At 72.2% G+C, this 55,306-nt stretch carries 64 protein-coding genes, 3 tRNA genes and 2 pseudogenes (2 of these 69 running past the window's edge); 2 read left to right on the top strand and 67 right to left on the bottom strand.

The genetic code is table 11. The annotated features are described in order from the left end of the window. From R2737_13650 to R2737_13940, 59 genes and pseudogenes are all read right to left on the bottom strand, one after another. Positions 1–41, bottom strand: the start of a protein-coding gene (locus R2737_13650) for an alpha/beta hydrolase (protein ID MEZ5117306.1). It extends 1,039 nt beyond the left edge of the window; the window shows 41 of its 1,080 coding nt (coding positions 1–41); its start codon is at positions 39–41; the stop codon falls past the left edge of the window. After that, positions 38–1,171 carry an alanine racemase gene (gene alr, locus R2737_13655; protein MEZ5117307.1) on the bottom strand — a complete coding sequence of 378 codons (1,134 nt, stop codon included), beginning with the start codon at positions 1,169–1,171 and terminating at the stop codon, positions 38–40. The genes R2737_13650 and alr overlap by 4 nt, the downstream gene beginning before the upstream one ends. A gap of 25 nt (positions 1,172–1,196) precedes the next feature. Beyond that, a complete protein-coding gene (locus R2737_13660) occupies positions 1,197–2,744 on the bottom strand; it encodes an NAD(P)H-hydrate dehydratase (GenBank protein ID MEZ5117308.1) in 1,548 nt (515 codons plus the stop codon). Continuing rightward, positions 2,741–3,172, bottom strand: a complete 432-nt coding sequence (locus tag R2737_13665; GenBank protein MEZ5117309.1) for a holo-ACP synthase — start codon at positions 3,170–3,172, stop codon at positions 2,741–2,743. The genes R2737_13660 and R2737_13665 overlap by 4 nt, the downstream gene beginning before the upstream one ends. Positions 3,173–3,482: 310 nt before the next feature. Then, positions 3,483–4,052 carry a GNAT family protein gene (locus R2737_13670; protein ID MEZ5117310.1) on the bottom strand — a complete coding sequence of 190 codons (570 nt, stop codon included), beginning with the start codon at positions 4,050–4,052 and terminating at the stop codon, positions 3,483–3,485. 12 nt (positions 4,053–4,064) lie between these two features. Next, positions 4,065–5,915 (bottom strand): glutamine--fructose-6-phosphate transaminase (isomerizing), encoded by a 1,851-nt coding sequence (gene glmS / locus R2737_13675; GenBank protein ID MEZ5117311.1) that lies wholly within the window; start codon positions 5,913–5,915, stop codon positions 4,065–4,067. A gap of 52 nt (positions 5,916–5,967) precedes the next feature. Then, positions 5,968–7,326, bottom strand: coding sequence for a phosphoglucosamine mutase (gene glmM / locus R2737_13680; protein ID MEZ5117312.1), 1,359 nt, complete (start codon positions 7,324–7,326; stop codon positions 5,968–5,970). 4 nt (positions 7,327–7,330) lie between these two features. Further along, positions 7,331–7,774, bottom strand: coding sequence for a 30S ribosomal protein S9 (rpsI, locus tag R2737_13685; GenBank protein MEZ5117313.1), 444 nt, complete (start codon positions 7,772–7,774; stop codon positions 7,331–7,333). Between the two features lie 70 nt (positions 7,775–7,844). After that, positions 7,845–8,288, bottom strand: coding sequence for a 50S ribosomal protein L13 (gene rplM / locus R2737_13690; protein MEZ5117314.1), 444 nt, complete (start codon positions 8,286–8,288; stop codon positions 7,845–7,847). Positions 8,289–8,472: 184 nt separating this feature from the next. Next, positions 8,473–9,255 carry an iron export ABC transporter permease subunit FetB gene (gene fetB, locus R2737_13695; protein MEZ5117315.1) on the bottom strand — a complete coding sequence of 261 codons (783 nt, stop codon included), beginning with the start codon at positions 9,253–9,255 and terminating at the stop codon, positions 8,473–8,475. A gap of 43 nt (positions 9,256–9,298) precedes the next feature. Then, complete coding sequence (locus R2737_13700) at positions 9,299–10,030, bottom strand: ATP-binding cassette domain-containing protein (GenBank protein ID MEZ5117316.1); 732 nt, start codon at positions 10,028–10,030, stop codon at positions 9,299–9,301. Beyond that, positions 10,015–11,676: an ATP-binding cassette domain-containing protein gene (locus R2737_13705; protein ID MEZ5117317.1), complete on the bottom strand. Its 1,662-nt coding sequence runs from the start codon at positions 11,674–11,676 to the stop codon at positions 10,015–10,017. Before R2737_13705 ends, R2737_13700 begins: the two co-directional genes overlap by 16 nt. A 57-nt stretch (positions 11,677–11,733) precedes the next feature. Beyond that, positions 11,734–12,702, bottom strand: a complete 969-nt coding sequence (gene arcC / locus R2737_13710) for a carbamate kinase (GenBank protein ID MEZ5117318.1) — start codon at positions 12,700–12,702, stop codon at positions 11,734–11,736. Positions 12,703–12,909: 207 nt separating this feature from the next. After that, a complete protein-coding gene (truA, locus tag R2737_13715) occupies positions 12,910–13,854 on the bottom strand; it encodes a tRNA pseudouridine(38-40) synthase TruA (protein ID MEZ5117319.1) in 945 nt (314 codons plus the stop codon). A 286-nt stretch (positions 13,855–14,140) separates the two neighbouring features. Continuing rightward, positions 14,141–14,491, bottom strand: a pseudogene (rplQ, locus tag R2737_13720) (50S ribosomal protein L17). A 42-nt stretch (positions 14,492–14,533) separates the two neighbouring features. Next, positions 14,534–15,547, bottom strand: a complete 1,014-nt coding sequence (locus R2737_13725; protein MEZ5117320.1) for a DNA-directed RNA polymerase subunit alpha — start codon at positions 15,545–15,547, stop codon at positions 14,534–14,536. 115 nt (positions 15,548–15,662) lie between these two features. Beyond that, complete coding sequence (rpsD, locus tag R2737_13730) at positions 15,663–16,289, bottom strand: 30S ribosomal protein S4 (protein MEZ5117321.1); 627 nt, start codon at positions 16,287–16,289, stop codon at positions 15,663–15,665. Positions 16,290–16,314: 25 nt separating this feature from the next. After that, complete coding sequence (gene rpsK, locus R2737_13735; protein ID MEZ5117322.1) at positions 16,315–16,722, bottom strand: 30S ribosomal protein S11; 408 nt, start codon at positions 16,720–16,722, stop codon at positions 16,315–16,317. A gap of 90 nt (positions 16,723–16,812) precedes the next feature. Then, a complete protein-coding gene (gene rpsM, locus R2737_13740; protein ID MEZ5117323.1) occupies positions 16,813–17,193 on the bottom strand; it encodes a 30S ribosomal protein S13 in 381 nt (126 codons plus the stop codon). A gap of 191 nt (positions 17,194–17,384) precedes the next feature. Next, entirely contained in the window at positions 17,385–17,498 is a 114-nt protein-coding gene (gene rpmJ / locus R2737_13745; GenBank protein ID MEZ5117324.1) for a 50S ribosomal protein L36, read from the bottom strand. Positions 17,499–17,616: 118 nt separating this feature from the next. Further along, on the bottom strand, positions 17,617–17,838 hold the full coding sequence (gene infA / locus R2737_13750; protein ID MEZ5117325.1) for a translation initiation factor IF-1: 222 nt from the start codon (positions 17,836–17,838) through the stop codon (positions 17,617–17,619). A 324-nt stretch (positions 17,839–18,162) separates the two neighbouring features. Further along, positions 18,163–18,945 (bottom strand): type I methionyl aminopeptidase, encoded by a 783-nt coding sequence (gene map, locus R2737_13755; protein MEZ5117326.1) that lies wholly within the window; start codon positions 18,943–18,945, stop codon positions 18,163–18,165. A gap of 10 nt (positions 18,946–18,955) precedes the next feature. After that, positions 18,956–19,519 carry an adenylate kinase gene (locus tag R2737_13760; protein ID MEZ5117327.1) on the bottom strand — a complete coding sequence of 188 codons (564 nt, stop codon included), beginning with the start codon at positions 19,517–19,519 and terminating at the stop codon, positions 18,956–18,958. Position 19,520: 1 nt separating this feature from the next. Then, entirely contained in the window at positions 19,521–20,819 is a 1,299-nt protein-coding gene (gene secY / locus R2737_13765) for a preprotein translocase subunit SecY (GenBank protein MEZ5117328.1), read from the bottom strand. Positions 20,820–21,006: 187 nt separating this feature from the next. Further along, on the bottom strand, positions 21,007–21,447 hold the full coding sequence (gene rplO, locus R2737_13770) for a 50S ribosomal protein L15 (GenBank protein MEZ5117329.1): 441 nt from the start codon (positions 21,445–21,447) through the stop codon (positions 21,007–21,009). A 1-nt stretch (position 21,448) separates the two neighbouring features. Then, the gene (rpmD, locus tag R2737_13775; GenBank protein MEZ5117330.1) at positions 21,449–21,631 is read right to left on the bottom strand and encodes a 50S ribosomal protein L30; all 183 of its coding nucleotides are present in this window, start codon (positions 21,629–21,631) and stop codon (positions 21,449–21,451) included. Then, positions 21,631–22,227, bottom strand: a complete 597-nt coding sequence (rpsE, locus tag R2737_13780; GenBank protein MEZ5117331.1) for a 30S ribosomal protein S5 — start codon at positions 22,225–22,227, stop codon at positions 21,631–21,633. Before rpsE ends, rpmD begins: the two co-directional genes overlap by 1 nt. Before the next feature lie 27 nt (positions 22,228–22,254). Continuing rightward, complete coding sequence (rplR, locus tag R2737_13785) at positions 22,255–22,635, bottom strand: 50S ribosomal protein L18 (protein ID MEZ5117332.1); 381 nt, start codon at positions 22,633–22,635, stop codon at positions 22,255–22,257. Further along, entirely contained in the window at positions 22,632–23,174 is a 543-nt protein-coding gene (rplF, locus tag R2737_13790) for a 50S ribosomal protein L6 (protein ID MEZ5117333.1), read from the bottom strand. The genes rplR and rplF overlap by 4 nt, the downstream gene beginning before the upstream one ends. 19 nt (positions 23,175–23,193) lie before the next feature. After that, on the bottom strand, positions 23,194–23,592 hold the full coding sequence (gene rpsH / locus R2737_13795) for a 30S ribosomal protein S8 (GenBank protein MEZ5117334.1): 399 nt from the start codon (positions 23,590–23,592) through the stop codon (positions 23,194–23,196). A 64-nt stretch (positions 23,593–23,656) separates the two neighbouring features. Then, a complete protein-coding gene (locus R2737_13800) occupies positions 23,657–23,842 on the bottom strand; it encodes a type Z 30S ribosomal protein S14 (protein ID MEZ5117335.1) in 186 nt (61 codons plus the stop codon). A 2-nt stretch (positions 23,843–23,844) separates the two neighbouring features. Further along, on the bottom strand, positions 23,845–24,414 hold the full coding sequence (gene rplE / locus R2737_13805; GenBank protein ID MEZ5117336.1) for a 50S ribosomal protein L5: 570 nt from the start codon (positions 24,412–24,414) through the stop codon (positions 23,845–23,847). Further along, entirely contained in the window at positions 24,414–24,767 is a 354-nt protein-coding gene (gene rplX / locus R2737_13810; GenBank protein ID MEZ5117337.1) for a 50S ribosomal protein L24, read from the bottom strand. Before rplX ends, rplE begins: the two co-directional genes overlap by 1 nt. Positions 24,768–24,777: 10 nt before the next feature. Further along, a complete protein-coding gene (gene rplN, locus R2737_13815) occupies positions 24,778–25,146 on the bottom strand; it encodes a 50S ribosomal protein L14 (GenBank protein MEZ5117338.1) in 369 nt (122 codons plus the stop codon). Between the two features lie 63 nt (positions 25,147–25,209). Then, positions 25,210–25,503: a 30S ribosomal protein S17 gene (gene rpsQ / locus R2737_13820; GenBank protein MEZ5117339.1), complete on the bottom strand. Its 294-nt coding sequence runs from the start codon at positions 25,501–25,503 to the stop codon at positions 25,210–25,212. Beyond that, a complete protein-coding gene (gene rpmC / locus R2737_13825; GenBank protein MEZ5117340.1) occupies positions 25,500–25,724 on the bottom strand; it encodes a 50S ribosomal protein L29 in 225 nt (74 codons plus the stop codon). Before rpmC ends, rpsQ begins: the two co-directional genes overlap by 4 nt. After that, positions 25,724–26,146: a 50S ribosomal protein L16 gene (gene rplP / locus R2737_13830; protein MEZ5117341.1), complete on the bottom strand. Its 423-nt coding sequence runs from the start codon at positions 26,144–26,146 to the stop codon at positions 25,724–25,726. The genes rpmC and rplP overlap by 1 nt, the downstream gene beginning before the upstream one ends. A 3-nt stretch (positions 26,147–26,149) precedes the next feature. After that, a complete protein-coding gene (rpsC, locus tag R2737_13835; protein MEZ5117342.1) occupies positions 26,150–26,977 on the bottom strand; it encodes a 30S ribosomal protein S3 in 828 nt (275 codons plus the stop codon). Positions 26,978–26,984: 7 nt separating this feature from the next. After that, positions 26,985–27,368: a 50S ribosomal protein L22 gene (gene rplV / locus R2737_13840; GenBank protein MEZ5117343.1), complete on the bottom strand. Its 384-nt coding sequence runs from the start codon at positions 27,366–27,368 to the stop codon at positions 26,985–26,987. A gap of 90 nt (positions 27,369–27,458) precedes the next feature. After that, positions 27,459–27,740, bottom strand: a complete 282-nt coding sequence (gene rpsS / locus R2737_13845) for a 30S ribosomal protein S19 (protein ID MEZ5117344.1) — start codon at positions 27,738–27,740, stop codon at positions 27,459–27,461. A gap of 8 nt (positions 27,741–27,748) precedes the next feature. Further along, a complete protein-coding gene (gene rplB, locus R2737_13850) occupies positions 27,749–28,585 on the bottom strand; it encodes a 50S ribosomal protein L2 (GenBank protein MEZ5117345.1) in 837 nt (278 codons plus the stop codon). Between the two features lie 55 nt (positions 28,586–28,640). Next, positions 28,641–28,934, bottom strand: a complete 294-nt coding sequence (gene rplW / locus R2737_13855) for a 50S ribosomal protein L23 (GenBank protein ID MEZ5117346.1) — start codon at positions 28,932–28,934, stop codon at positions 28,641–28,643. A 2-nt stretch (positions 28,935–28,936) separates the two neighbouring features. Further along, positions 28,937–29,623, bottom strand: coding sequence for a 50S ribosomal protein L4 (rplD, locus tag R2737_13860; protein ID MEZ5117347.1), 687 nt, complete (start codon positions 29,621–29,623; stop codon positions 28,937–28,939). A 2-nt stretch (positions 29,624–29,625) separates the two neighbouring features. After that, positions 29,626–30,285, bottom strand: a complete 660-nt coding sequence (rplC, locus tag R2737_13865; protein MEZ5117348.1) for a 50S ribosomal protein L3 — start codon at positions 30,283–30,285, stop codon at positions 29,626–29,628. A gap of 14 nt (positions 30,286–30,299) precedes the next feature. Continuing rightward, on the bottom strand, positions 30,300–30,608 hold the full coding sequence (gene rpsJ / locus R2737_13870) for a 30S ribosomal protein S10 (protein ID MEZ5117349.1): 309 nt from the start codon (positions 30,606–30,608) through the stop codon (positions 30,300–30,302). A gap of 95 nt (positions 30,609–30,703) precedes the next feature. Further along, positions 30,704–31,897 (bottom strand): elongation factor Tu, encoded by a 1,194-nt coding sequence (tuf, locus tag R2737_13875; GenBank protein MEZ5117350.1) that lies wholly within the window; start codon positions 31,895–31,897, stop codon positions 30,704–30,706. A gap of 89 nt (positions 31,898–31,986) precedes the next feature. Next, a complete protein-coding gene (fusA, locus tag R2737_13880; GenBank protein MEZ5117351.1) occupies positions 31,987–34,086 on the bottom strand; it encodes an elongation factor G in 2,100 nt (699 codons plus the stop codon). A gap of 51 nt (positions 34,087–34,137) precedes the next feature. Beyond that, positions 34,138–34,608, bottom strand: coding sequence for a 30S ribosomal protein S7 (gene rpsG, locus R2737_13885; protein ID MEZ5117352.1), 471 nt, complete (start codon positions 34,606–34,608; stop codon positions 34,138–34,140). Further along, positions 34,608–34,982 (bottom strand): 30S ribosomal protein S12, encoded by a 375-nt coding sequence (rpsL, locus tag R2737_13890; protein MEZ5117353.1) that lies wholly within the window; start codon positions 34,980–34,982, stop codon positions 34,608–34,610. Before rpsL ends, rpsG begins: the two co-directional genes overlap by 1 nt. A 390-nt stretch (positions 34,983–35,372) precedes the next feature. Continuing rightward, on the bottom strand, positions 35,373–36,074 hold the full coding sequence (locus R2737_13895) for a DUF4190 domain-containing protein (GenBank protein MEZ5117354.1): 702 nt from the start codon (positions 36,072–36,074) through the stop codon (positions 35,373–35,375). A gap of 174 nt (positions 36,075–36,248) precedes the next feature. Continuing rightward, positions 36,249–40,124 carry a DNA-directed RNA polymerase subunit beta' gene (locus R2737_13900; protein ID MEZ5117355.1) on the bottom strand — a complete coding sequence of 1,292 codons (3,876 nt, stop codon included), beginning with the start codon at positions 40,122–40,124 and terminating at the stop codon, positions 36,249–36,251. Between the two features lie 85 nt (positions 40,125–40,209). Continuing rightward, a complete protein-coding gene (gene rpoB / locus R2737_13905) occupies positions 40,210–43,644 on the bottom strand; it encodes a DNA-directed RNA polymerase subunit beta (GenBank protein ID MEZ5117356.1) in 3,435 nt (1,144 codons plus the stop codon). Between the two features lie 636 nt (positions 43,645–44,280). Further along, positions 44,281–44,676: a 50S ribosomal protein L7/L12 gene (gene rplL / locus R2737_13910; GenBank protein ID MEZ5117357.1), complete on the bottom strand. Its 396-nt coding sequence runs from the start codon at positions 44,674–44,676 to the stop codon at positions 44,281–44,283. A 279-nt stretch (positions 44,677–44,955) separates the two neighbouring features. Then, positions 44,956–45,468: pseudogene (gene rplJ / locus R2737_13915) on the bottom strand (50S ribosomal protein L10). A 420-nt stretch (positions 45,469–45,888) separates the two neighbouring features. Beyond that, complete coding sequence (rplA, locus tag R2737_13920) at positions 45,889–46,608, bottom strand: 50S ribosomal protein L1 (protein ID MEZ5117358.1); 720 nt, start codon at positions 46,606–46,608, stop codon at positions 45,889–45,891. Positions 46,609–46,760: 152 nt separating this feature from the next. Continuing rightward, positions 46,761–47,192, bottom strand: a complete 432-nt coding sequence (rplK, locus tag R2737_13925; protein ID MEZ5117359.1) for a 50S ribosomal protein L11 — start codon at positions 47,190–47,192, stop codon at positions 46,761–46,763. Positions 47,193–47,261: 69 nt separating this feature from the next. Then, positions 47,262–48,305 (bottom strand): transcription termination/antitermination protein NusG, encoded by a 1,044-nt coding sequence (nusG, locus tag R2737_13930; protein ID MEZ5117360.1) that lies wholly within the window; start codon positions 48,303–48,305, stop codon positions 47,262–47,264. Between the two features lie 54 nt (positions 48,306–48,359). Further along, positions 48,360–48,626 (bottom strand): preprotein translocase subunit SecE, encoded by a 267-nt coding sequence (gene secE / locus R2737_13935; protein ID MEZ5117361.1) that lies wholly within the window; start codon positions 48,624–48,626, stop codon positions 48,360–48,362. Between the two features lie 147 nt (positions 48,627–48,773). Next, positions 48,774–48,847, bottom strand: a tRNA-Trp gene (locus R2737_13940). 184 nt (positions 48,848–49,031) lie between these two features. Between R2737_13940 and R2737_13945 the strand changes: the two genes are divergently transcribed. Next, positions 49,032–50,252, top strand: a complete 1,221-nt coding sequence (locus R2737_13945) for a pyridoxal phosphate-dependent aminotransferase (protein MEZ5117362.1) — start codon at positions 49,032–49,034, stop codon at positions 50,250–50,252. A gap of 36 nt (positions 50,253–50,288) precedes the next feature. Here R2737_13945 and R2737_13950 read toward each other — a convergent pair whose 3' ends face one another. From R2737_13950 to R2737_13980, 7 genes are all read right to left on the bottom strand, one after another. Continuing rightward, positions 50,289–50,705 carry a hypothetical protein gene (locus tag R2737_13950; protein ID MEZ5117363.1) on the bottom strand — a complete coding sequence of 139 codons (417 nt, stop codon included), beginning with the start codon at positions 50,703–50,705 and terminating at the stop codon, positions 50,289–50,291. Positions 50,706–50,864: 159 nt separating this feature from the next. Beyond that, complete coding sequence (locus R2737_13955) at positions 50,865–51,923, bottom strand: UDP-N-acetylmuramate dehydrogenase (protein MEZ5117364.1); 1,059 nt, start codon at positions 51,921–51,923, stop codon at positions 50,865–50,867. Then, positions 51,924–52,352 (bottom strand): MaoC family dehydratase, encoded by a 429-nt coding sequence (locus R2737_13960; protein MEZ5117365.1) that lies wholly within the window; start codon positions 52,350–52,352, stop codon positions 51,924–51,926. It abuts the gene before it with no gap. Positions 52,353–52,355: 3 nt separating this feature from the next. Further along, positions 52,356–52,817, bottom strand: a complete 462-nt coding sequence (locus tag R2737_13965) for a MaoC family dehydratase N-terminal domain-containing protein (protein ID MEZ5117366.1) — start codon at positions 52,815–52,817, stop codon at positions 52,356–52,358. 42 nt (positions 52,818–52,859) lie between these two features. Continuing rightward, on the bottom strand, positions 52,860–53,027 hold the full coding sequence (gene rpmG, locus R2737_13970) for a 50S ribosomal protein L33 (protein ID MEZ5117367.1): 168 nt from the start codon (positions 53,025–53,027) through the stop codon (positions 52,860–52,862). Between the two features lie 65 nt (positions 53,028–53,092). Beyond that, positions 53,093–53,166: transfer RNA gene (locus tag R2737_13975), tRNA-Met, on the bottom strand. Positions 53,167–53,205: 39 nt separating this feature from the next. Beyond that, a tRNA-Thr gene (locus tag R2737_13980) sits at positions 53,206–53,278 on the bottom strand. Between the two features lie 80 nt (positions 53,279–53,358). Here R2737_13980 and R2737_13985 point away from each other — a divergent pair. After that, positions 53,359–54,312 (top strand): oxidoreductase, encoded by a 954-nt coding sequence (locus R2737_13985; protein MEZ5117368.1) that lies wholly within the window; start codon positions 53,359–53,361, stop codon positions 54,310–54,312. 184 nt (positions 54,313–54,496) lie between these two features. Here the strand turns inward: R2737_13985 and R2737_13990 are convergent, their stop codons facing one another. After that, positions 54,497–55,306, bottom strand: the 3' end of a protein-coding gene (locus R2737_13990; protein ID MEZ5117369.1) for an LpqB family beta-propeller domain-containing protein. It continues 912 nt past the right edge of the window; only the last 810 of its 1,722 coding nucleotides appear in the window; the start codon falls outside the window, past its right edge; the stop codon is at positions 54,497–54,499.

The following is a 55,306-nucleotide window of genomic DNA, read 5'->3' on the forward strand; positions in this document are numbered from 1 at the left end:
AGCAGCCCGACGCCGGCGAGCGGCGCGATCCAGCGGTTCACCGGGCGTCCTCGCCGACGTAGCGGCGCGGCACCCGTGGGCCGAGCCGGGTGACGATCTCGTAGCCGATGGTGCCGCAGGCGATCGCCCAGTCCTCGGCCGTGGGCTCGCCGTCGTCGCCGGGGCCGAACAGCACGACCGGGTCCCCGGCGGCCACCGCGTCGTCCCCGACGTCGACGACGCACTGGTCCATCGCCACCCGGCCCACCACGTGGCGGATGCGCCCGCCGACCAGGACCGGCCCGGAGCCGCTGGCGGCCCGCGGGATCCCGTCGCCGTACCCCACCGGCACCAGGGCCAAGGTGGTCTCCGCGGGGGCGGTCCAGGTCAGGCCGTACGACACCCCGTGGCCGGCGGGCACCCGCTTGGCCAGCGCGACCTCGGCACGCAGCGTCATCGCCGGGCGCAGGCCCAGCGACGCGCTGGTCCCGAGGGCGAGCCCCGGGGTGAGGCCGTACATCGCGATCCCGCAGCGGACCAGGTCGAACCGCGCGCCGGGCACGGCCAGGGTGGCCCCGGAGTTGGCCAGGTGCCGGACCTGCGGGCGCAGCCCGGCCCGCTCGGCCTCCGCCAGCGCCCACGCGAACCGCTCCTGCTGGGCCGCGGTCTCGGGGTCGTCAGCCACCTCGCCGTTGGCCAGGTGCGACCACACCCCCACCAGCTCCAGCGCGCCGCCGGCCTCGTGCCGGCGCGCCCGGTCCACCAGCGCGGGCCAGTCCGCCAGCGACCCCCCGCCGCGACCGAGTCCGGTGTCGACCTTGAGGTGGACCCGGGCCGGGCGCCCCGCCCGATCGGCGGCGGCGGCGACCAGGTCCACCGCCCACGGCGCGCTCACGGACAGGTCGACGTCGGCGGCGACGCAGGGGGCGACGTCGTCGTGCGGGGTGATCAGCCAGGCCAGGACCCGGCCGGTGTCGCCGGCAGCCCGCAGCGCGAGCGCCTCCCCCGGGAACGCGACCCCCAGCCAGCCCGCCCCGGCGGACCGGGCGGCCCGGGCGACCGGCACCATCCCGTGGCCGTACCCGTCGGCCTTGACCACAGCCATGACCTCCGCGTCCCCCGCCGCGGCGCGCAGCACCGCGAGGTTCGCGCGCACGGCATCGAGGTCGACGCGGGCCTCGGCACGGATCACCGGACCATCCTGCCGGAGCGGGCCGTCAGCCCCCGGTCCGGATCGCCGCGATGGCGCCGGGCAGGGCCTCGCGCACGTCCACCGCGGTCACCGGTCGCCCGCCGTCGGCGGCCTGCGCGGCCGCCCAGCCGTGGACGTACGCCGCTGCGGCTGCGACCCGCGCCGCCGCCGTCACCGGCCCGGCCGGGTCGGCGGCCAGCACGCCCCGCGCCTGGGCACCGGACAGCAGCGCGGCCATGAGTCCGGTGAGCACGTCTCCGCTGCCGGCCGTCGCCAGTGCCGGCGGCCCCAGCGGGTCGACGTAGGCCGGTCCACCCGGCGCGGCCACCACCGTGCCCGAGCCCTTGAGCAGCACCACGCAGCCGAGCTCGTCGGCGGCCCTGCGGGCCGCAGCCAGCCGGTCCTCGTCGGCGCCGGAGCCGGCGGAGAACCCGAGCCGGGCGAACTCGCCGTCGTGCGGGGTGAGCACGGTGACCCGGCCGTCGGCGGCCCGGGCGTCCACCGCGGCGCGGACCGGACCGTCGGCCACCGCGAGCAGCCGCAGGCCGTCGGCGTCGACGACGACCGGGCCGGCCGTGCCCAGGGCCGCCACCAGCGCGTCGCGGTCGCCGTCGGACTCCCCCATGCCGGGCCCGCAGCCCCAGGCGGTCACCCGGGGGTCCGCGGTCGGCGGCTCGGTCTGGGCGACCACGTCCGGGAAGGCGTCGACGACCGCGGCCGCGATCCCGTCGCCGCGGTCGAGGTAGCGGACCATGCCGGCGTCGCCGTGCCGGGCGGCGCCGGTGGCCAGGAAGGCCGCTCCGCGGTAGCGCGCGCTGCCGGCGAGCACGCCGACGACGCCGCGGGTGTACTTGTGGTCCGCCGGCCCGGGCTGCGGCAGCAGCGCGGCGACGTCGGCGACGTCGAGGACCCGCGCGGTCGCGTCAGCGGGCAGCCAGGGCCGCAGGCCGATGTCGATCAGCTCGAGCACCCCGACGTACGCGCGGCCCGGCGTCAGCAGCAGCCCCGGCTTCAGGCAGCCGAAGGTGACCGTCGCGTCGGCGACGAACACCGCGTCGGGGTCGTCGACGGCACCGGTGTCCGCGGACACTCCGCTGGGGACGTCGACGGCGACCCGCAGGGCACCGCCGGCCAGCGCGGCCGCGGCCAGCTCCGCGGCCGCGGGACGCAGGGCGCCGGTGCCCCCGATCCCGACGACGCCGTCGAGGACGAGGTCGGCCGAGCGCACGACCTCGGGCCCGGCGCCGTCGCCGGGGGCGAGCGCTCGCCCGCCCGCCGCGCGCAGCGCCCCCAGGCCCTCGGGGTGCACGCGGTCGGACAGCAGCACCGCGGTGACCGCCGCGCCCCGGCGGGCCAGGAACGACCCCGCCCACAGCGCGTCACCGCCGTTGTTGCCGCTGCCGACCAGCAGCGCCACCCGGGACCCGGTCACGCCGCCGCCGGCCGCGAGCAGGCCGGCGCAGGTGCGGGCCAGTCCGGTCGCCGCGCGCTGCATGAGCTCCCCGTCGCCGACGCGGGCCATCAGCGCCTCCTCGGCGGCCCGGACGGTGGCGACGTCGTACGCCGACCTCACGCACCCTCCCCCGCGGTCTGGCGGGCGACCGCGGCGGACGCGGCGAGCAGTCCGATGGGGTCGCCCTCGGCGACCACGTAGGCCACCGCGACGTCCCCGTCGTGGCTGAGGGACAGGTGCCAGCGCTGCACGCCGAGGGCCTCGGCCGCCTCCGCGACGGTGCCGCTGACCTGCACCCACGGTCGGCCGTCGGGATCGGCGACCACCTCGCAGTCCTGCCAGCGCAGCCCGGGCGGCGCGCCGAGCGCCTTCGCGACGGCCTCTTTCGCGGCGAAGCGGGCCGCCAGGGAGGCGTCCGGGCGGGGCAGGCCGTCCGCGGTCGTCCGCTCTCCCACGGTGAACACCCGCTCGCGCACGCCCGGGGTCCGCTTCACGGTGGCAGCGAACCGCGGCACGTTCACCACGTCGATCCCGACCCCCACGATCATGCGGCAAGCGTGGCACGTCCCCGCCGGGGAAGCAGGCCGAGCGGAACCCGCCACCCCCACCCACCGGTGGAACGTAGGTCCAGCGCCACGCGGGCCTCACCTGGTCAGGAGTTCCACCGGGAGACACGTACGGGGCGCAAGCGGCGGATGCCTACGAAAGCGCACCCGGCAGGCCGCGTACAGCCGGGCTCCCCCGCCACCCCCGCGCCCCGGACCCCCTCCCCTGGTGGAACGTACGACCACCCGTGGGCGGGATTCACCTGGCTCTAGGTTCCACCAGGAGGGGCGTACGGGGCGCGTGCGGATGGTGCTAGGCCGGGCCCGGAGGGGCCGGTTCCGCGAAGGGTTCTGGGACGAGATCCTCGGCGAGGGCCTCCATCAGCAGGCCGTCGCGGAAGCCGCCCCCGGCCGCGTCCCGCTCGTAGCGCCGCAGCACCCCCACCCGCCGGAAGCCCACGGCGGCGTAGCACGCGATCGCCCGCGCGTTCGCGGCTGCGGGATCGACCACCAGCCGGTGGTGGCCGCGCCCCTCGACGAGCCACCGGGCCACGGTCGCCACCGTGTCGCGGCCCAGCCCGCGCCCGTGCACCTCCGGGTCGAGGAACACGTCGATCCCGGCGTGCCGGTAGTCCGGGTCGGCCTCCTCGCAGGCCTGCACCATGCCCACGACCCGGTCACCGCCCGCGACCCGATCCCCGACGACGACTGCCCACCTCAGGCACGAGTCGTCCTCCCCGGGAAACGCAGGCTCCGCGTCACCCCACCAGCGGTGCACCGCAGGATGGGCGCGGATCGCCCGCAGCCGCCCGGCATCGGCACCGGCCACCGGCCGCAGCAGGACCTGCCGACCGGTGAGCACCGGAACGGGCGCCACCGGCACGTCAGTGAACGCCTACTCGACCGTGACGGACTTGGCCAGGTTGCGCGGCTGGTCGACGTCGTGGCCCTTGGCGGTGGCCATCTCGCAGGCGAACACCTGCAGCGGCACGGTCGACACCAGCGGCTGCATCAGCGTGGGCACGACCGGGACGCGGATCAGCACGTCGGCGTACGGCACGACCGCCTCGTCGCCCTCCTCGGCGATCACGACGGTCCGCGCACCGCGGGCGCGCACCTCCTGGATGTTGGACACGATCTTGTCGTGCAGGATCGAGCGCCCGCGCGGGGACGGCACGACCACGACCACCGGGATGCCGTCCTCGATCAGCGCGATCGGTCCGTGCTTGAGCTCGCCGGCCGCGAAGCCCTCGGCGTGCATGTACGCCAGCTCCTTGAGCTTCAGCGCACCCTCCAGCGCCACCGGGTAGCCCACGTGCCGGCCGAGGAAGAGCACGCTGGTCGCGTCCTTGAGGTCCTGCGCCAGCTCACGTACGGCCCCCGTGGTGTCGAGGACCAGGTCGACGGCGCTCGGCATGTCCGACAGGTCGCGCAGCACCGACTGGATCTCGTCGCCGAACATGTTGCCGCGCACCTGCGCCAGGTAGAGCCCGACCAGGTAGGCCGCCACGATCTGGGTCAGGAACGCCTTGGTTGACGCGACCGCGATCTCCGGCCCGGCGTAGGTGTAGAGCACGGCGTCGGACTCGCGCGGGATGGTCGAGCCGACGGTGTTGCAGATGGCCAGCGCCTTCGCGCCCTGCTCGCGCGCGTGCCGCAGGGCCATCAGCGTGTCCATCGTCTCGCCGGACTGCGAGATCGCGATGACCAGCGTGCGACTGTCCACGATCGGGTCGCGATAGCGGAACTCGCTGGCGAGCTCGACGTCCACCGGGATCCGGGTCCAGTGCTCGATGGCGTACTTCGCGACCAGGCCGGCGTGGAACGCCGTCCCTGCGGCCACGACCACGATCTTGTCGATCTCGCGCAGATCGACGTCGGACAGCCGCATCTCGTCCATGTGCAGCCGGCCGTCGCGCCCGATCCGACCGCGCAGGGAGTCGGCGACCGCCTTCGGCTGCTCGGCGATCTCCTTGAGCATGAACAGGTCGTAGCCGCCCTTCTCGGCGGCCGACGCGTCCCAGTCGACAGTGAACGCGCGCACCGCGGCCGGGGCGCCGTCGAAGTCGGTCACCGTGACTGACTCGCGAGTCAGTTCGACCACCTGGTCCTGACCGAGCTCGAGTGCCTCCTTCGTGTGCGCGACGAACGCGGCCACGTCAGAGGCCATGAAGTTCTCGCCCTCGCCGATACCGACGACGAGCGGCGAGTTCCGGCGCGCCCCCACCACGACGTCGGGTCGGTCGGGCGTGACCGCCACGAGCGTGAACGCGCCGTCGAGCCGGCGCGCCACCCGGCGCATCGCCTCGGCGAGGTCATCGTCCGTCTCGGGCAGCATCGCGGAGAGCAGGTGGGCGACGACCTCGGTGTCGGTCTCGGACGCCATCTGCACGCCCGCCGCCACCAGCTCCTCGCGGAGCTCGGCGAAGTTCTCGATGATCCCGTTGTGGATGATCGCGACCCGGCCGTCGGCGCTGAGGTGCGGGTGGGCGTTGGCGTCGGTCGGGCCTCCGTGGGTGGCCCACCGGGTGTGCCCGATGCCCGTGGTCGACTGCGGCAGCGGGTCCTCGCCGAGCAGCCCCTCCAGGTTGGCCAGCTTGCCGGCCTTCTTCCGTACGTTCAGCCGGTCGTCCGCGACCACGGCGACGCCGGCGGAGTCGTACCCGCGGTACTCCAGGCGCCGCAGCCCGGCCACGACGACCTCGAGCGCCTGCTTCTCGCCGACATAGCCCACGATTCCGCACATGGCGCTCAGCGTACGGGGCGCCGACGCGCGAAGGCGCTCGTGCGGACGGCGGTCAGGCCAGGGCCAGCTCGGTGCGCACGACCTCGGCCAGTCGCTCCGCGCAGCCGCGGGCGACGTCCTCGGTGGGCGCCTCGACCATGACCCGAACCACGGGCTCGGTGCCCGACGGTCGCAGCAGCACCCGCCCGGTGTCGCCGAGCTCGCGGCGCACCTCCGCCAGGGCGGCGGTCAGCTCTGCGCAGGAGTCGATCCGGTTCTTGTCCACGTCGCGCACGTTGACCAGGACCTGGGGCAGCCGCTGCACCACACCGGCGAGGTCCGCCAGCGAGCGGCCGCTCTGCGCCATCCGGGCGGCCAGGTGCAGCGCGGTCAGGACGCCGTCCCCGGTGGTGGCGTGGTCGAGCAGGACCACGTGGCCGCTCTGCTCCCCGCCGATCGCGAGCCCGCCGGCGCGCATGGCCTCCAGCACGTAGCGGTCGCCGACGGACGTCTCAACCACGTGCACCCCGGCCTCGCGCATCGCGATCTTGAAGCCGAGGTTGGCCATCACCGTGGACACGACGGTGCCCTGGGTGAGGGTGCCCGCGTCGCGCATGGCCAGGGTCAGCACCGCGATGATCTGGTCCCCGTCGACCAGCTCGCCGTCGGCGTCGACGGCCAGGCAGCGGTCCGCGTCACCGTCGTGGGCGATCCCGGCGTCGGCCCCGTGCTCGCGCACGGCCGCGACCAGGTCGTCCATGTGGGTCGACCCGCAGCCGTCGTTGATGTTGAGGCCGTCGGGCGAGGCGTGGATCGCGATGACCTCGGCGCCGGCGCGCCGCAGCGCCTCCGGTGCGACCTCGCTGGCGGCGCCGTTGGCGCAGTCGACCACGATGCGCAGCCCGTCCAGCCGGTGCGGCAGCGTCGACAGCAGGTGGTCGACGTAGTCGGCCCGGCCCTCGGGGCGGTGCGACACCCGGCCCACGGCTGCGCCGAGAGGCCGGTCCCACGGCTCACGCAGCCGCGCCTCGATCGCGTCCTCGAGCTCGTCGGCGAGCTTGTGCCCGCCGCGGGCGAAGAACTTGATCCCGTTGTCCGGCATCGGGTTGTGCGACGCCGACAGCATCACGCCGAGGTCGGCGTCGAGCCGCTCGGTGAGGTACGCGACCGCGGGCGTCGGGAGCACGCCGACGAGCAGCACGTCGACCCCCGCGCTGGCGAGTCCCGCGACGACCGCCGCCTCGAGGAACTCCCCGCTGGCCCGCGGGTCCCGGCCCACGACCGCACGCGGGCGGCGACCCTCGCTGCCGGCGAACGCGCCCACGTCCCCCAGGACGTGGGCGGCCGCGACGGCGAGGTCGACCGCGAGCTCCGCGGTCAGGTCGCGGTTGGCCAGGCCCCGGACACCGTCGGTGCCGAACAGCCGGGCCATCGGACTAGCGCTTGGAGTACTGAGGCGCCTTGCGGGCCTTCTTGAGCCCGTACTTCTTGCGCTCCTTGGCCCGCGCGTCCCGGGTGAGGAAGCCGGCCTTCTTCAGCGGCGGCCGGTTGCCCTCGGCGTCGATCTCGTTCAGCGCGCGGGCGATGCCCAGGCGCAGCGCGCCGGCCTGGCCGGACACCCCGCCGCCGTGGATGCGCGCGATCACGTCGTAGCGCTCGTCCACCTCGAGGGTGCGGAACGGCTCGTTGACGAGCTGCTGGTGCACCTTGTTGGGGAAGTACGCCTCCAGGTCGCGACCGTTGATGGTCCAGCGACCGGTGCCCGGCACGAGCCGGACGCGGGCGATGGCCTCCTTGCGGCGGCCGGTGGCCGAGCCGGGGCCGGTGACGACCGGACGGGCGGGCTCGGCGGACGCCGACGTGGGCGTCTCGGTGGTCATGACGGTCTCGGTGGCCTCGGACACTGCCACGGTTTCCTTTCGCTGGGGGACTGCGGGGGTCGCCGTGGCGTTACTGCGCGACCTGGGTGATCTCGAACGGCTGCGGCTTCTGCGCCGAGTGCGGGTGCTCCGGACCGGCGTAGACCTTGAGCTTCTTCAGCATCTGCCGGCCGAGCTTGTTGTGCGGGAGCATGCCCTTGACGGCCTTCTCCACGGCCCGGCGCGGGTCGGACTCCAGCAGCTGGGCGTAGGAGGTGGCGCGCAGGCCGCCCGGGTAGCCGGAGTGGCGGTAGTCGAGCTTCTGCTCGCGCTTGGCCCCGGTCAGGGCCACCTTGTCGGCATTGATGATGATGACGAAGTCACCGGTGTCGACGTGCGGGGCGAACGTCGGCTTGTGCTTGCCGCGCAGCAGCACCGCCGCCTGCGAGGCCAGACGGCCGAGGACGACGTCGTTGGCGTCGATGACGTGCCACTCGCGGGTGACCTCGCCGGGCTTCGGGGTGTACGTGCGCACGTGGATGCCTTCGTCTTCTCGCTGGTTGTGGTCCTGCCGGTCGCCGGCTGGCGACTCTCGCGGCGTGCACCGGGACGGCCCGCACGACGGGGACCCGACACGCACAGCGACGAGCCAGGATACCGGCGGCCCCGGACGGGGGTCAAAACGCCGTCGGACGGGTGCCCCGGCCACGTGACGGCGGTCACCCCGGGAGGTCCAGCGGTCGCAGCCGCTGGGCGGGGTCGAACAGCGACCGCTCCGCCATCCGGGCCGCCACCGCGCAGGCCAGGGCCGGCGCCGCCAGCAGCATGTACATCACCACGATCTGGTAGCGGATGGCCTCCAGCGGTGGCGTCCCCGCGAGGATCAGGCCGGTCATCGCCCCCGGCAGCGCGATCAGCCCGACCACCTTGGTCTGGTCGATGGCGGGCAGCAGCGCGGTCCGCACCGAGTCGCGGGTATGGGGCGCGAACGCGGCACTGCCGGGCAGCCCGAGGGCCAGCCGGGCCTCCACCTCGGCCCGGGAGCGCCGCGCGTCGTCGCGCACCCGGCGCAGCGTGAGCCCGGTGGCGACCATGGTGCCGCTGACCACCATCCCGCCCACCGGGATGACCACGGTGGGGGTCGCGTCGATGATCCGCAGCAGCAGCAGGACCCCCATGGTCGCCGCCGCCCCGACCGCAATCGCCGCGGTGGCCGTGCGCCGGGAGCCTGGCAGCCCGCTGGCCCGCCGCCCGGCGACCTGGCCGCCGATGACGACCATGACCGCCAACCAGGCGAAGGCCGCCGCCAGGCCGCCGTAGGTGAACACCACCCCGAGCAGTGCGCCGACCGCCACCAGCTGCACGAAGGCGCGCGCCGCGGCGACCAGGAGCTCGCGGGTGAGCCCCAGCCGCCCCCACCACGCCACGGCGGCGGCGAGGACGACCAGGCTGAGCGAGGCGACGACCCCGATCCAGGTGGGGACCTGCGCGGACGAGGTCATGGGCTCCTCCGGTGTCGGCGGTGATGGCGTACGGGCACGACGGTCAGCCGTCCCGGGAGGGGTCGGACCCTCGGCCGAGGTACCCGACCGTCCCGGGCGGTCCCTGCTCGACGACCCGGCCGCCGTCGAGGACGACCGCGTGGCTGGTCACGGCGAGCAGCCGCTCCAGGTCGTGGCTGACGACCACCGCCGTCAGGCCGGCCTCGACCAGGGACACGACCACCTCGTCGACCGACCGGGCAGCCTCGGCGTCCAGCGCGCTGGTCGGTTCGTCGAGCAGCAGCACCTCCGGGTCCAGGGCCAGTGCCCGGGCGAGGGCCAGCCGCTGCTGCTCCCCGCCGGACAGCCCCTCCGTCCCCCGGCCGGGGTCCAGGTGCCGCAGCGCCACCCGGCCGAGCAGGGCCGCGACCGCGTCGTCGGACAGGTCGGGCGCGCCTGCCCGCACCTCCTCCCCGACGGTGGCCGTGAGCATCACCGGCCGCTGGGCGAGCAGCCCGACCCGCCGGCGCAGCGCCAGCACGTCCAGCTCCCGCGCGTCGGTGCCGTCGAGCAGCACCCGGCCGGAGTCGGGGTCCTCGAACCGGTTCAGCAGCCTGAGCAGGGTCGACTTGCCCGACCCGGACGGCCCGACGACCGCGGTCGCCGCGCCTCGCGGCAGCTGCGCGCTGACCCCGTCCAGGATCCGGTGGCCGCCGCGCACGAGCACCACGTCCTCGAGGTCGAACGCGTGCGGTCCGGGGTGCTCACGCCCGTCGTGGCTCACCAGTCCGCCCACACCGGCTCGTCGGTCTCGCGCACCGAGCCGTCGGAGCCGAACACCACGTACCGGTCGAACCCGCGCGCGAACCAGCGGTCGTGCGTCACGGCCACGACCGTGCCCTCGTACGCCGCCAGGCCGTCCTCCAGCGCCTCCGCGCTGTGCAGGTCGAGGTTGTCGGTGGGCTCGTCCAGCAGCAGCAGGGTGGCGCCGGACAGCTCCAGCAGCAGGATCTGGAACCGCGCCTGCTGGCCGCCGGACAGGGTGTCGAACGTCTGCTCGGCGGCCCCGGCCAGCTCGTAGCGGTCCAACGCGCGGCTGGCCTGCTCGCGCGGCATCCCGTCCCGGCGCTCGTCGCCGCGCCACAGCACGTCGAGCAGGGTGCGGCCGACCAGCTCGGGGTGCGCGTGGGTCTGGGCGAACCAGCCCGGCCGTACTCGCGCCCCAAGCCGCGCCGTCCCGCCGTGCCGGACCGGGTCGACGACGACGTCGCCGACCGGGCGGTGCTCGACGTCGGGGTCGCTGCCGCCGGCCGCCAGCAACCGGAGGAAGTGCGACTTGCCCGAGCCGTTCGCCCCCAGGACGGCCACCCGCTCGCCGAACCAGACCTCGAGGTCGAAGGGCCGGGTCAACCCGGTCAGCTCCAGCCCCTCGCACACCACCGCCCGCTTGCCGGTGCGCCCGCCCCGCAGCCGCATCCGGACCGACTGCTCGCGCGGCACCGCCGTCGGCGGCCCGGCCTCCTCGAACTTGCGCAGCCGGGTCTGGGCGGCCTGGTAGCGAGACGCCAGCCCGTCGTTGTAGGCGGCCTTGGTCTTGTACATCTGGACCAGCGCCTTGAGCTTGGCGTGTTCCTCGTCCCAGCGCCGGCGTAGCTCCTCCAGCCGGCTGAACCGGTCCGCCCGGGCCTGGTGGTACGTGCCGAACCCGCCGCCGTGCGTCCAGGCGGAGTTGCCCGCGGCCCCGAGCTCGACGGTCACCACCTGGGTCGCGGTGCGGTGCAGGAGCTCGCGGTCGTGGCTGACGTAGAGCACGGTCTTGGGCGTCTCGCGCAGCCGGTCCTCCAGCCAGCGCTTCCCGGGGACGTCGAGGTAGTTGTCCGGCTCGTCGAGCAGCAGCACCTCGTCCGGTCCGCGCAGCAGCGCCTCGAGGACCAGCCGCTTCTGCTCGCCGCCGGACAGGGTGGACACCGGCCGCCAGCGGACCGCGTCGTACGGCCGGCCCAGCGCGGCGGTGCAGCACACGTCCCACAGCACCTCGGCGTCGTAGCCGCCCGCGTCGGAGAAGTCGGCGATGGCCTGCGCGTAGCGCATCTGGGTGCGCTCGTCCTCGGCCTCCATCATGGCCAGCTCGGCGGTGTCGAGGGCCGCCGCGGCGCTGCGCAGCGCGGGCGACGCCACGCCGAGCAGCAGGTCCCGCACCGTCCCGTCGGTCATCTGGCCGACGAACTGCCGCATCACCCCGAGGCCGCCGGAGCGCGCGATCGACCCCTCCTGCGGGTCGTCGTCGCCCGCGACCATGCGCAGCAGCGTCGTCTTGCCGGCTCCGTTGGCCCCGACCAGGGCGACGTTGGCACCGTCGCCGACGCGGAACGACACCTCGTCCAGCAGGACCCGGCCGTCGGGGAGCGTGTGGGTCACCCGCTGCACGTCCACATGACCCACGGCGCCATTGTGCGGGTCGGCCGCCGCGGGGCGCAGCCGACTTCCGGGTCGGCTCCGTCAGGCGTACTCGATGCCCTCCACCGAGGTGCTCACCCGGGTGCCGGCCCGGTTGTCCATGATCTCGGCCAGGTCCGCCAGCGCGCCGATCGTCGCCTCGCCCCCGGTCTCGCGGGCGAACCAGATCGCCGCCGCCACCTTGGGCCCCATCGAGCCCGCGGGGAACTGGGCGGCGATCTCCTCCAGCGCGTCGGGGTGCGCCGCGCGGATCGCCCTCTGGGTCGGCTGGCCCCAGTCGACGTACACCGCGTCGGCGTCGGTGGCGATGACGAGCTTCTCGGCCTCGAGGTCGCGCGCCAGCACGGCGGAGGAGAAGTCCTTGTCGATCACGGCCTCGACGCCGACGAGGGTCCGCGGGTTGCGGTCGTTGGCCGAGGTGAGGTGCTCGCCCTCCAGGTACATCGTCGGGATGCCGCCGCCGCCGGTGGAGATGACCACGACGCCCTTGTCCAGCAGCCACTTCATCGGCCGGATCTGGAAGATGCGCACCGGCATCGGCGAGGGGACGACCCGACGCCACTTGTCGCCGTCCTGCTTGACCGTCCAGTCCTTCTCCGCGGCGAGCCGCTTGGCGTCCTCCTCGGAGTAGACCGGACCGACGAACTTGGTCGGGTTCTGGAACGCCGGGTCGTGCGCGTCGACCTCGGTCATCGTGAGCAGCGTCGCCAGGGGCTTCTCGAACGGCAGCAGGTTGCCCAGCTCCTGCTCGATGAAGTAGCCGATCATCCCCTCGGTCTGGGCGCCGAGGACGTCGAAGGGGTACGACGAGGCCTCGTCGTACGAGGACGCCTGAAGCGCCAGCAGGCCGACCTGAGGGCCGTTGCCGTGCGACACGACCAGCTCGTGGTCCATCGCCACGGGGGCCAGCGCCTCGCAGGCGGTCTTCACGTTGGCTCGCTGGTTCTCCACCGTCATGGGCTCCCCGCGCTTCTGCAGGGCGTTGCCCCCGAGTGCGACGACGACGCGCATGGACTGCCTCCCGGGTGTGGGTGCCTACCGGACCGCTCCGGTCGCCTCATCGGAGCCTGGCACCACCGTGGGCCACGTCGCACCCCGATCCGCCAACTCCCACGCCCCCGTGCCCCCGCACCCCGCGCCGCGCCCCGACACCGTCCGGCCGAATGAGTCCCCACGTCGCTTGCGGGACCGAATGGGGCCGCCAAGCAACGCCTGGACTCATTCCGTCGCGGTGAGGGGCGGGCGGCCAGCGCCGGTGTGGGCCCGGTGGCCACGGTGGGCCCGGGTCTCGCGCTGGCGGGCCGCCAGGTCGGCGTCCGCGGGGTAGCGGACCTCCTCCAGGACCAGGCCCTGCGCGGGGGCGACGGTGACCGCCGAGTCGCGCACGCCCGCGGCCAGGACGTCGGCGGGCCACTCTGCCGGGCGCCGACCCTCCCCCACCGCCACCAGCGCGCCCACGATCGCCCGGACCATCGAGTGACAGAAGGCGTCGGCGGTCACCTCGACGGCGACCTCGCCGGCGCCCTCCCCGGCGGCCGGGTCCTCTCGGCGGCAGTGCAGCGAGAGCAGCGTGCGCACGGTGGAGGCGCCGGCGCGGGGCCGGCAGTAGGCGGCGAAGTCGTGCTCCCCGAGCAGCCCGGCGCCCGCCCGGTCCATGGCGTCGACGTCCAGCGGGCGCCGACGGGCGACGACGAACCCGCGCCGCAGCGGGGCCGGCCCGGTCGGGTCGTCGGCCAGTCGGTACGAGTAGCGCCGCCACAGCGCGGAGAACCGGGCGTCGAAGCCGTCCGGGGCGAGGGCGACGCGGACCACGCGGACGTCCGGGGGCAGGGCCGAGCCGAGTCGGCGCAGCAGGGTGCCGTCGGCCAGCGGGTCCGGTCCGAGGCCCGCGGTCGTGCCCAGGGCGGCCTCCGGGACGTCGACGTGCGCCACCTGCCCGCGGGCGTGCACCCCCGCATCCGTACGTCCGGCGCAGGTGACCGACGGCTCGGCGTCCAGCCGCAGCGCCCGCGCCAGCGCCTGCTGCACGGCGCCCTGGACGGTGCGCAGCCCCGGCTGCACCGCCCACCCGGAGAAGCCGGCGCCGTCGTACCCCAGGTCCAGCCGCAGACGCCGGAGCCCGCCCTCCCGGTCGGGGAGGGCGGGCTCCGGTACGTGCGTCACCGCGGTGGCGTCAGGCCTTCTCGGCCTCATCGTCCGCAGCAGCCTCGTCGTCCGCAGCAGCCTCGTCAGCGGCGGCCTCGGCCACCTCCGGCGCCTCGTCGGCGTCGGTCGCCGCGGCCGCGGTCTCCTCGACCTCGTCGGTCGCGGCCTCGTCCGTGACCGTCGCCTCGACGGCCTCCGCCCCCGCTGCCTTCGCGGGGGCAGCCGGCTTCGCCTGCGCCGCGCGGTCCTTGGCGGCCCGCTTGGTCGCGGCGGTCGCCTCGGCCACGGTCTGCTCGGCCAGCGGCTCGACCAGCTCGATCACGGCCATGGGCGCGTTGTCGCCCTTGCGCGGACCGATCTTCACGATCCGGGTGTAGCCGCCGTTGCGCCCGGCGTAGCCCGGGCCGATCTCGGTGAACAGCGTGTGCACGACGGACTTGTCCCGCACGACGGTGAGCACCTTGCGGCGCGCGGCGAGGTCGCCGCGCTTCGCGAAGGTGATCAGGCGCTCGGCCAGCGGGCGCAGCCGCTTCGCCTTGGCCTCGGTCGTGGTGATCTTGCCGTGCTCGAACAGCGCGGTGGCCAGGTTGGACAGCATCAGGCGCTCGTGCGCCGGTCCGCCGCCGAGACGGGGGCCCTTGGTGGGCGTGGGCATGGTGTCGTTCTCCTCAGGGGGTCGGGGTGGCGGGCCGGCGGCTCAGAGCCGCTCGTCCTCGGCGTACCCCAGGTCGTCGTCGTCGGCGAAGTACACGGCCGAGCCGGGGTCGAACCCGGGCGGGCTGTCCTTCAGCGCCAGTCCGAGGGTGACCAGCTTGGCCTTGACCTCGTCGATGGACTTCGCGCCGAAGTTGCGGATGTCGAGCAGGTCGGCCTCGCTGCGCGAGATCAGCTCACCCACGGTGTGGATGCCCTCGCGCTTGAGGCAGTTGTACGAGCGGACCGTGAGGTCCATCTGCTCGATCGGCGTGGACAGCTGCTCGGCCACGAACGCGTCCGCGGGGGACGGGCCGATGTCGATGCCCTCGGCGTCGACGTTGAGCTCGCGGGCCAGGCCGAACAGCTCGACCAGCGTCTTGCCGGCCGACGCCACCGCGTCCCGCGGGCGCATCGACGGCTTGGTCTCCACGTCCAGGACCAGCTTGTCGAAGTCGGTGCGCTGCTCGACACGGGTCGCCTCGACCTTGTAGGTCACCTTGAGCACCGGCGAGTAGATCGAGTCGACCGGGATCCGGCCGATCTCCTGGCCCGGCTGCTTGTTCAGCGTCGCGGAGACGTAGCCGCGGCCGCGCTCGACCACCAGCTCCATCTCCAGCTTGCCCTTGCCGTTGAGGGTGGCCAGGTGCAGGTCGGGGTTGTGCACCTCGACCCCGGCGGGCGGGGCGATGTCGGCCGCGAGCACGTCGCCGGGGCCCTGCTTGCGCAGGTACATCACCACCGGCTCGTCGTGCTCGCTGGAGACGACCAGCCGCTTGATGTTGAGGATGAGCTCGGTGACGTCCTCCTTGACGCCCGGCACGGTGGTGAACTCGTGCAGGACGCCGTCGATGCGGATGCTGGTGACCGCAGCACCCGGGATCGAGGACAGCAGGGTGCGACGCAGGGAGTTGCCGAGGGTGTAGCCGAAGCCGGGCTCGAGCGGCTCGAGCACGAAGCGCGAGCGGTACTCGCTGATCGGCTCCTCGGTCAGGGTCGGTCGCTGCGCGATGAGCACGTGTCGTTCCTTCCCGCGACGCCCGCCATATGACGCCGCGTACGAACAGCAGGGGGGGTGCGCGCGGGCGGGGAGCGGTGGCGACCGCTGTCCCCGCCCGCGACGCGGGTGGGCCTTACTTCGAGTAGAGCTCGACGATCAGCTGCTCCTGGACCGGGGTGTCGATGACCTGCCGAGCCGGGAGCGAGTGCACCAGCACGCGCATCTTGGAGGGGATGACCTCCAGCCACGCCGGCACCGGGCGCTCGCCGATCTCGGCGTGCGCCACGACGAACGGCGTGAGCTCGCGCGAGGACGACCGCACCTCCACGATGTCGTTGGCCGCCACGCGGTAGGACGGGATGTCCACCTTCTGGCCGTTGACGGTGAAGTGGCCGTGCCGCACCAGCTGGCGCGCCATGTCACGCGACTTCGCGAAGCCCGCGCGGTAGACGACGTTGTCCAGCCGGCTCTCGAGGATGCGCAGGAGGTTCTCGCCGGTCTTGCCCTGCTTGCGCTGGGCCTCCTCGTAGTAGCCCCGGAACTGCTTCTCCAGGACGCCGTAGATGCGCGCGGCCTTCTGCTTCTCGCGCATCTGCAGCAGGTACTCGCTGTCCTTGGTCCGGCCGCGGCCGTGCTGGCCCGGCGGGTAGGGACGGTTCTCGATCGGGCACTTCGGCGACTCGCACTTCGCGCCCTTGAGGAACAGCTTCATCTTCTCGCGGCGGCAGCGCTTGCAGTCCGCCCCGGTGTAACGCGCCATGTCTTCGGATCTCTCTCTCGTGGTCTCAGACGCGACGCCGCTTGGGCGGGCGGCAGCCGTTGAACGGGACAGGGGTGACGTCCTGGATCGAGCCGACCTCGAGGCCGGTCGCCTGCAGCGACCGGATGGCCGTCTCGCGGCCCGAGCCCGGGCCCTTCACGAAGACGTCGACCTTGCGCATGCCGTGCTCCATGGCGCGGCGTGCCGCGGCCTCGGCGGCGAGCTGGGCGGCGAAGGGCGTCGACTTGCGACTGCCCTTGAACCCGACCTGGCCCGCGCTGGCCCACGAGATCACCGCACCCGTCGGGTCGGTGATGGAGACGATCGTGTTGTTGAACGTGCTCTTGATGTGCGCGTGGCCGTGGGCCACGTTCTTCTTCTCCTTGCGGCGCACCTTCTTGGCGCCGGCTGCCTGGCGGCTCTTGGGGGGCATCGGTGCTTCGTTCTCCTGGAGGTCGTCGGTCCGCGGTCCGGGTGCGGCCCGCCGGGTGGCGGACGCCGGGTGACGGACGAGAGCGGACTACTACTTCTTGCCGGCCTTCTTCTTGCCGGCGACGGTCTTGCGGGGGCCCTTGCGGGTGCGGGCGTTGGTGTGCGTGCGCTGACCGCGGACGGGCAGGCCGCGACGGTGGCGCAGACCCTGGTAGCAGCCGATCTCCACCTTGCGGCGGATGTCGGCGGCGACCTCGCGCCGCAGGTCACCCTCGACCTTGTAGTTGCCCTCGATCCAGTCGCGGAGCTTGACCAGCTCGTCGTCGCCGAGGTCGCGCACGCGCAGGTCGGGGCTGATCCCCGTCTGCACGAGCGTCTCCTGGGCGCGGGAGCGGCCGATGCCGTAGATGTACGTGAGCGCAACCTCGAGCCGCTTCTCGCGGGGGAGGTCGACGCCGACGAGACGTGCCATCGGGCTGATTCGTCCTTACCTGTCGTCGGAGGTTGTCAGCGGCACCGGTCCCACCCGCCCTGATGCTGGTGGGTCCCCGGCCTCCTGGTCCGGGGGTGGCGTCCCGTCGCCTGCACGTGCCGTACGACGGGGGTCGGGTACCGCTCGGGGTGACGGCGTGGTGCCGTCGACCGCCTCAGGCGGCGCCGGGCTCAGCCCTGGCGCTGCTTGTGGCGGGGGTTCTCGCAGATGACCATCACGCGACCGTGCCGGCGGATCACCTTGCACTTGTCGCACATCTGCTTGACGCTCGGCTTGACCTTCATGACTGTCTCCGCGGGGGGACGTGCGCGCGGGCGAGCCCCAGGCTCGTCCACCCGCCGGTGGTGGTGTGTTCGGTGTGCGCGTGTTCGGTGGGCGGCGTGCTCGTACGGGTCCGGCTCGTCACTTGTAGCGGTAGACGATCCGGCCCCGGGTCAGGTCGTAGGGCGACAGCTCCACGACCACCCGGTCGTCGGGCAGGATCCGGATGTAGTGCATCCGCATCTTCCCGCTGATGTGGGCGAGCACCTTGTGCCCGTTGTCGAGCTCCACCCGAAACATCGCGTTGGGCAGGGACTCCACGATGGTGCCCTCCAGCTCGATGGCACCGTCCTTCTTTCCCATGTCCTCCGCTTTCGTCGAGGTGGCACCGACGCCGACCGCCCACACACGTGTGCGCCCCCGGAACGGATCCGGGAGCGGGCAGGTGCGACGGGAGGCCGGTACCGGCCCGGAAAGTGTAGCCCCGGGGCCACCCGCACCGGAAATCGACCCTCACAAACCGGACATACCACCCCCGCCCGCCCCGCCCGACCCACCCTCGGGCACACGATCCGCAAAGCGGATCGTGTGCCCGAGTTCGGGCGCGACACGCCGGGCAAGTTCGCCACACGATCCGCAAAGCGGATCGTGTGCCACCAGGAGCGGAAGGGAGGGGGCGGGCGGGGGTCAGAGGTGGACGTCGTCGAGGGCGGTGAGGACCCAGGGGCCGTCGGCGGTCACGGCGACCGTGTGTTCCCAGTGAGCGGCGACGCCGCCGTCCACGGCCACCACGGTCCAGTCGTCGTCGAGCACCCGTACGTGCCGGCGCCCGAGCACCACCATCGGCTCCACCGCCAGGGCCATGCCGGGCTCGAGCCGCGGGCCCTCCCCCGGATCGCCGTAGTTGGGCACGCTGGGCTCCATGTGCATGGCGCTGCCGATGCCGTGCCCGACGTACTCCTCGACGATCCCGTAGTCGCCCTCGGCCCGGACCGACGTCTCCACCGCGTGACCGATGTCGGACAGCCGGCCCCCCGGGCGGGCAGCCGCGAGCCCCGCCCACAGCGCCCGCTCGGTGACCGCGGACAGCTCGCGCAGGTCCGCCGCGACCTGCCCGACCTCGACGGTGACCGCGGCGTCGCCGTGCCAGCCGTCGACGATGGCCCCGAAGTCCACCGAGATCAAGTCACCCTCGCGCAGGACCCGCGGCCCGGGGATGCCGTGCACCACCTCGTCGTTGACCGAGGTGCACAGGACCGCCGGGAACCCGTGGTAGCCCAGGAACGACGAGCGCGCCCCCTCGGCGGCCAGCGACGCGCGCGCCACCTCGTCGAGGTCGGCCGTGGTCACGCCCGGGGCCACCGCGTCGCGGACCAGGGCCAGCGTGCGCGCCACCACCAGGCCCGCGGCCCGCATCGTCTCCAGCTGCGCCGCGGACTTGATCTCGATCCGCTCGCGCCGGCGGAACACCCTGGGCCCCTCAGGAGTCGAGGGCGGCCAGGACGCGGTCGGTGACCTCGTCCGGCGTCCCCATGCCGTCGACCTGCACCAGCAGTCCGCGACCGCGGTAGAGCTCGGTCAGCGGAGCGGTCTGCTCGGCGTAGACCTCCATCCGACGGCGGATGACGTCCTCGGTGTCGTCGGCCCGGCCCTGCTCCTGGGCCCGCTTGAGCAGCCGGTGCACGATCTCGTCGGTGTCGACGGTCAGCTCCACGACCCGGTCGATGCGGTGACCGTCGGCCTCCACCATGACGTCGAGCTCGTGCACCTGCGCCACCGTGCGGGGGTAGCCGTCGAGCAGGAACCCCGGGCGCGCGTCGTCCTGGACGATCCGGTCGCGCACCATCGCGTTGGTCACGGTGTCGGGGACGTACTCCCCCGCCGACATGTAGCGCTGGGCCTCGAGCCCCAGCGGCGTCCCCTGGGCCAGGTTGGCCCGGAACAGGTCACCGGTCGAGATGTGCGGCACCCCGATCCGGGCGGCCACGACGACCGCCTGCGTTCCCTTGCCGGCCCCCGGGGGGCCCATGAGGACGACACGCATGTCAGCGGAGGAACCCCTCGTAGTTGCGCTGCTGGAGCTGGGACTCGATCTGCTTCACCGTATCGAGGCCGACACCCACCATGATCAGCAGGCTGGTGCCGCCGAACACGAAGTTGGTCGAGACGCCGATCAGGTTGAACGCGAAGACGGGCAGGATCGCGATCACGCCCAGGTAGACCGAGCCCGGTGCCGTCAGCCGCGACAGCACGTAGTCCAGGTACTCCGCCGTGGGGCGGCCGGCCCGGATGCCCGGGATGAAGCCGCCGTACTTCTTCATGTTGTCCGCGACCTCGGTCGGGTTGAACGTGATCGAGACGTAGAAGTACGTGAAGAAGATGATCAGCGCGAAGAACGTGAGCAGGTAGACCGTCGAGGTCCCGGTCGAGAAGTTCTGCGCGACCCACTGGGCCCAGCCGGCCTGGCTGCCGGTGAGCTGGACGATCAGGGTCGGGATGAACAGCAGCGACGAGGCGAAGATGACCGGGATGACACCGGCCATGTTGACCTTCAGCGGGATGTAGGTGGAGGTGCCGCCGTACATCCGGCGACCCACCATCCGCTTGGCGTACTGCACCGGGATGCGGCGCTGGGCCTGCTCCATGAACACCACGAACGTGATGACCACCAGACCGACGGCGAGCGTGAGCGAGAACGGGAACACGCCGCGGCTGGTCCAGATCGACACGAACTGGCCGGGGATGGTCGCGATGATCGAGGTGAAGATCAGCAGCGACATGCCGTTGCCGACGCCGCGGTCGGTGATGAGCTCGCCCAGCCACATGATGACCGCCGTGCCGGCCGTCATCACGATGACCATGGTGAGGATCAGGAACACCGACTGGTTGGGGATGATCTGCTCGTCGCAGCCCACGAACAGCTGGCCCGGGCTGCGCGCCAGCGCCAGGATCGCGGTCGACTGCAGGATCGCCAGCCCGATGGTCAGGTAGCGGGTGTACTGCGTGATCTTGGCCTGGCCGGCCTGCCCCTCCTTCTTGAGGGACTCCAGGCGTGGGATCACCACGGTCAGCAGCTGGATGATGATGCTGGCCGTGATGTACGGCATGATCCCGAGCGCGAACACCGACAGCTGCAGCAGCGCGCCGCCGCTGAACAGGTTGATCAGCCCGTAGATCGAGTTGTCCTGCACCACGTCGATGCATCGCTGGATCGCGCTGTAGTCCACACCCGGCGTCGGGACCACCGAGCCGAGCCGGAAGATCGCGATCATCCCCAGCGTGAACAGCAGCTTCTTCCGTAGGTCGGGCGTGCGGAACGCCGACACGAATGCGCTGATGTGCACGAATCCTCCTGCGCGACGCCAGGGGCGTCGGTTCTCGCCACGGGGACCGCACCGACGAGGGGCGTCGGCACGGACCCGGTGAGCCTAACAGCCGGGTACGTACCCCCCGGCCGACGGGACGGTCCGGTCACGGGCGAGGGGCGCCCGACCGCCGTACGACGGTGGACGCCCCTGCGGGTCCCGCGACTCAGACCTCGGTCGTGGAGCCGCCGGCGGCGGCGATCTTGCTCTTGGCCGACTCGGAGAACGCCTGCGCGCTCACCTGCAGGGCCACGGACAGGTCGCCCTGGCCGAGCACCTTGACCGGCTGGCCCTTGCGGACCGCGCCCTTGGCCACCAGGTCGTCGACACCGACCTCGCCGCCCTCGGGGAACAGCTTCCCCAGGGTGGCGACGTTGACCACCTGGAACTCGACCTTGTTGGGGGGCGTGAAGCCACGGAGCTTGGGCAGCCGCATGTGCAGCGGCATCTGCCCGCCCTCGAAGCGGTCGGGGACCTGGTAGCGGGCCTTGGTGCCCTTGGTGCCGCGGCCGGCGGTCTTGCCCTTGGACGCCTCACCGCGACCCTTGCGGGTCTTCTCGGTCTTGGCGCCGGGGGCCGGGCGCAGGTGGTGGACCTTCAGAGCCATGTCAGTCGACCTCCTCGACGACGACGAGGTGCGACACCGTGTTCACCATGCCGCGGATCTCGGGGCGGTCCTCCTTGACGACCATGTCCCCGATGCGCTTGAGACCCAGCGAGCGCAGCGTGTCGCGCTGCGACTTCGTCCCGCCGATCTCCGAGCGGGTCTGGGTGACCTTGAGGCGGGTCATCACGAGCCCACCCCCGCGCGCGCCCGCAGCAGGGCCGCCGGGGCGACCTCCTCCAGCGGCAGGCCACGGCGCGCCGCGACCTCCTCCGGACGCTCGAGCATCTTCAGCGCCGCCACGGTGGCGTGCACGATGTTGATCGCGTTGTCCGAGCCCAGGGACTTGGACAGCACGTCGTGGACACCGGCGCACTCCAGCACGGCGCGCACCGGACCACCGGCGATGACGCCGGTACCGGGTGCCGCGGGACGCAGCAGGACGACGCCGGCCGCCTCCTCACCGGTCACCGGGTGCGGGATGGTGCCCTGGATCCGCGGGACCTTGAAGAAGTGCTTCTTGGCCTCCTCGACGCCCTTGGCGATCGCCGCGGGCACCTCCTTGGCCTTTCCGTAGCCGACACCGACGGTGCCCTCGCCGTCACCCACCACGACCAGCGCGGTGAAGCTGAAGCGACGGCCGCCCTTGACGACCTTGGCGACGCGGTTGATGGCGACGACGCGCTCGATGTACGCGGTCTTCTCCTCGCGGGGACCGCGGTCTCGACGGTCGCGCCGCTCGTTGCCGCCGGCGCCGCCTCCGCGGCGCTGGGCTGCAGCCATGGGGATTTCCTCTTCTCTCGTACGTCGTCAGAACGCGAGGCCACCCTCGCGGGCACCGTCCGCGAGGGCCGCGACGCGGCCGTGGTACTTGTTGCCGCCCCGGTCGAACACGACCGAGTCGACACCGGCAGCCTTGGCCCGCTCGGCGACGAGCTCGCCGACCTTGCGCGCCTTGGCGGTCTTGTCCCCGTCCAGGGAGCGCACGTCGGCCTCCATGGAGGACGCGGACGCGAGGGTGCGGCCCGCGGTGTCGTCCACGACCTGCACCAGCATGTGGCGGGCCGAGCGGGACACCACCAGGCGCGGGCGCGCCGAGGTGCCGGACACCTTCTTGCGCACGCGCGTGTGGCGGCGCTTGCGGGCGACGCGGGACCGGTCGCCCGATCCGAGCTTGACTGCGACGCTCACTTCTTGCCCGCCTTCCCGGCCTTGCGGCGGATGACCTCGCCCTCGTAGCGCACGCCCTTGCCCTTGTAGGGGTCCGGCTTGCGCAGCTTGCGAAGGTTGGCGGCCACCTCACCGACCTGCTGCTTGTCGATGCCCTGCACGCGGAACTTCGTCGGGGACTCCACCGCGAAGGTGATGCCGTCCGGCGCGTCCACCACCACCGGGTGGCTGAAGCCGAGCGAGAACTCCAGCGCGGGGCCCTTGGCCGCGACCCGGTAGCCGGTGCCGACGATCTCCAGGGTCTTCTCGTAGCCCTGGGTCACCCCGACGACCATGTTGGCGAGCAGCGTGCGGGTGAGGCCGTGCCGCGAGCGGGAGTCCCGCTCGTCGTCCGGCCGGGTGACGGACACGGTGCCGTCGTCGTTCTTGGCCACCGAGATCGGCTCCACCACGGTGTGGGTCAGGGTGCCCTTCGGGCCCTTGACCGTGACCGTGCGGCCGTCGATGGTGACGTCGACCCCCGACGGGACGGGGATCGGCAGTCGTCCGATGCGCGACATGCTGTTGTCCTCCTCCCCGTCACCAGACGTAGGCGAGGACTTCCCCACCCACGCCCTTCTTGGTCGCCTGCTTGTCGGTGAGCAGCCCCGACGACGTCGAGATGATCGCGATGCCGAGGCCGCCGAGGACCTTGGGCATCGACGTGCTCTTGGCGTAGACCCGCAGACCGGGCTTGGACACGCGGCGCACGCCGGCGATGGACCGCTCGCGCGTGGGCCCGTACTTCAGGTCCAGCGTGAGGGTCTTGCCCACCTCGGCGTCGGCCACGTGCCACCCCGCGATGTAGCCCTCCTGCTTGAGGATCTCGGCGATGTTCGCCTTGATCTTCGAGTAGGGCATCGTCGTGGTGTCGTGGTACGCCGAGTTGGCGTTGCGCAGACGCGTGAGCATGTCTGCGATCGGGTCGGTCATGGTCATGGGCCTGATGGCCTTCCTCGCCGTGGTATCCCCGGCCCGTGCCGGAGACCTGCGGCGTCGTGGTTTACCAGCTGCTCTTGGTGACGCCCGGGAGCTCGCCGCGGTGCGCCATCTCGCGCAGGCAGATGCGGCACAGCCCGAACTTGCGGTAGACCGAGTGCGGGCGGCCGCACCGGTTGCACCGGGTGTAGGAACGCACGGCGAACTTGGGCTTGCTGTTCGCCTTGTTGACTAGGGCCTTCTTCGCCACGGTCAGGACTCCTTGAACGGGAACCCGAGCTGGCGAAGCAGCGCGCGGCCCTCATCGTCGGTCTTGGCGGTCGTCACCAGCGTGATGTCCATGCCCCGGACGCGGTCGATCTTGTCCTGATCGATCTCGTGGAACATCGACTGCTCGTTCAGTCCGAAGGTGTAGTTGCCGTTGCCGTCGAACTGCTTCGGCGACAGGCCGCGGAAGTCGCGGATGCGCGGCAGGGCGACCGACAGCAGCCGGTCGAGGAACTCCCACATCCGGTCGCCGCGCAGCGTGACGTGCGCGCCGATCGGCATGCCCTCGCGCAGCTTGAACTGGGCGATGGACTTGCGGGCCTTGGTGATCGACGGCTTCTGGCCGGTGATGTCGGCCAGGTCGCGCACGGCGCCCTCGATCAGCTTCGAGTCGCGCGCGGCGTCGCCGACGCCCATGTTGACCACGACCTTGGTCAGGCCGGGGACCTGCATGACGTTGGAGTACGAGAACTCCTCGCGCAGGGCCGGGACGATCTCGTCGCGGTAGCGCTGCTTCAGCCGCGGCACGGCGCGGGCCTCGGTGGCGGTGCTCATCAGATGTCCTTACCCGTGCGCCGGCTGATGCGCACGCTGCGCGTCGCCTCGTACGTGGTCCCGTCCGGGCGGCGCTTCTCGACCTTCTCCTTGCGGAAGCCGATCCGCGTGGGGCGACCGTCCTCCGGGTCGACGACCATCACGTTGGACACGTGGATGGGCGCCTCCTGGGTGACGATGCCGCCGGTCTTGCCGCCGCGCGTCGTCTGCCCGACCTTGGTGTGCTTCTTGATCCGGTTGACGCCCTCGACGATCACGCGGTCGGTCTCGGGGAGCACGGCGATGACCTTGCCCTTGATCCCCTTGTCCTTGCCGCTGATGACCTGGACGAGGTCGCCCTTCTTCACGCTCAGACCGGACATCTCAGAGCACCTCCGGGGCCAGCGAGATGATCTTCATGAACCGCTTCTCGCGCAGCTCGCGGCCCACGGGGCCGAAGATGCGCGTGCCGCGAGGCTCGCCGTCGCCCTTGAGGATGACGGCGGCGTTCTCGTCGAAGCGGATGTAGGAGCCGTCCGGACGACGCCGCTCCTTGCGGGTGCGCACGACGACGGCCTTGACGACGTCACCCTTCTTCACGCCACCACCGGGGATGGCGTCCTTCACGGTGGCCACGATGACGTCGCCGATGCCCGCGTAGCGCCGGCCGGAGCCGCCGAGAACACGGATGCACAACAGCTCCTTGGCACCGGTGTTGTCGGCGACGCGAAGCCGCGACTCCTGCTGGATCACTTCATGTCTCCTGATCGTCGTGCCGGTTCTCGGGCACGGGGCCCGAGCCTGGCCGAACCTGACTTACTTGGCCTTCTCGAGGATCTCGACGACGCGCCAGCGCTTGGTCGCCGACAGCGGCCGCGTCTCCATCAGCAGCACGCGGTCGCCGATGCCGCAGTCGTTGCGCTCGTCGTGCGCCTTCAGCTTGCTGGTCCGGCGGACCACCTTGCCGTACAGCGGGTGCTTGAACCGGTCCTCGACGGCGACCACGACGGTCTTGTCCATCTTGTCGCTGACCACCAGGCCCTCACGGGTCTTGCGGTAGCCGCGCTTCGTCTCGCTCATGCCCGCCTTCTCGTCGTTCTGGTCGCTCATGCCGCACCCACCGGGGTGATGCCGAGCTCACGCTCACGCATGATCGTGTAGATCCGCGCGATGTCCTTGCGGACCGCACGCAGCCGGCCGTGGCTCTCCAGCTGACCGGTCGCGGCCTGGAACCGGAGGTTGAACAGCTCCTCCTTGGCCTCGCGCAGCTTCGAGACGAGCTCGTCGTCCTCGAGGTTGCGCAGCTCCTCGGGCTTGGTCCCGGCTGCCATCAGTCCTCACCTGCCTCGTCGCGCCGGACGATGCGGCACTTCATCGGGAGCTTGTGCGCGGCCCGCTTGAGGGCCTCCTGCGCGATCTGCTCGTTGGGGTAGCTCAGCTCGAACATGACGCGGCCGGGCTTGACGTTGGCCACCCACCACTCGGGCGAGCCCTTGCCGGAGCCCATCCGGGTCTCCGCCGGCTTCTTGGTCAGCGGACGGTCCGGGTAGATGTTGATCCACACCTTGCCGCCACGCCGGATGTGCCGGGTGATGGCGATACGAGCGGACTCGATCTGGCGGTTGGTCACGTAGGCCGGCTCCAGCGCCTGCAGCCCGAACGAGCCGTAGGTCACCTTGGTGCCGCCCTTGGCCACACCGCTGCGGCCCGGGTGGTGCTGCTTGCGGTGCTTGACCCTGCGCGGGATCAGCATGGGTCAGGCCTCCGTTCCGGGGGTCTCGACGGTCGCCTCGGTGGCCACCGGGGCCTCCATCGGCTCGGCGGCACTGGTCGCCTCGGCGGCCGGGGCGTCGCCGCGGCGCTGCGGACGGCGGCCGCCGCGCTCGGGACGCTGGCGCTGGCCGAGGCGGGCGGCCGCGGCCGCGGCCTCGCGCTCGGCGCGCGAGCCCAGGGCGTCGCCCTTGTAGATCCACACCTTCACGCCGATGCGGCCGAAGGTGGTGCGGGCCTCGTAGAAGCCGTAGTCGATGTCCGCGCGCAGCGTGTGCAGCGGGACCCGGCCCTCGCGGTAGAACTCGGTCCGGCTCATCTCCGCGCCGCCGAGGCGGCCGGAGACCTGCACCCGGATGCCCTTGGCGCCGGCCTTCATGGCCGTCTGCATCGCCTTGCGCATGGCGCGTCGGAACGACACCCGGCTCGACAGCTGCTCGGCGACGCCCTGCGCCACCAGCTGCGCGTCGATCTCGGGGTTCTTGACCTCGAGGATGTTCAGCTGCACCTGCTTGCCGGTCAGCTTCTCCAGGTCGCCACGGATCCGGTCGGCCTCGGCGCCGCGGCGGCCGATGACGATGCCCGGCCGGGCGGTGTGGATGTCGACGCGCACGCGGTCACGCGTGCGCTCGATCTCCACCTTGGAGATGCCGGCCCGCTCCATGCCACGCGACATCAGCTTGCGGATCTTGACGTCTTCCTCGACGTAGTCGCGGTACCGCTGACCGGTCTTCGAGCTGTCGGCGAACCACCGGGACGTGAAGTCCGTGGTGATGCCCAGACGGAAACCGTGCGGGTTGACCTTCTGCCCCACGTGCGGGTCACCCCTTCTTCCGGGTAGAGGCGCTCGTGGCGCTGCTGACGGTGTCGTCCTCGCGCGGTGCCACGACGACGGTGATGTGGCTGGTGCGCTTGCGGATGCGGTACGCACGGCCCTGGGCGCGCGGCCTGAACCGCTTCAGGGTCGGGCCCTCGTCCACGTAGGCCGCGCTCACGACGAGCGTCGCCGGGTCGAGGTTGTGGTTGTTGGCCGCGTTGGCGATGGCGCTGTCCAGCACCTTGCCCACGGGCACGCTCGCCGCCTGCGGCGCGAACGTCAGCACCGCCTGGGCGTCGGCCGCCGGCAGACCCCGGATGAGGTCCACGACGCGGCGCGCCTTCATGGGCGTGACGCGGACGTACCGCGCCTGAGCCCTGGCTTCCATCGCTGTCCCCTTGCTCGTCGTCGTGCGTGTTGTGCGTGTGATCGTTCGGTGTGTCCGTGCGGTCCACCCGGCCGGGCCGGGCGGGTGCCGTCAGCGGCGCTTGGCCTTGCGGTCGTCCTTCACGTGGCCGCGGAAGGTCCGGGTCGGCGCGAACTCGCCGAGCTTGTGACCCACCATCTGCTCGGTGACGAAGACCGGCACGTGCTTGCGCCCGTCGTGCACCGCGATGGTGTGACCCAGCATCGCGGGCACGATCATCGAGCGCCGGGACCAGGTCTTGATGACGTTGCGGGTGCCGTTGTCGTTCTGGGCGTCCACCTTCTTCATCAGGTGGTCGTCCACGAAGGGACCCTTCTTCAGGCTACGCGGCATCTCGATCCTCAGCGCTTCTTGCCGGTCTTGCGGCGGCGGACGATGAACTTGTCGCTCGGCTTGTGCGACGTACGGGTGCGGCCCTCGGGCTTGCCCTTCGGGTTGACCGGGTGCCGGCCGCCGGAGGTCTTGCCCTCGCCACCGCCGTGCGGGTGGTCGATCGGGTTCATGGCCACACCGCGGACGGTCGGGCGCTTGCCCTTCCATCGCATCCGGCCGGCCTTGCCCCAGTTGATGTTCGACTGCTCGGCGTTGCCCACCTCGCCGATCGTGGCGCGGGCGCGCACGTCGACGTTGCGGATCTCACCGGAGGGCATGCGCAGCTGGGCGTACGGCCCCTCCTTCGCCACCAGCTGGACGCTGGCGCCGGCGGAGCGGGCGATCTTGGCCCCGCCGCCCGGGCGCAGCTCCACCGCGTGCACCACGGTGCCCACGGGGATGTTGCGCAGCGGCAGGTTGTTGCCCGGCTTGATGTCGGAGCCCGGCCCGGTCTCGACCCGGTCGCCCTGCTTGAGCTTCTCCGGCGCGAGGATGTAGCGCTTCTCGCCGTCGGCGAAGTGCAGCAGCGCGATCCGCGCGGTGCGGTTGGGGTCGTACTCGATGTGCGCGACCTTGGCCGGCACGCCGTCCTTGTCGGCCCGGCGGAAGTCGATGACCCGGTAGGCGCGCTTGTGCCCGCCACCCTGGTGCCGCGTCGTGATCCGGCCGGCGTTGTTGCGCCCGCCCTTCTTCGGCAGCGGCCGCACCAGCGACTTCTCCGGCTCCGACCGGGTGATCTCGACGAAGTCGGCGACGCTGGAGCCGCGGCGGCCCGGCGTCGTCGGCTTGTACTTGCGGATGCCCATGTCGTTCTTCCGTCTCGTGGTGTCGAACGTCGTTCGGTGTGTGGTGGGGTGCCGGTCAGGTGACCGGGCCGCCGAAGATGTCGATCCGGTCGCCCGCGCGCAGCGACACGATCGCCCGCTTGCTGGCCGCCCGGCGGCCGTAGCCGAAGCGGGTGCGGACCCGCTTGCCCTCGCGGTTCTGGGTGTTCACCCCGGTGACCTTCACGCCGAACACCTGCTCCACGGCGATCTTGATCTGGGTCTTGTTGGCGTCCGGCGCGACGAGGAACGTGTACTTGTTCTCATCGAGCAGCCCGTAGCTCTTCTCGGAGATGACGGGCGCGATGAGGATGTCGCGGGGGTCGTCGATCCTCACTTCGCGTCCTCCTGCTCCGCCTCGGTCGAGGTCGCCACGGCCTTGGCGCCCTTGCCGGTCGCGGGACCGGCGAGGAACGCGTCGAGCGCGGCCTTGGTGAACACGACGTCGTCACTGCACAGGACGTCGTAGGTGTTGAGCTGGTCGGCGACCAGCAGGTGCACCGACGGCACGTTGCGCAGGCTCTTCCACGCCACGTCGTCGTCGCGGTCGACCACGACGAGCACGTTGCGGGAGGTCGCCACCGAGGCGATCGCCTTGGCCGCGTCCTTGGTCGACGGCGAGCCGCCGGAGACCACCTCGCTGAGCACGTGCACGCGCCCGTCGCGCGCCCGGTCCGACAGCGCGCCGCGGAGGGCGGCGGCCTTCATCTTCTTGGGCGTCTTCTGGGCGTAGTCGCGCGGCGTCGGTCCGTGGACCACGCCGCCGCCGGCGAACTGGGGCGCGCGGGTCGAGCCCTGGCGGGCGCGGCCGGTGCCCTTCTGCCGGTACGGCTTGCGGCCACCGCCGCGGACCTCGCCGCGGGACTTGGTGTCCGCGGTGCCCTGGCGCGCGGCCGCGAGCTGGGCGACGACGACCTGGTGGATCAGCGGCACGTTGACCTGCACGTCGAACACCTCGGCGGGCAGCTCGACGGTGCCGGACGTGGTGCCGGCCGGCGTCTTGACGTCGACGCTGGTCATGGTCAGGCCCCCTTCGCGGCGGTCCGGACCAGGACGAGCCCGCCCTTGGGGCCGGGAACGGCGCCCTTGAGCAGGATCAGACCCTGGTCGGCGTCCACGGCGTGGACGGTGAGGTTCTGGGTGGTCTGGCGCACGCCGCCCATCCGGCCGGCCATCCGCACGCCCTTGAAGACGCGGCCCGGAGTGGCGCAGCCGCCGATGGAGCCCGGCGAGCGGTGCTTGCGCTCGACACCGTGCGAGGCGCGCAGGCCGTGGAAGCCGTGCCGCTTCATCACGCCCGCGAAGCCCTTGCCCTTGGTGGTGCCGACGACGTCGACGACCTGGCCGGCCTCGAACGTCTCGGCGGTGACCTCCTGGCCCAGCGTGTACTCGCTGGCGTCGGAGGTCCGCAGCTCCACCAGGTGCCGCCGCGGGGTCACGCCGGCGCGCTCGAAGTGGCCGGCCTGGGGCTTGGTCACCTTGCGCGGGTCGATCGCGCCGTAGGCGATCTGCACGGCCGAGTAGCCGTCGGTGTCCGGGGTGCGGACCTGCGTGACGACGCACGGCCCGGCCTTGATGACGGTGACCGGGACGATCTTGTTGTCGGCGTCCCAGACCTGCGTCATGCCGAGCTTCTCGCCGAGCACGCCCTTGACGGCCACGCCCTTGTCCTTGCTGCTCATGATCGGCGTGTCCCTTAGAGCTTGATCTCGATGTCGACGCCCGCCGGCAGGTCGAGTCGCATGAGCGAGTCGACCGTCTTCGGCGTGGGGTCGAGGATGTCGATGAGTCGCTTGTGCGTGCGCATCTCGAAGTGCTCGCGACTGTCCTTGTACTTGTGCGGCGAGCGGATGACGCAGTACACGTTCTTCTCCGTCGGCAGCGGCACCGGGCCCGCGACCTGAGCGCCCGTGCGAGTCACCGTCTCGACGATCTTCTTCGCCGAGCTGTCGATGATCTCGTGGTCGTAGGCCTTGAGCCGGATGCGGATCTTCTGTCCCGCCATGGTGGCTTCGGTGTCCTTCTCGTTCTCGTGCCGCTGGTGAGGAGTGCGCCCCGGGTGGCGGCCCGTTGCCGAGCCGCCACCCGAGATGCGGGGTGCTACTTGATGATCTTCGTGACCCGACCGGCGCCGACGGTGCGGCCGCCCTCGCGGATGGCGAAGCGCAGGCCCTCCTCCATCGCGATCGGCTGGATCATGTCGACCTTCATGTCGGTGTTGTCGCCCGGCATGACCATGTCCTTGCCCTCGGGGAGGGTCACGACGCCGGTCACGTCCGTGGTACGGAAGTAGAACTGCGGGCGGTAGTTGTTGAAGAACGGCGTGTGCCGGCCGCCCTCGTCCTTGGACAGGATGTAGACCTGCGCCTCGAACTCGGTGTGCGGGGTGATCGAGCCCGGCTTGCAGACGACCTGGCCGCGCTCGACGTCGTCGCGCTTGGTGCCGCGCAGGAGCAGGCCGACGTTCTCACCGGCCTGGCCCTCGTCGAGCAGCTTGCGGAACATCTCGACGCCGGTGACGGTGGTCCTGCTCGACTCCGGGCGGATGCCGACGATCTCGACCTCCTCGTTCACCTTGACCACACCGCGCTCGATGCGGCCGGTGACCACGGTGCCGCGGCCGGTGATGGTGAACACGTCCTCGATCGGCATGAGGAACGGCTTGTCGATCTCACGCTCGGGGGTCGGGATGTAGGAGTCGACCGCGTTCATGAGCTCCATGATCGAGTCCGCCCAGGCGTCGTCGCCCTCGAGCGCCTTCAGCGCCGAGACGCGCACGACCGGGATGTCGTCGCCGGGGAACTCGTAGGTCGACAGCAGCTCGCGGACCTCCAGCTCGACGAGCTCGAGGATCTCCTCGTCGTCGACCATGTCGGCCTTGTTGAGCGCCACCACGATCGACGGCACGCCCACCTGGCGGGCCAGGAGCACGTGCTCCTTGGTCTGCGGCATCGGGCCGTCGGTCGCCGCGACCACCAGGATCGCGCCGTCCATCTGCGCGGCACCGGTGATCATGTTCTTGATGTAGTCGGCGTGACCGGGGCAGTCGACGTGCGCGTAGTGACGGGCCTCGGTCTGGTACTCGACGTGCGCGATCGAGATCGTGATGCCGCGCTGACGCTCCTCGGGAGCCTTGTCGATCATGTCGAACGGCGTGAACGGGTTCACGTCCGGGTACTTGTCGTGCAGCACCTTGGTGATCGCCGCGGTCAGCGTCGTCTTGCCGTGGTCGATGTGACCGATGGTGCCGATGTTGACGTGCGGCTTGGTCCGCTCGAACTTCGCCTTCGCCACGGGAGGGTCCTCCTGGGTTCTCGTCTGCTTCGCCGTCCGACGTCGCGGATCGGTGGGTCTGGTGGTTGGGGTGGTGCTGTGATCCGCGACTACTCGCCGCGAGCCTTCGCGATAATCTCGGTGGCCACGTTCTGCGGCACCTGGGCGTACGAGTCGAACTGCATGGAGTAGCTGGCCCGGCCCTGCGTCTTGCTGCGCAGGTCGCCGACGTAGCCGAACATCTCCGACAGCGGCACCAGGGCCTTCACGACCCGGGCACCGGCCCGCTCCTCCATCGCCTGGATGTGCCCGCGGCGGGAGTTCAGGTCGCCGATGACGTCGCCCATGAAGTCCTCGGGCGTGGTGACCTCCACGGCCATCATCGGCTCGAGCAGGACCGGGGCGGCCCGGCGTGCCGCCTCCTTGAACGCCATGGAGCCGGCGATCTTGAAGGCGAGCTCGGAGGAGTCGACGTCGTGGTAGGCGCCGTCGAGCAGGGTGACCTTGACGTCGACCATCGGGTAGCCGGCGAGCACGCCGTACTCCATGGCCTCCTGGCAGCCCGCGTCGACCGACGGGATGTACTCCCGCGGGATGCGGCCGCCGGTCACCTTGTTGGCGAACTCGTAGCCGCCGTCGCCGCCACCGGTCGGCTCGACCGAGATGATGACGCGGCCGAACTGGCCGGAGCCACCGGTCTGCTTCTTGTGGGTGTACTCGACCTTGTCGACGGCCTTGGTGATCGTCTCGCGGTAGGCGACCTGCGGCTTGCCGACGTTGGCCTCGACCTTGAACTCGCGGCGCATGCGGTCGACCAGCACCTCCAGGTGCAGCTCGCCCATGCCCGCGATGATCGTCTGGCCGGTCTCCTCGTCGGTGCGGACCTGGAAGGTGGGGTCCTCCTCGGCCAGCCGCTGGATGGCGGTGGCCAGCTTGTCCTGGTCGCTCTTGGTCTTCGGCTCGATGGCCACGTGGATGACCGGGGCCGGGAAAGTCATCGACTCCAGCACGACCGGGTTGGCCGGGTCGCACAGCGTCTCGCCGGTGGTGGTGTCCTTCAGGCCCATCACCGCGACGATCTGGCCGGCGCCCACCGACGAGATCTCCTCACGCTTGTTCGCGTGCATCCGGTAGATCTTGCCGATCCGCTCCTTGCGGTCCTTGGTCGCGTTGAGCACCTGCGTGCCCGCGGTGAGGATGCCGGAGTAGACGCGGATGTAGGTGAGCTTGCCCAGGTGCGGGTCGCTCATGATCTTGAACGCGAGGGCGGCGAAGGGGGCCTCGTCGCTGGGCTCGCGGGTGATCACGACCTCCTCGTCACCCTGCTTGTGGCCCTCGACCGCGGACACGTCCATCGGCGAGGGGAGGTACTCCACGACGGCGTCGAGCATGGGCTGCACGCCCTTGTTCTTGAACGCCGAGCCGGTGAGGACCGGGGTGAGCTTGCCGGCGATGGTCGCGCGCCGGATGGCCGCGTTGAGCTCCTCGACGGTGGGCTCGATGCCCTCGAGGTACTTCTCCATCATCTCGTCGTCGGCCTCGGCGATGGTCTCCAGCAGCCGGTCGCGCCAGTCTCGGGCGGCCTCGGCGTGCGACGCCGGGATCTCCTCGACGACGTAGTCCTCGCCCTTCTGGGTCTCGCCGGGCCACACCAGCGCGCGCATGCCGACCAGGTCCACGACGCCGCGGAAGTCGGCCTCGGCCCCGATCGGGATCTGCAGCACCAGCGGAACCGCGTTGAGGCGGGTGACGATCATGTCGACGCAGCGGTGGAACTCCGCGCCGACCCGGTCCAGCTTGTTGACGAAGCAGATGCGGGGCACGCCGTAGCGGTCGGCCTGGCGCCATACCGTCTCCGACTGCGGCTCCACGCCGGCCACCCCGTCGAACACCGCGACCGCACCGTCGAGCACGCGCAGCGACCGCTCGACCTCGACGGTGAAGTCGACGTGGCCGGGGGTGTCGATGATGTTGATCTGGTAGCCGTGCCAGTGGCAGGTCGTCGCGGCCGACGTGATCGTGATGCCGCGCTCCTGCTCCTGCTCCATCCAGTCCATCGTGGCGGCGCCGTCGTGGACCTCACCGATCTTGTAGTTGATCCCGGTGTAGAACAGGATCCGCTCGGTGGTCGTGGTCTTGCCCGCGTCGATATGGGCCATGATCCCGATGTTGCGGGTCTTGGCCAGGTCGATGGCGGTGTCGGTAGACACGGTGCTTCTACGTCCTTCTCGTGCGGGCGGGCGGTGGCTCGGGGGGCGCGCTTACCAGCGGTAGTGCGCGAAGGCCTTGTTGGACTCGGCCATCTTGTGGGTGTCCTCGCGCTTCTTGACGCTGGCGCCGAGGCCGTTGGAGGCGTCGAGGATCTCGTTCATCAGCCGCTCGGTCATGGTCTTCTCGCGGCGCTGCCGGGAGTAGCCCACCAGCCAGCGCAGGGCCAGCGTGGTGCTGCGGCCGGCGCGGACCTCGACCGGGACCTGGTAGGTCGCGCCGCCGACGCGGCGGCTGCGTACCTCGAGGGTCGGCTTGACGTTGTCCAGCGCGCGCTTGAGCGTCACGACCGGGTCGGTGCCGGTCTTGTCACGGCAGCCCTCCAGGGCGCCGTAGACGATCCGCTCGGCGGTGGAGCGCTTGCCGTCCAGCAGCACCTTGTTGATCAGCTGCGTGACCAGCGGCGAGTGGTAGACCGGGTCGATCACGATCGGCCGCTTGCCCGCGGGGCCCTTGCGCGGCATCAGCTCTTCTCCTTCTTCGCGCCGTAGCGGGACCGCGCCTGCTTGCGGTTCTTCACGCCCTGGGTGTCGAGCGCGCCACGGATGATCTTGTAGCGGACGCCCGGGAGGTCCTTCACGCGGCCGCCGCGCACCAGCACGATCGAGTGCTCCTGCAGGTTGTGGCCCACGCCGGGGATGTAGGCGGTGACCTCGATCTGCGAGGACAGCCGGACGCGGGCGACCTTGCGCAGGGCCGAGTTCGGCTTCTTGGGCGTGGTCGTGTAGACGCGCGTGCACACCCCGCGGCGCTGGGGGCTCCCCTTCAGCGCGGGGGTCTTGTTCTTGGACACCTTGTCCTGGCGGCCCTTGCGGACCAGCTGCTGGATCGTGGGCACCGCGTCTCCGTGATCGTCCGGGGTGTTCGGCTGGTGGTTCGTGCCTGTGGCTCGTGCGGGGTCGTGCTCCCGAGCGGGCTCGGGCGGGTCCGTGCGGTCAGGATGCCCCGCGCGGGAGCGGACCAAACCGTCCGGTTTGCCCGGTTGCGCCCTGGTTTCTCCGACCCCCGCGGTCGGGTGTGTCGCGGTCCAGGCGGACCTCGACGCCATCACCTCGGCGGGGAGGAGGCCGGCGCGCCCGGGGGCACGCACGGCGGCCCGGGGCGTCCCAGGCACGAGGACCGAGGGTACCCGCCGGGCGCCAGCCAGGTCAAAACGCGGGCCGTGGACCGGCCCGGGTGCCCGCACCCTAGCGGGCCCGGCAGGCCCGCGGGGCCCGGACGCGCCGGGTCAGCCGGTGGTGGAGGCGAGCAGGAGCGGGATCAGGACCGCGACCAGCATGACCACGCCGACGACGGCGTACAGACCGATGTTGATCCAGGACACGATCTTGGCCGCGGTCACCATCCCCGCCCCGCCCAGCCGGCCGCCGGAGGCGTCGATCTCCCGCTGCGCCCGCCCGGCGTACACCAGCGCGATGATCGCCGGCAGGATCGGGCAGACCACCCAGGACAGGATCGCCAGGACCAGCGCGACGACCGCGTCGTTGGAGGTCTGCGGGGCCGGCGGGTACGGGTAGCCGCCCGGGTACCCCGTACCGGTCGGCGGGTAGCCGGTCGGCGGGTAGCCGGTCGGCGGGTAGCCGGTCGGCGGGTAGTCGTACGCCGTGCCGGGGTACGGCGCCGGCGCCCCCGGGTAGGGGGTCGCTCCGGGACGGCCGTAGCCGGTCGGCGGCTGGCCCGCCGCCGGGGGCCAGCCACCAGGTCCGGCCGGCGGCGGCAGCGGGGCCGTCGGCTGGGTGCCCGGCGGCTCCGGCGGGGACTGGCCCCAGGGGGAGGTCGCGGACAGGTCCGGGGAGTCGACCCACCCGGAACCGGTCCCGCCCGGGCCGGTCCCGCCCGGGCCGGCGGCGCCCGGACCCGTTCCGCCCGGCTCACCCCAGGACTCCTCCGGCCGCGCCGGGTCCTCCGGTCGGGGGTCCTGGCCGCTCATCGCGCCTCCCGGTGTCTGCGCTGCCGATGTGTCCGCGCTGCCGGTGTGTCCGCCGCGTGGGTCCGCTGCCGGTGCCGACCGCCGGCCGCCATCCTGCCGCATGGACCCTCCGGGGAACGGCGACGGGACCGCCCCCTTCGAAGGGGACGGTCCCGTCGGTGGCGGGAACCCGCGTCAGCGCGAGTAGCCGCCGATGTCGTACTCCTCCAGCGGCACGGCGGTGCCGGTGGACGGGCCGAAGGCCGAGTAGTCCATGTCGTCGTACGCGCTGAACGACGCGTACATGGCGGCCTTGGCCTCCTCGGTGGGCTCGACCCGGATGTTGCGGTAGACCGGCAGGCCGGTGCCGGCCGGGATGAGCTTGCCCAGGATGACGTTCTCCTTCAGGCCGAGCAGGGGGTCGCTCTTGGCGTGGATCGCCGCGTCGGTGAGCACCCGGGTCGTCTCCTGGAAGGAGGCCGCCGACAGCCACGACTCGGTCGCCAGCGACGCCTTGGTGATGCCCATGAGCTCGGGCCGGCCCGAGGCGGGGCTGCCGCCCTCGGCCACCACGCGCCGGTTCTCGCCCTCGAAGATGGACCGCTCGACCAGCTCGCCGGTGAGGAACTCCGCGTCGCCGGAGTCGATGATCGTCACCCGCTTGAGCATCTGCCGGACGATGACCTCGATGTGCTTGTCGTGGATCGACACGCCCTGCGAGCGGTAGACCTCCTGCACCTGGTCGACCAGGTGCAGCTGCACCTGGCGCTGGCCGAGGATGCGCAGCACCTGCTTGGGGTCGACCGCGCCGATGACCAGCTGGTCGCCGACCTGGACGTGCTGGCCGTCCTCGACCAGCAGCCGCGACCGCTTGGAGACGGTGTGCGGCACCTCCTCCGCACCGTCGTCGGGGACGACGACCACCTTGCGGGCCTTGTCGGTCTCCTCGATCCGCACCCGGCCGGTGACCTCGCTGATCGGGGCCACGCCCTTGGGGGTGCGCGCCTCGAACAGCTCGACCACGCGGGGCAGGCCGTGGGTGATGTCCTCACCCGCGACGCCGCCGGTGTGGAACGTCCGCATGGTCAGCTGGGTCCCGGGCTCACCGATGGACTGCGCCGCGATGATGCCGATGGCCTCGCCGACGTCGACCAGCTTCCCGGTGGCCAGCGACCGGCCGTAGCACATGGCGCAGGTGCTGACCTTGCTCTCGCAGGTGAGCACCGACCGGACCCGCACCGACTCGGCGCCGGCGCGGACGAGCTCCTCGACCCGGGTGACCGACAGGTCCTCCCCCGCCGTCCCGACGACCTCGCCGTCGACGACGACGTCGCGGGCGAGCACCCGGGACGCCACCGAGGTGTCGAGCGAGTCCAGCGGCACGACCGTGCCGTCGGCCGCGCGCTCCCCGATCGGCATCTCCAGGCCGCGGTCGGTCCCGCAGTCGATCTCCCGGACGATCACGTCCTGGGAGACGTCCACCAGCCGCCGGGTGAGGTAGCCGGAGTCGGCGGTCCGCAGCGCGGTGTCCGCCAGGCCCTTGCGGGCGCCGTGGGTGGAGATGAAGTACTCCAGCACCGACAGGCCCTCGCGGAAGTTGGACTTGATCGGCCGCGGGATGATCTCGCCCTTGGGGTTGGCCACCAGACCGCGCATGCCGGCGATCTGCCGGACCTGCATGAAGTTACCGCGGGCGCCGGAGTCGACCATCATGAAGACCGGGTTGGTGCGCGGGAAGTGGTCCTGCATGGCCCGGGCCACCTCGTCGGTGGTCCGCGTCCAGATCTCGATCAGCTCCTGCCGGCGCTCGGAGTCGGTGATCAGACCCCGCTCGTACTGCTTCTGGACCTTGTCCGCCTTCTCCTCGGCGGCACCGAGCAGCTCGGACTTGTTCGGCGGGGTGACCACGTCGCTGATCGCGATGGTCACGCCGGAGCGGGTGGCCCAGTGGAAGCCGAGTGCCTTGAGGCTGTCCAGCGTCGAGGCCACGTCGACCTTCGGGTAGCGCTCGGCCAGGTCGTTGACCAGGGCGCCGAGCCGCTTCTTGTCGACGGGGCCGTTGACGTACGGGTAGTCCTCGGGCAGCGCCTCGTTGAACAGGGCGCGGCCCAGCGTGGTCTGCAGCAGGAACGGCTGCCCCGGCTGCCAGCCCTCGGGGGCCTCGAAGCCCAGCGGCGGCACCGTGCCGGTGATCCGCAGCGTGACCGGCGCCTGCAGCGACAGGTCGTTGCCGTCGAAGGCCATCAGCGCCTCGGCCAGCGACCCGAACGCCCGGCCCTCGCCGAGGGCGTCGGCCTGGTCGGCGGTCAGGTGGTAGATGCCCAGCACCATGTCCTGCGTCGGCGTCGTGATCGGGCGACCGTTGGCCGGCGACAGGATGTTGTTGCTGGACAGCATGAGGATGCGGGCCTCGGCCTGTGCCTCCGCCGACAGCGGCAGGTGCACGGCCATCTGGTCGCCGTCGAAGTCCGCGTTGAACGCGGTGCAGACCAGCGGGTGGATCTGGATGGCCTTGCCCTCGATCAGCTGCGGCTCGAACGCCTGGATGCCCAGCCGGTGCAGCGTCGGCGCCCGGTTGAGCAGCACCGGGTGCTCGGCGATGACCTCCTCGAGCACGTCCCACACGACCGGGCGCGAGCGCTCGACCATCCGCTTGGCGGACTTGATGTTCTGGGCGTGGTTGAGGTCCACCAGCCGCTTCATCACGAACGGCTTGAACAGCTCCAACGCCATCTGCTTGGGCAGGCCGCACTGGTGCAGCTGCAGCTGCGGGCCGACCACGATGACCGAGCGGCCGGAGTAGTCGACGCGCTTGCCGAGCAGGTTCTGGCGGAACCGGCCCTGCTTGCCCTTGAGCATGTCCGACAGCGACTTCAGCGGCCGGTTGCCCGGGCCGGTGACCGGACGACCGCGACGGCCGTTGTCGAACAGCGCGTCGACGGCCTCCTGCAGCATCCGCTTCTCGTTGTTGACGATGATCTCGGGCGCGCCGAGGTCGAGCAGGCGCTTGAGCCGGTTGTTGCGGTTGATGACCCGGCGGTACAGGTCGTTGAGGTCGGAGGTCGCGAACCGGCCGCCGTCGAGCTGCACCATCGGGCGCAGGTCCGGCGGGATGACCGGGACGCAGTCCAGCACCATCCCCATCGGGGAGTTGCGGGTGTTGAGGAACGCCGACACGACCTTCAGCCGCTTCAGGGCGCGGGTCTTGCGCTGGCCCTTGCCGGTGCGCACGACCTCGCGCAGCTTCTCCGCCTCGGCCTCGAGGTCGAACGTCTCCAGCCGCTTCTGGATCGCCGCCGCGCCCATGCCGCCGCTGAACCAGCGGCCGTAGCGGTCGCGCATCTCGCGGTAGAGCACCTCGTCGCCCTCGAGGTCCTGGACCTTCAGGCCCCGGAACCGGTCGAAGACGCGGTCGAGCCGGTCGATCTCGGCGTCGGCACGGCGGCGGATCGCGGCCATCTCGCGCTCGGCGGACTCCCGCACCTTGCGCCGGGCGTCGCTCTTGGCGCCCTCGGCCTCGAGCTCGGCCAGGTCGGCCTCGAGCTTCTGCTGACGCGCCTCGACGTCGGAGTCACGACGGTTGGCGATCTGCTGCTTCTCCACCGACAGCTCGGCCTCGAGCGTGGGCAGCGCCTCGTGGCGCCCCTCCTCGTCGACCCAGGTGATCATGTAGGCCGCGAAGTAGATGACCTTCTCGAGGTCCTTGGGCGCGAGGTCCAGCAGGTAGCCCAGCCGGCTCGGGACGCCCTTGAAGTACCAGATGTGCGTGACCGGGGCGGCCAGCTCGATGTGGCCCATCCGCTCCCGGCGCACCTTGGCGCGGGTGACCTCGACGCCGCAGCGCTCGCAGATGATGCCCTTGAAGCGGACCCGCTTGTACTTGCCGCAGTAGCACTCCCAGTCGCGGGTGGGACCGAAGATCTTCTCGCAGAAGAGCCCGTCCTTCTCCGGCTTGAGGGTGCGGTAGTTGATGGTCTCCGGCTTCTTGACCTCGCCGTGCGACCAGGCCCGGATGTCGTCCGCGGTGGCCAGGCCGATGCGCAGTTCGTCGAAGAAGTTGACGTCGAGCACGTGGTGTCCTTCGTTCGTTGTCGGTCGTCAGCGGTGTCGGAGCGGGGCCGGGACCCGGCGGTTCGCCGGGTCCCCGCCCACGTGCTCAGACCTCTTCGACGCTGCTCGGCTCCCGCCGGGACAGGTCGATCCCCAGCTCCTCCGCGGCGCGGAAGACGTCGTCGTCGGTGTCACGCATCTCGATGGACATGCCGTCGCTACTGAGCACCTCGACGTTCAGGCACAGGGACTGCATCTCCTTGACGAGCACCTTGAACGACTCAGGGATACCCGGCTCGGGGATGTTCTCGCCCTTGACGATGGCCTCGTAGACCTTGACGCGGCCCAGCACGTCGTCGGACTTGATCGTCAGCAGCTCCTGCAGCGCGTACGCGGCGCCGTACGCCTCCAGCGCCCACACCTCCATCTCGCCGAACCGCTGGCCGCCGAACTGGGCCTTACCGCCCAGCGGCTGCTGCGTGATCATCGAGTAGGGGCCGGTCGACCGGGCGTGGATCTTGTCGTCGACCAGGTGCAGCAGCTTGAGGATGTAGATGTAGCCGACCGACACCCGCCCGGGGAACGGCTCCCCCGTACGGCCGTCGAGCAGCTGCGCCTTGCCGTCGTTGCCGACGAGCTGGACGCCGTCGGTCGTGGGCAGGGTGGAGTCGAGCAGCAGGGACAGCTCGTCCTCGCGGGCGCCGTCGAACACCGGCGTCGCCACCCGGGTGCCGGGCGAGGCCTGCCGGGCGTCGACCGGCATCCGCGTGGCCCGCCCGTCGGCGGAGTCGACCTGCCAGCCGGATGCCGCGACCCACCCGAGGTGGGTCTCCAGCACCTGGCCGACGTTCATCCGGCCCGGCACGCCGAGCGGGTTGAGGACCACGTCGACCGGGGTGCCGTCCTCCAGGAACGGCATGTCCTCGACCGGCAGGATCTTGGCGATGACGCCCTTGTTGCCGTGGCGGCCGGCGAGCTTGTCGCCCTCGGTGATCTTCCGCTTCTGGGCGACGTAGACGCGGACCAGCCGGTTGACGCCCGGGGGCAGCTCGTCACCCTCGTCGCGGTCGAACACCCGGACGCCGATGACCTTGCCGGACTCGCCGTGCGGGACCTTCAGCGACGTGTCGCGCACCTCGCGCGCCTTCTCGCCGAAGATCGCGCGGAGCAGGCGCTCCTCGGGGGTGAGCTCGGTCTCGCCCTTGGGCGTGACCTTGCCGACCAGGACGTCCCCGGGGACCACGTCGGCGCCGATGCGGATGATGCCCCGCTCGTCGAGGTCGGCCAGGACCTCGTCGGCGACGTTGGGGATGTCGCGGGTGATCTCCTCCGGGCCCAGCTTGGTGTCGCGGGCGTCGACCTCGTGCTCCTCGATGTGGATCGAGGACAGGACGTCGTCCTGCACCAGGCGCTGGCTGAGGATGATCGCGTCCTCGTAGTTGTGGCCCTCCCAGGGCATGAACGCGACCAGCAGGTTCTTGCCCAGCGCCATCTCGCCGAGATCGGTGCACGGGCCGTCGGCGATGACCTGGCCGGCCTCGACCCGCTGGCCCTCGTCGACGATCGGGCGCTGGTTGTAGGAGGTGCCCTGGTTGGACCGGCGGAACTTCTGCACCCGGTAGGTGGTGCTGCCGCCCTCGTCGTCGAGCACCTGGACGTGGTCGGCGCTGACCTCGGTCACCACGCCGGCCTTCTCGGCCAGGATGACGTCGCCGGCGTCGACCGCCGCGCGGAACTCCATCCCGGTGCCGACCAGCGGGGCCTCCGAGCGCAGCAGCGGCACGGCCTGGCGCTGCATGTTCGAGCCCATCAGGGCCCGGTTGGCGTCGTCGTGCTCGAGGAACGGGATCATCGCCGTGGCGACCGACACCATCTGGCGGGGCGACACGTCCATGTAGTCGACCTCGGACGGCGGCACGTAGTCGACCTCGCCGCCCTTGCGCCGGACCAGCACCCGGTCCTCGGCGAAGTGGCCGTCCGCGGCCAGCGGGGCGTTGGCCTGCGCGATGACGTGCAGGTCCTCCTCGTCGGCGGTCAGGTAGTCGATCTGGTCGGTGACCCGGCCGTTGACGACCTTGCGGTACGGCGTCTCCACGAAGCCGAACGCGTTGACCCGGCCGTAGGTGGACAGCGAGCCGATCAGGCCGATGTTCGGGCCCTCGGGGGTCTCGATCGGGCACATCCGGCCGTAGTGGGACGGGTGCACGTCGCGGACCTCGAAGCCGGCCCGCTCCCGGGACAGGCCGCCCGGGCCGAGCGCGGACAGCCGCCGCTTGTGGGTCAGCCCGGCCAGCGGGTTGGTCTGGTCCATGAACTGCGACAGCTGGCTGGTGCCGAAGAACTCCTTGATGGAGGCGACCACCGGCCGGATGTTGATCAGCGTCTGCGGCGTGATGGCCTCGACGTCCTGGGTGGTCATGCGCTCGCGCACGACCCGCTCCATCCGGGACAGGCCGGTGCGGATCTGGTTCTGGATCAGCTCGCCGACCGTGCGCAGCCGCCGGTTGCCGAAGTGGTCGATGTCGTCGGTCTCGACGACGACCTCCCCGCGCGGGCCGACCATGCTGGTCTCGCCCGCGTGCAGGCGGACGAGGTACTCGATCGTGGCGAGGACGTCCTCGAGGGTGAGCACGCTCTGACTCAGGGGCTCGTCCAGGCCGAGCTTCTTGTCCAGCTTGTAGCGGCCGACCTTGGCCAGGTCGTAGCGCTTGGGGTTGAAGTAGTAGTTGTCGAGCAGCGTGCGGGCGTTCTCGACCGTCGGCGGCTCGCCCGGGCGCAGCTTGCGGTAGATGTCGAGCAGCGCCTCGTCCTGGGTGGCGATGTGGTCCTTCTCCATGGTCTGGACCATGGAGTCGTAGCCGCCGAACCGCTCGCGGATCTGCTCGTCGGTGATCCCCAGCGCCTTGAGCAGCACGGTCACCGGCTGCTTGCGCTTGCGGTCGACGCGGACGCCGACCATGTCCTTCTTGTCGACCTCGAACTCCAGCCAGGCACCCCGGCTGGGGATGATCTTGGCGACGTAGACGTCCTTGTCGGACGTCTTGTCCACGCTGCGCTCGAAGTAGACGCCCGGGGACCGCACCAGCTGGGACACCACGACCCGCTCGGTGCCGTTGATGATGAAGGTGCCCTTGTCGGTCATGAGCGGGAAGTCGCCCATGAAGACCGTCTGCGACTTGATCTCGCCGGTCTCGTTGTTCATGAACTCGGCCGTGACGAACAGCGGCGCGGAGTAGGTGAAGTCCTTCTCCCGGCACTGCTCGACGGTGTATTTCGGCTCGTAGAACTCCGGGGCGCTGAAGGACAGCGACATGGTCCCCGAGAAGTCCTCGATCGGGCTGATCTCCTCGAAGATCTCCTCCAGGCCCGACGTGGTCGGCACCGCGTTGCGGCCGGTGTCCGAGGCGGCGGCGACCCGGGCCTGCCAGCGCGCGTTGCCGAGCAGCCAGTCGAAGCTGTCGGTCTGCAGCGCGAGGAGGTCGGGGACCTCCAGCGGCTCGCGGATCTTGGCGAAGGAGACCCGGTGGAGACCGGGCGGCATGGGCGTGCTGGCGGTCGTGCGCGAGGCGGCCAAGAGGGGTCCTTCCGAGGGCTCGCAGACTCTCCGGTGCGCAGGCCGAACGACACCCTGGGAAGGGCGGCAGAGGGCAGCGCAAAGCGGCAGCATACCCTTCGGGCACGCCGCTGTCTAGGCCCACGGGGCGGCGATCCACGGGACCTCGACCAGCGCCCGGGCACTCACCCCGGCAGACAGCCGCCGGAGGGGCCTCGCGACGCGGTCCTCGTCCCGCGGGGCCGCCGCCGGCCGGTCGGCCGGACGGCACCCATGGGCGTGGTGCGCCCCACGATGGTGACCGCAGCGGCGCCCCGCGTCAAGGACCGCAGGTCACGACCCGGACACGGCGCGTCAGGACCCACCCTCGAGACGGCACACGATCCGCATAGCGGATCGTGTGCCCAACTCCGGCGGCGTGTCGGCTGCGGAGCGTGGCCGGCGGATCACCGGCCATGGCCCGAGCCCCTGCCCGGCAACGCCGCAGGGCAGCCGGGGCCACAGGCCCGGCAAACGCCGCAGGGGGCGGTCCGGCGAACCGGACCGCCCCCTGCGGGCGGGAGTGCGGGGGACCGACGGGCGGTCCCGCCGGCACCGTGCGCGGCCGTCGTCGACGGCCGCGGGTCACTTGATGGTGACCTTGGCGCCGGCGCCCTCGAGGGCCTCCTTGGCCTTGTCGGCCGTCTCCTTGTTGACCTTCTCCAGCACCGGCTTCGGCGCGGCCTCGACCAGGTCCTTGGCCTCCTTCAGGCCCAGGCTGGTCAGGGTGCGCACCTCCTTGATGACCGGGATCTTGTTGTCGCCGGCGGCCTCGAGGATGACGTCGAACTCGTCCTGCTCGGCAGCGGCGGCGGCACCGGCGTCCCCGCCGGCGGCGGCCGGCGCGGCGGCCGCGACGGCGACCGGGGCGGCCGCGGTGACCTCGAAGGTCTCCTCGAAGGCCTTCACGAACTCGGACAGCTCGATCAGCGTCATCTCCTTGAACGCGTCGAGCAGCTCCTCGGTGCTCATCTTCGCCATGGTGGCGTTCCTTTCGGGTCGTGGCTCCGGCGAGGGCCGGACGCAGCGGGTCGGGCGTCAGCCCTCGGTGGTCTCCGACTCCTCCGCGGCCGCGGCGGGCGCGTCGGTGCCGGAGTCGGCGGCCGCCTCGGCGGTCGCCTCGGCGTCGGCCGGAGCCTCCGCCGTGGTCGTGTCCTCCGCGGCATCGGCCGCGGCGGGGGCCTCCGCCGCGGCGTCGGCCGCGGCGGGGGCGGTGTCGACGGCCGCCGGCGCACCCGCGCCGCCGATCACCGACGGGTCCTGCTCGGCCTTCGCGCGCAGCGCCTCGATGGTGCGCGCCGCCTGCGACAGCGGGGCGACGAACAGGCTCGCGGCCTGGGCCATGGAGGCCTTCATCGCACCCGCCAGCTTGGCGAGGAGCACCTCGCGGGACTCGAGCTCGGCCAGCTTGCTGACCTCGGCCGGGGTGAGGACCTTGCCGTCCATCACCGCGCCCTTGATCACCAGCAGGGGGTTGGCCTTGGCGAAGTCACGCAGGCCCTTGGCGGCCTCCACCGGGTCGCCGGTGACGAACGCGATCGCGCTCGGGCCGGTGAGCAGGTCGTCGATGCCCTCGACCCCCGCCTCCTTGGCGGCGATCTTGGTCAGCGTGTTCTTCACCACGGCGTAGGACGCGTTCCCCGCCAGCGAGCGTCGCAGCTGCTTGAGCTGGCTCACGGTGAGACCGCGGTACTCGGTCAGGACGGCCGCGCTGGACCCACGGAACTCGTCCGTGAGCTCCGCGACGGCGGTCGCCTTGTCAGCCCGCGCCATGGGACTCCTTCCTCGCGCGCCGCCGGTCGTCCCGGGTCCGGACACGACGAACGCCCCGGCGCGCGGCGCTCGGGGCGTGGGGGCACGCGTGCTGCGTGCTGCTCCGGTCACCTGCGCGGGACGTCCGCACGGGGCGGACCTTCGGCCGCACCCGGGGTCCGGGCGCGACGACCAGCGGTCTTCGGCTGCCAGGAGGGTACGGGAGGCCCGCCCCCGCGGCCAAATCCTCGGGCCCGACCGGGCCCCGGAACGACCGCGACGCCGGACAGCTGCGACGCCGGACAGCTGCGCCCCCGGACAGCTGCGCCCCCGGACAGCTGCGCCCCCGGACAGCTGCGCCCCCGGACAGCTGCGCCCCAGACAACCGTGGGCCCCGAGCGCGAATCGCGCTCGGGGCCCACGGTGCACGACCGGGGTCGGTCAGGCCTCGACGGCCTCGTCGGCCAGCAGGTTGCGGGTGCGGTTGGGGTCCAGCGGGATGCCGGGGCCCATCGTCGACGTCATCGTCGCCTTCTTGATGTAGCGACCCTTGGCCGCGGACGGCTTGAGCCGCATGACCTCGTCCATCGCCGCGACGTAGTTCTCCACCAGCGACTCCACCGGGAAGGAGGCCTTGCCGATGACGAAGTGCAGGTTCGCGTGCTTGTCGACCCGGAACTCGATCTTGCCGCCCTTGATGTCCTCGACCGCCTTCGTGACGTCCATGGTCACGGTGCCGGTCTTGGGGTTGGGCATCAGGCCGCGGGGACCGAGCACCTTGCCCAGCCGACCCACCTTGCCCATGAGGTCGGGGGTGGCCACGGCCGCGTCGAAGTCGGTCCAGCCGCCGGCGACCTTCTCGATCATGTCGTCGGAGCCGACGAAGTCGGCCCCCGCGGCGCGCGCCTCCTCGGCCTTCTCGCCGGCGGCGAAGACCAGGACCCGGGCGGTCTTGCCGGTGCCGTGCGGGAGGTTGACCGTGCCGCGGACCATCTGGTCGGCCTTGCGGGGGTCGACGCCGAGCCGCATGGCGACCTCGACGGTGGGGTCGAACTTGGTGGTCGCCTGCTCCTTGACCAGGCGGGCCGCCTCCAGCGGTGAGTACAGGGCGTCGTGGTCGATGCCCTGGTCCGCGGTGCGGTAGGCCTTGCTGCGCTTCATCGTGCTGCTCCTTCGCAGGTGTGGTGTGCGGGCCGAAGCGGGCCCTCCCACGGGGGCCGGCCGCCGGGGATCCGGTCGGCCGGGGGACGCCCCGGTCGGGGCGTTGCGGTGGTGCGTCGGCGCGTAGCGTCGCCGCACCCCCGGGCGAGGCGTCACTCGGTGACGGTCACGCCCATCTGGCGCGCGGTGCCCTCGATGATCTTCATCGCGGCGTCCACGTCGTTGGCGTTGAGGTCGGGCATCTTGGTCTCGGCGATCTCGCGGACCTGGGCGCGGGTGATCGACCCGACCTTGGTCTTGTGCGGGACGCCGGAGCCCTTCTCCAGGCCGGCGGCCTTGAGGATGAGCTTGGCCGCGGGCGGGGTCTTCAGCGTGAAGGTGAACGAGCGGTCCTCGTACACCGTGATCTCGACCGGGATGACCTGGCCGCGCTGACCCTCGGTGGCCGCGTTGTAGGCCTTGCAGAACTCCATGATGTTGACGCCGTGCTGGCCGAGGGCCGGGCCGACCGGAGGGGCCGGGTTGGCCTGGCCAGCCTGGATCTGGAGCTTGATCAGGCCGGCGACCTTCTTCTTGGGGGGCATTGTCGGGTCCTTCGTCGGTGGTGGTGCATCCCGCGGGCGTCGGCCCGCGGGGGGTCTGTGGGTGGGGCGCTAGTTCTTCTGGATCTGGTTGAACGCGAGCTCGACCGGCGTCTCCCGGCCGAAGATCTCGACCAGGCCGGTCACCTTCTGCGCCTCGATGTTGATCTCGGAGATCGTCGCGTGCAGCGTGGCGAACGGACCGTCCACGACGGTGACGGAGTCGCCGACGTTGAAGTCCACCTCCACGACCTCGGCGGGCGCCCCGGTCGGACCGGCCGCGGCCACCCCGACCTTCTTCTCCGGCTCCGGCGCGAGGATCGCGGTGACCTCGTCCAGCGACAGCGGCGACGGCTGGTGGCCGTGGCCGACGAAGCCGGTCACCCCGGGGGTGTGGCGCACGGCGCCCCACGACTCGTCGGTGAGGTCCATCCGGACGAGGACGTAGCCGGGGAACTTGTTGCGCCGGACCTGCTTGCGCTGACCGGCCTTGATCTCCGTCACCTCCTCCATCGGGACCTCCACCTGGAAGATGTAGTCCTCCATGTTGAGCGAGGTGATCCGCGACTCGAGGTTGGTCTTCACCTTGTTCTCGTAGCCGGCGTAGGAGTGCACGACGTACCAGTCGCCCGGCGCCAGCCGCATCGCGTCCCGGAAGGCGACGACCGGGTCGACGTCCTCCTCGGCCTCGGCCACGATCTCCTCGGCCACGATCTCCTCGGCCACGGCCTCGGCCACGATCTCTTCGGCGACGGCCTCGGCCACGACCTCCTCGACGACCTCCTCGGCCGCCTGTGCCGCCAGCGACTCCGCCGCGGCCTCGGCGTGGGCGGCGACCACCTCGTGGTCGATCGCGGACTCCAGGTCCCCGTCCGCCAGCGCGGCCTCCGCCTCGGCGTGCGCCTCCTCGGCGACGGCCAGGTCGGTCAGCGCCGCCTCCGCCGCGTCCACCGCGTCGTCCACGCCCAGCGCCTCGGCGACCTCCGCCACCTCGGCCACGGCCACGGCCTCGGCCAGGTCGTCCACCGCGGCGGCCTCGACGTCGAGCGCCGCGTCGGCGGCCGGCAGGTCGTCGGTCGCGGGCACGTCGTCGGGCGAAGGCGTCACGTCGGACACGGGTGTCTGGTCTCCTCGCGGGGTCGGTCGGGTCGGGGTGCGGGGTCGGGCGGGTCAGCCGCCGAAGATGGCGAGCACGCCCCGGGTGAACCCGTAGTCGAGCAGCGCCACGATCCCGGCCATCGCCAGCACGAACACGATCACGACCCAGGTGTAGGTGATGAGCTCCTTGCGCGTGGGCCAGATGACCTTGCGCAGCTCGGCCACGACCTGGCGCAGGAACAGCGCGATCCGCTGGAAGAACGACAGGTCCTTCGAGCCGCTGCCGGACGAGCCCGAGGAACCACCGCGGTCGGGCCTGGTGGTGCCGGTGTCGCTCACGTGTCCTCCGGTCCGTCGCGCCGCGGCGCGTCGGGTCTGCTGCGGTCGTCGGTCGTGCTGGGTCGTGCGTGCTGGGTCGTGCGTGCGGGTGGTGCTGCCGTCGCGGGGACGGGGTGCCCCCGGGGTCGGGAGCGGTCGTGCGCAGTGCAGGGCCGGAGGGACTCGAACCCCCAACCACCGGTTTTGGAGACCGGGACTCTGACCAATTGAGCTACGGCCCTCCGGTGGGTCGCGCGTCCGGCGGCGGGCAGGCTGCCGCCGGGGTGACGATCCACCGAGAGGCCGAGTGTACGGGGCCACCTCGGCGAGGGTCCAATCCCGTCCGGGCCGGTGGATCCGGGGCCGTGGATCCGAGGCCGCGGATCTGCCGTGACCGGGGCGGGTCGCCCCTGCCAGGATGCCCCCATGACCGACGCCGCACCCGCCCCCCGCATCTCCCGCCGGATCGGCGCGATCGCCGAATCCGCGACGCTGGCGGTCGACGCCAAGGCCAAGGCGCTGAAGGCGGCCGGGCGACCGGTCATCGGGTTCGGCGCCGGCGAGCCGGACTTCCCCACCCCGGACTACGTCGTCGAGGCCGCCGCCGCGGCCTGCCACGACCCGAAGTGGCACCGCTACACCCCCGCCGGCGGCCTGCCGGAGCTGAAGGAGGCGGTGGCGGCCAAGACCGTCCGGGACAGCGGCTACTCGGTGTCGGCCGGGCAGGTCCTCATCACCAACGGGGGCAAGCAGGCCCTCTACAACGCCTTCGCGGCGCTGCTGGACCCCGGGGACGAGGTGCTGCTGCCGGCGCCGTACTGGACCACCTACCCGGAGTCGATCGCGCTGGCCGGCGGCGTCCCCGTGGTGGTCCCCACCGACGAGTCCTCCGGCTACCGGGCGACGGTGGAGCAGCTCGAGGCGGCCCGGACCCCCCGGACCACCATGCTGGTGTTCGTCTCCCCGTCCAACCCCACCGGCGCGGTCTACCCGCCCGAGCAGGTCGAGGCGATCGGCCGCTGGGCCGCCGACGCCGGCATCTGGGTGGTCACCGACGAGATCTACGAGCACCTGGTCTACGGCAGCGCCCGGTTCTCCTCCATGCCGGTGCTGGTGCCCGAGCTGGCCGACCGCTGCGTGGTCGTCAACGGCGTGGCGAAGACGTACGCCATGACCGGCTGGCGGGTGGGCTGGATGATCGGCCCGCAGGACGTGGTCAAGGCCGCGACCAACCTGCAGTCGCACGCCACGTCCAACGTGGCCAACGTGTCCCAGGTGGCCGCGCTGGCCGCGGTCCGCGGGGACCTGGCCGCGGTCGAGGAGATGCGGGTCGCGTTCGACCGGCGCCGGCTCACCATCGTGTCGCTGCTCAACGAGATCCCGGGGGTCACCTGCCCGATGCCGGAGGGGGCGTTCTACGCCTACCCCTCGGTGCGCGGGGTGCTGGGCCGGGAGATCCGGGGCCGGCGACCGGCGTCGTCCGCCGACCTCGCGGCGCTGATCCTGGACGAGGCCGAGGTCGCGGTCGTGCCCGGGGAGGCGTTCGGGACCCCCGGCTACCTACGGCTGTCGTACGCGCTCGGCGACGACGACCTGGCCGAGGGCGTGGGCCGGATCGGGGCCCTGCTGGCCGAGGCGCAGGACTAGGGCGGACCGGGCCGGCGTCCCGCGACGAGGCGCCGGTCAGACGTACATGGCGTGCGCGCCGTCGTAGCGCGCCATGAACGTCGCCACGCTGACCGCGTCGTCGACCATCGGGTCGAGGTCGTCGAGGCTGGCGTCGAGCAGCGCGAGGCTGGACTTGCAGGCGTGCACGTGCACCACGCCGATCTCGCGCGCCTCGCGCAGCACCTCCGCCCACCGCGGCACGTCCGGGTCGGCGAGCCGGCGGGTCACCAGGTCCCCGGGGCCCCCGCCGACACCGGCGACCGCCGGCACCGGGGCGTCGACCGCGCTGCTCAGGAAGGCCGCCAGGCCGGAGTGCACGAGCAGCACGTCGGTCTCGACGCCCGCCGCCGCGGCGCCCGCCACCAGCTGGGCGGCGGCGTGCAGCCGGTCCGGCTCGTCCGAGCCGAGCACCAGCGACAGCCGCTCCGTCATGTCCCACCCCCGGGCCTCGTGCGCATCCCGATCAGGGTCCCCGCGCGGGCTGGGCCGCGGTCAGGGTCGGCCGTCCCGGTGGGCCGGGACCTGCGGCCCCTTCCCCAGGTCCCGGGGTCCCGGGACCTGCGGCGCACGACGAAAGACCCTGGCGCTCGATCACAGCGGGCCGAGGTCGCACCCCACCAGCACCGGTTCGGGCTCCAGCACCACGCCGAAGCGACGGGCCACCTCGGCCCGGACGTCGGCGGCCAGGGCGAGCAGGTCCGCGGTGCTCGCGCCCCCGCGGTTGGTCAGCGCGAGGGCGTGCTTGTCCGACACCCCGGCCGCCGGCCGCCCGGCCAGGCCGTAGCCCCGGCCGCGGCCGGCCCGGTCGATCAGCCAGGCCGCGCTGGTCTTGACCCGGCCGTCCGCGACCGGGAAGCGGGGCGCGTCGCCGGGCAGCGCGGCCGCGGCGTCGGCGTCGAGCACGGGGTTGGTGAAGAAGGAGCCGGCGCTCCAGGTGTCGTGGTCGTCGGGGTCGAGCACCATGCCCTTCCCCCGGCGCAGCGCCAGCACCGCGTCGCGCACCTCGCCCAGCGGGGCCCGATCGCCCAGGCCCACCCCGAGCCGGGCCGCGAGCTCGGCGTAGCGCACCGGGGCCGACATCGACCCCGGCCGCAGCTGCAGGGCGACCTCCAGGACCACGAACCGCCCCGGCTCGGCCTTGAAGCGTGACCACCGGTAGCCGAAGCCGCACTCGGCCAGCGGGAGCATGCGCACCCGGCGCTCGACCCGGTCCAGCACGCGCACCCGGGCCAGGGTGTCCGCGACCTCCTGGCCGTAGGCGCCGACGTTCTGGATCGGAGCGGCACCGGTGCGACCCGGGATCCCCGCCAGGGCCTCGATCCCGGACCACTCCTCCGCGACCGCCCGCGCCACCAGGTCGTCCCACGGCTCCCCCGCGGCCACGGTCACCCAGGCGCCGGCGCAGCCGTCGACCTCCGCGTGCACACCCCGGGTGCGCACCGCCACGACGGTGCCGTCGACGCCGTCGTCGGACACCACGACGTTGGACCCGTCGCCCAGGACCAGCACCGGCTCACCGGCGGCGTCGGCGGCGGAGACCACCTCGACCAGGTCGGCCTCGGTGTCGACCTCGACCAGCCGGCGGGCCGGGCCGCCGAGCCGCAGCGTGGTCAGCCCGGCCAGGGGCACGGCGTACGAGGTGCGGGCCACTCAGGCCAGCCGCACCACGGCCGCGGCCTTGGCCAGCACGGTCTGACCGGCGCTGGTGGCGGTCAGGGCGACGCGGACCAGGTTGTCCGGCAGCTTCTCGGCCACCGTCGCGGACACCTCGATCACGGCCCCGGCGTCGTCGTCCGGGACGACCACGGGCCGGGTGAAGCGCACGCCGTACTCGACCACCGCGCCGGGGTCCCCGACCCAGTCGGTGACCACGCGACCGGCCTGCGCCATGGTGAACATGCCGTGCGCGATCACGTCCGGCAGGCCGACGGACTTGGCGATCCGCTCGTTCCAGTGGATGACGTTGAAGTCGCCGCTGGCCCCGGCGTACATGACCAGGTTGATGCGCTGCACGGGGAAGGACCGCGACGGCAGCTCGGTGCCGACCTCGACGGAGTCGTACGTGACGCTGGCGGCCACGGCTCAGCCCTCCTCGCCCGCGGCGGTGCCGCGGGACACGATCACGTTGTAGAGGGTGACGACGTGCTCGCCGTCGACGGTGTCGACCTCGGAGCGGGTGGTCAGCAGGTCGTTGCCCGCGGCCTGCCGGATCTCCTCGATCGACGTGGTGACCGTCACCTCGTCGCCGGCGCACAGCGGGCGCGCGTAGACGAACCGCTGCTCGCCGTGCACGACCCGGGCGTAGTTGAGGCCGAGGTCCGGGTCGAACATCGCCACCGCCATCGCCCGCATGCCCAGCACGAACGGGAACGTGGGCGGGCACACCAGGTCGGGGTGGCCGAGGGCGCGGGCGGCCGTCACGTCGTGGTAGGCCGGGTTCTGGTCGCCGATGGCGGTCGCGAACTCGCGCACCTTCTCGCGGCCCACCTCGTACGGCGGGCTCGGCGGATAGGTCTTGCCGACGAACTCGGGGTTCAGTGCCACGGCGGCGAACCTACCCCGTCAGGACCGGGGCGGACCCGAGGGTCAGCGGGTCTCCTTGTGCACCGTGTGCTTGTTGCACGTCGGGCAGAACTTCTTCACCTCGAGCCGGTCGGGGTCGTTCCGCCGGTTCTTCTTGGTGATGTAGTTGCGGTTCTTGCAGTCCTGGCAGGCCAGGGTGATCTTCGGACGGACGTCGGTCGCCTTGGCCACGGGAGTGCCTTTCCTCGCTTCGGTGGTGCGTGGGTGCCTTCGGACGGCACCCGGTCGGGACGGGGTAGCGGAGGCCGGATTTGAACCGGCGACACAGCGATTATGAGCCGCTTGCTCTGCCTGGCTGAGCTACTCCGCCGTGCGGTCGCCCCCCGCCGAGGCGGGGGCCGACCTGTCGAGCCCCAATACGGAATCGAACCGTAGACCTTCTCCTTACCATGGAGACGCTCTGCCGACTGAGCTATTGGGGCACAGCGATCGGCAAGGGTACACGCACCGGCCGGGGTACCCGAAATCGGCGGATCGCCCTGTCCCGTGGTCGACTGGGGCCATGCCCTCCCTGCGTCCGAGCCGCTGGACCGCGGCCGACATCCCCGACCTCGCCGGCCGACGCGCCGTCGTCACCGGAGCCAGCTCCGGCATCGGCCTCGAGGCCGCCGCCGAGCTCGCCGGCCACGGCGCCGAGGTGACCCTCGCGGTCCGCGACGCCGCCCGCGGGGCGGCCGCCGCGGAGGAGATCACCCGCCGCTTCCCCGGTGCCCGGGTGGAGGTGGGGCTGCTCGACCTGGCCGACCTGGGCAGCGTGCGCGCGTTCGCCCGCGACTGGCCGGCGGCGCACCCGGGCGGGCTGGACCTGCTGGTCAACAACGCCGGGGTGATGGCGATCCCCCGGCGGGAGAGCGCCGACGGCTACGAGCTGCAGCTCGCCACCAACCACCTCGGCCACGTCGCCCTCACCCTGGCGCTGCTGCCGGCCCTGGCCGAGCGCCCCGGCTCCCGGGTGGTGACCGTCTCGTCCGGGGCGCACCGCTTCGGCCGGATCCGCTTCGACGACCTGATGGGGCTCACCTCGTACTCGCCGTGGGCGGCGTACGGCCAGTCCAAGCTGGCCAACCTGCTGTTCGCGTTCGAGCTGCAGCGCCGGCTGGAGGCCGCCGGGCTGCCGGTGTCGTCGATGGCGGCGCACCCCGGGTACGCCGCCACCAACCTGCAGGCGGTCGGCCCGCGGATGGTCGGCTCCCGGGTCCGGGAGGCGGCCATGGGGGTGGCCAACCGGGTGCTGGCCCAGTCCGCCGCGATGGGCGCGCTGCCGACCCTGTACGCGGCCACCGAGCCGGGCCTGCCCGGCGGCAGCTACGTCGGCCCGGACGGGTTCGCCGAGCAGCGCGGCCACCCGCGCGTGGTGCGGGCGTCGGCCGCGGCGTACGACGAGGACGCGGCCCGACGGCTGTGGGACGTCAGCCTCGAGCTCACCGGGGCCGACCCCGGCCCGCTGGCCCCCTGATCTTCCGCTTGTGGTGGCGGGTGGGTGAGCGGGTGCTGGAGGAACCCGCCCCCCCAGGAGGGGGGGGGGGGGGGCGGGGCGGGCGGGGCCCCCCCGCCCGGGGCGGGGGGGGGGGCCCCCCGCCCCCCCCGGGGGGGTTGGCGTGGGGGGGTCGGGGGGGGAGGGACGGGGCGGGCGTGGGGCGTCAGCCGGGGTAGACCGGCGCGGTGCCCTGGGTGCGCGGCCGCCACAGCCCCGACGACGACTGGTAGACGCGGCCGTCCCCGGCGCCCACGAGCAGCGGCTGCGCCGGTGCCGCGGCGACGTACCGGGGGTCCTCCGGCGCGCCGAGGGCGCGCAGCGTGCCCCGCGCGACGTCGACCAGGAAGACCTGGGTCGGCCCGGCCCCGTCGGAGGCCAGCACGGCCAGCGTCTCCGGCCCCTCCCAGACCACGTCGTCCACCTCGGACAGCCGGGTCTCCACCCGTTGCGGCCCGGCGATGCGGACGTCCGCGCCCCGGCGCTCGATCCGGGCCACCTGCAGCAGGGTCCGGGTCCCGCGACGCAGCACCAGCGCGGCCCGGGTGCCGTCCCGGGACAGCGCCAGGTCCAGCACGGTCGCGTCGTCCGGCAGGCCGTCGACCGCGACCGGGGTCACGGTGCCGTCGGCGGCGACCCGCTGCACGACGCCGGTGCCGTCCACCGTCCACGCGGTCGCGGTGCGGTCCAGCGCCGGGGCGGACAGCCCCTCGGACACCAGTCGCTCCGTCAGCGCCCCCCCGGGCTCGACCTCCCCGGTGTACAGCCGGGCCCCGTCCGGCGACACGGCGGCCAGCGCGGTCCCGTCGGCGGACAGCGCCACCGTGCCCAGCGGCGGGTCGCCCTCGCCCGCGGCCCCGGACACCGGCTGCGGGCCGGTGGTCCCCAGCCGCAGCAGGGCCTGGTCGCGGACGACGTACGGCGTGGTCCCCGGCGCGAGGCCCGCGGGGTCGACGTTCGGCCAGGAGTCGCGCGG

The sequence above is a fragment of the Candidatus Nanopelagicales bacterium genome (genome assembly GCA_041393815.1).
GTDB lineage: Bacteria > Actinomycetota > Actinomycetes > S36-B12 > JAWKJK01 > JAWKJK01.

Bases quoted from the DNA above. Each gene is read 5' to 3' on its own strand.
- R2737_13665 (MEZ5117309.1), bottom strand. From the start codon at position 3,172: ATGATCGTGGGGGTCGGGATCGACGTGGTGAACGTGCCGCGGTTCGCT.
- glmS (MEZ5117311.1), bottom strand. From the start codon at position 5,915: ATGTGCGGAATCGTGGGCTATGTCGGCGAGAAGCAGGCGCTCGAGGTC.
- glmM (MEZ5117312.1), bottom strand. From the start codon at position 7,326: ATGGCCCGGCTGTTCGGCACCGACGGTGTCCGGGGCCTGGCCAACCGC.
- rpsI (MEZ5117313.1), bottom strand. From the start codon at position 7,774: ATGACCACCGAGACGCCCACGTCGGCGTCCGCCGAGCCCGCCCGTCCG.
- fetB (MEZ5117315.1), bottom strand. From the start codon at position 9,255: ATGACCTCGTCCGCGCAGGTCCCCACCTGGATCGGGGTCGTCGCCTCG.
- arcC (MEZ5117318.1), bottom strand. From the start codon at position 12,702: ATGCGCGTCGTCGTCGCACTCGGGGGCAACGCCCTGCAGAAGCGCGGG.
- rpsD (MEZ5117321.1), bottom strand. From the start codon at position 16,289: ATGGCGCGTTACACCGGGGCGGACTGCAAGCGCTGCCGCCGCGAGAAG.
- rpsK (MEZ5117322.1), bottom strand. From the start codon at position 16,722: ATGCCCCCCAAGAGCCGCCAGGCAGCCGGCGCCAAGAAGGTGCGCCGC.
- rpsM (MEZ5117323.1), bottom strand. From the start codon at position 17,193: ATGGCACGTCTCGTCGGCGTCGACCTCCCCCGCGAGAAGCGGCTCGAG.
- rpmJ (MEZ5117324.1), bottom strand. From the start codon at position 17,498: ATGAAGGTCAAGCCGAGCGTCAAGCAGATGTGCGACAAGTGCAAGGTG.
- infA (MEZ5117325.1), bottom strand. From the start codon at position 17,838: ATGGGAAAGAAGGACGGTGCCATCGAGCTGGAGGGCACCATCGTGGAG.
- R2737_13760 (MEZ5117327.1), bottom strand. From the start codon at position 19,519: ATGCGTGTCGTCCTCATGGGCCCCCCGGGGGCCGGCAAGGGAACGCAG.
- rplO (MEZ5117329.1), bottom strand. From the start codon at position 21,447: ATGGCTCTGAAGGTCCACCACCTGCGCCCGGCCCCCGGCGCCAAGACC.
- rpmD (MEZ5117330.1), bottom strand. From the start codon at position 21,631: ATGACCCGCCTCAAGGTCACCCAGACCCGCTCGGAGATCGGCGGGACG.
- rpsE (MEZ5117331.1), bottom strand. From the start codon at position 22,227: ATGGCTGCAGCCCAGCGCCGCGGAGGCGGCGCCGGCGGCAACGAGCGG.
- rplF (MEZ5117333.1), bottom strand. From the start codon at position 23,174: ATGTCGCGCATCGGACGACTGCCGATCCCCGTCCCGTCGGGGGTCGAC.
- rpsH (MEZ5117334.1), bottom strand. From the start codon at position 23,592: ATGACCATGACCGACCCGATCGCAGACATGCTCACGCGTCTGCGCAAC.
- rplE (MEZ5117336.1), bottom strand. From the start codon at position 24,414: ATGAGCACCGCCACCGAGGCCCGCGCCGTGCCGCGGCTGAAGCAGCGC.
- rpsQ (MEZ5117339.1), bottom strand. From the start codon at position 25,503: ATGAGCGACCAGAACGACGAGAAGGCGGGCATGAGCGAGACGAAGCGC.
- rpmC (MEZ5117340.1), bottom strand. From the start codon at position 25,724: ATGGCAGCCGGGACCAAGCCCGAGGAGCTGCGCAACCTCGAGGACGAC.
- rplP (MEZ5117341.1), bottom strand. From the start codon at position 26,146: ATGCTGATCCCGCGCAGGGTCAAGCACCGCAAGCAGCACCACCCGGGC.
- rplV (MEZ5117343.1), bottom strand. From the start codon at position 27,368: ATGGAAGCCAGGGCTCAGGCGCGGTACGTCCGCGTCACGCCCATGAAG.
- rpsS (MEZ5117344.1), bottom strand. From the start codon at position 27,740: ATGCCGCGTAGCCTGAAGAAGGGTCCCTTCGTGGACGACCACCTGATG.
- rplB (MEZ5117345.1), bottom strand. From the start codon at position 28,585: ATGGGCATCCGCAAGTACAAGCCGACGACGCCGGGCCGCCGCGGCTCC.
- rplD (MEZ5117347.1), bottom strand. From the start codon at position 29,623: ATGACCAGCGTCGACGTCAAGACGCCGGCCGGCACCACGTCCGGCACC.
- rplC (MEZ5117348.1), bottom strand. From the start codon at position 30,285: ATGAGCAGCAAGGACAAGGGCGTGGCCGTCAAGGGCGTGCTCGGCGAG.
- rpsJ (MEZ5117349.1), bottom strand. From the start codon at position 30,608: ATGGCGGGACAGAAGATCCGCATCCGGCTCAAGGCCTACGACCACGAG.
- rpsG (MEZ5117352.1), bottom strand. From the start codon at position 34,608: ATGCCGCGCAAGGGCCCCGCGGGCAAGCGGCCGATCGTGATCGACCCG.
- R2737_13895 (MEZ5117354.1), bottom strand. From the start codon at position 36,074: ATGAGCGGCCAGGACCCCCGACCGGAGGACCCGGCGCGGCCGGAGGAG.
- rpoB (MEZ5117356.1), bottom strand. From the start codon at position 43,644: ATGCCGCCCGGTCTCCACCGGGTCTCCTTCGCCAAGATCCGCGAGCCG.
- rplL (MEZ5117357.1), bottom strand. From the start codon at position 44,676: ATGGCGAAGATGAGCACCGAGGAGCTGCTCGACGCGTTCAAGGAGATG.
- rplA (MEZ5117358.1), bottom strand. From the start codon at position 46,608: ATGAAGCGCAGCAAGGCCTACCGCACCGCGGACCAGGGCATCGACCAC.
- rplK (MEZ5117359.1), bottom strand. From the start codon at position 47,192: ATGCCCCCCAAGAAGAAGGTCGCCGGCCTGATCAAGCTCCAGATCCAG.
- R2737_13945 (MEZ5117362.1), top strand. From the start codon at position 49,032: ATGACCGACGCCGCACCCGCCCCCCGCATCTCCCGCCGGATCGGCGCG.
- R2737_13950 (MEZ5117363.1), bottom strand. From the start codon at position 50,705: ATGACGGAGCGGCTGTCGCTGGTGCTCGGCTCGGACGAGCCGGACCGG.
- R2737_13985 (MEZ5117368.1), top strand. From the start codon at position 53,359: ATGCCCTCCCTGCGTCCGAGCCGCTGGACCGCGGCCGACATCCCCGAC.